The sequence below is a fragment of the Synechococcus sp. PH41509 genome, from assembly GCF_020514285.1.
In the GTDB taxonomy this organism is placed as follows: Bacteria; Cyanobacteriota; Cyanobacteriia; order PCC-6307; family Cyanobiaceae; genus Parasynechococcus.
In genome coordinates, this window is sequence record NZ_VTLD01000014.1 from 1 (window position 1) to 53827 (window position 53827).

The 53827-nt window shown below is 58.5% G+C and carries 62 protein-coding genes and 1 tRNA gene; 32 read left to right on the forward strand and 31 right to left on the reverse strand.

Annotated features, from left to right (window positions below; all coding sequences use genetic code 11):
• The coding region (gene groEL, locus FZZ88_RS05300; RefSeq protein WP_230332839.1) for a chaperonin GroEL at positions 1 to 1082 on the forward strand (1082 nt) is incomplete at its 5' end.
• A 222-nt stretch (positions 1083 to 1304) separates the two neighbouring features.
• Positions 1305 to 1661, forward strand: a complete 357-nt coding sequence (locus FZZ88_RS05305; RefSeq protein WP_166017826.1) for a hypothetical protein — start codon at positions 1305 to 1307, stop codon at positions 1659 to 1661.
• A 49-nt stretch (positions 1662 to 1710) separates the two neighbouring features.
• On the opposite strand, the gene FZZ88_RS05310 is transcribed toward FZZ88_RS05305, so the two are convergent.
• Positions 1711 to 3120 carry a hypothetical protein gene (locus FZZ88_RS05310; RefSeq protein WP_166017828.1) on the reverse strand — a complete coding sequence of 470 codons (1410 nt, stop codon included), beginning with the start codon at positions 3118 to 3120 and terminating at the stop codon, positions 1711 to 1713.
• Positions 3121 to 3287: 167 nt separating this feature from the next.
• Positions 3288 to 4448 carry a hypothetical protein gene (locus tag FZZ88_RS05315; RefSeq protein WP_166017829.1) on the reverse strand — a complete coding sequence of 387 codons (1161 nt, stop codon included), beginning with the start codon at positions 4446 to 4448 and terminating at the stop codon, positions 3288 to 3290.
• Positions 4449 to 4584: 136 nt separating this feature from the next.
• Between FZZ88_RS05315 and FZZ88_RS05320 the strand changes: the two genes are divergently transcribed.
• The gene (locus FZZ88_RS05320; protein ID WP_166017831.1) at positions 4585 to 5697 is read left to right on the forward strand and encodes a hypothetical protein; all 1113 of its coding nucleotides are present in this window, start codon (positions 4585 to 4587) and stop codon (positions 5695 to 5697) included.
• A gap of 12 nt (positions 5698 to 5709) precedes the next feature.
• Here FZZ88_RS05320 and secG read toward each other — a convergent pair whose 3' ends face one another.
• Positions 5710 to 5940, reverse strand: coding sequence for a preprotein translocase subunit SecG (gene secG, locus FZZ88_RS05325; protein WP_115022383.1), 231 nt, complete (start codon positions 5938 to 5940; stop codon positions 5710 to 5712).
• Entirely contained in the window at positions 5940 to 7577 is a 1638-nt protein-coding gene (gene gpmI / locus FZZ88_RS05330; protein WP_166017833.1) for a 2,3-bisphosphoglycerate-independent phosphoglycerate mutase, read from the reverse strand. Before gpmI ends, secG begins: the two co-directional genes overlap by 1 nt.
• Positions 7578 to 7685: 108 nt before the next feature.
• Between gpmI and pyrR the strand changes: the two genes are divergently transcribed.
• A complete protein-coding gene (gene pyrR, locus FZZ88_RS05335) occupies positions 7686 to 8237 on the forward strand; it encodes a bifunctional pyr operon transcriptional regulator/uracil phosphoribosyltransferase PyrR (protein ID WP_166017834.1) in 552 nt (183 codons plus the stop codon).
• On the opposite strand, the gene FZZ88_RS05340 is transcribed toward pyrR, so the two are convergent.
• From FZZ88_RS05340 to FZZ88_RS05350, 3 genes are all read right to left on the reverse strand, one after another.
• A complete protein-coding gene (locus FZZ88_RS05340; RefSeq protein ID WP_166018089.1) occupies positions 8221 to 8442 on the reverse strand; it encodes a ferredoxin-thioredoxin reductase variable chain in 222 nt (73 codons plus the stop codon). The two genes, pyrR and FZZ88_RS05340, sit on opposite strands and share 17 nt — an antisense overlap.
• Before the next feature lie 30 nt (positions 8443 to 8472).
• On the reverse strand, positions 8473 to 9318 hold the full coding sequence (locus FZZ88_RS05345; RefSeq protein ID WP_166017836.1) for a hypothetical protein: 846 nt from the start codon (positions 9316 to 9318) through the stop codon (positions 8473 to 8475).
• A 73-nt stretch (positions 9319 to 9391) separates the two neighbouring features.
• The gene (locus tag FZZ88_RS05350) at positions 9392 to 10966 is read right to left on the reverse strand and encodes an Hsp70 family protein (protein ID WP_166017838.1); all 1575 of its coding nucleotides are present in this window, start codon (positions 10964 to 10966) and stop codon (positions 9392 to 9394) included.
• A 62-nt stretch (positions 10967 to 11028) separates the two neighbouring features.
• Between FZZ88_RS05350 and FZZ88_RS05355 the strand changes: the two genes are divergently transcribed.
• The 4 genes from FZZ88_RS05355 to FZZ88_RS05370 all read left to right on the forward strand — a co-directional run bounded on the left by FZZ88_RS05355 (position 11029) and on the right by FZZ88_RS05370 (position 12530).
• Positions 11029 to 11313: a hypothetical protein gene (locus FZZ88_RS05355; protein ID WP_115022373.1), complete on the forward strand. Its 285-nt coding sequence runs from the start codon at positions 11029 to 11031 to the stop codon at positions 11311 to 11313.
• A 42-nt stretch (positions 11314 to 11355) separates the two neighbouring features.
• Positions 11356 to 11583 carry a DNA-directed RNA polymerase subunit omega gene (locus FZZ88_RS05360; protein ID WP_025362489.1) on the forward strand — a complete coding sequence of 76 codons (228 nt, stop codon included), beginning with the start codon at positions 11356 to 11358 and terminating at the stop codon, positions 11581 to 11583.
• Between the two features lie 10 nt (positions 11584 to 11593).
• Entirely contained in the window at positions 11594 to 11965 is a 372-nt protein-coding gene (locus FZZ88_RS05365; protein WP_166018091.1) for a DUF1818 family protein, read from the forward strand.
• 316 nt (positions 11966 to 12281) lie between these two features.
• A complete protein-coding gene (locus FZZ88_RS05370) occupies positions 12282 to 12530 on the forward strand; it encodes a DUF2811 domain-containing protein (protein ID WP_115093179.1) in 249 nt (82 codons plus the stop codon).
• Here FZZ88_RS05370 and FZZ88_RS05375 read toward each other — a convergent pair.
• The 6 genes from FZZ88_RS05375 to FZZ88_RS05400 all read right to left on the reverse strand — a co-directional run bounded on the left by FZZ88_RS05375 (position 12482) and on the right by FZZ88_RS05400 (position 16577).
• Positions 12482 to 13210, reverse strand: coding sequence for a hypothetical protein (locus FZZ88_RS05375; protein ID WP_206339250.1), 729 nt, complete (start codon positions 13208 to 13210; stop codon positions 12482 to 12484). The two genes, FZZ88_RS05370 and FZZ88_RS05375, sit on opposite strands and share 49 nt — an antisense overlap.
• Positions 13194 to 13679, reverse strand: coding sequence for an EVE domain-containing protein (locus FZZ88_RS05380; RefSeq protein WP_166017840.1), 486 nt, complete (start codon positions 13677 to 13679; stop codon positions 13194 to 13196). Before FZZ88_RS05380 ends, FZZ88_RS05375 begins: the two co-directional genes overlap by 17 nt.
• 46 nt (positions 13680 to 13725) lie before the next feature.
• Positions 13726 to 15111 carry a UDP-N-acetylmuramoyl-L-alanine--D-glutamate ligase gene (murD, locus tag FZZ88_RS05385; protein WP_166017843.1) on the reverse strand — a complete coding sequence of 462 codons (1386 nt, stop codon included), beginning with the start codon at positions 15109 to 15111 and terminating at the stop codon, positions 13726 to 13728.
• Between the two features lie 42 nt (positions 15112 to 15153).
• A tRNA-Val gene (locus FZZ88_RS05390) sits at positions 15154 to 15225 on the reverse strand.
• Positions 15226 to 15300: 75 nt separating this feature from the next.
• Positions 15301 to 16077, reverse strand: a complete 777-nt coding sequence (locus FZZ88_RS05395; protein WP_206339251.1) for a photosystem II S4 domain protein — start codon at positions 16075 to 16077, stop codon at positions 15301 to 15303.
• A complete protein-coding gene (locus tag FZZ88_RS05400; protein ID WP_166017848.1) occupies positions 16077 to 16577 on the reverse strand; it encodes a hypothetical protein in 501 nt (166 codons plus the stop codon). The genes FZZ88_RS05395 and FZZ88_RS05400 overlap by 1 nt, the downstream gene beginning before the upstream one ends.
• A 106-nt stretch (positions 16578 to 16683) precedes the next feature.
• Between FZZ88_RS05400 and serA the strand changes: the two genes are divergently transcribed.
• From serA to FZZ88_RS05420, 4 genes are all read left to right on the forward strand, one after another.
• Complete coding sequence (serA, locus tag FZZ88_RS05405) at positions 16684 to 18270, forward strand: phosphoglycerate dehydrogenase (protein ID WP_166017850.1); 1587 nt, start codon at positions 16684 to 16686, stop codon at positions 18268 to 18270.
• Positions 18270 to 19163 carry a 50S ribosomal protein L11 methyltransferase gene (gene prmA / locus FZZ88_RS05410; RefSeq protein ID WP_166017852.1) on the forward strand — a complete coding sequence of 298 codons (894 nt, stop codon included), beginning with the start codon at positions 18270 to 18272 and terminating at the stop codon, positions 19161 to 19163. The genes serA and prmA overlap by 1 nt, the downstream gene beginning before the upstream one ends.
• Before the next feature lie 150 nt (positions 19164 to 19313).
• A complete protein-coding gene (locus tag FZZ88_RS05415) occupies positions 19314 to 19613 on the forward strand; it encodes a ferredoxin (RefSeq protein ID WP_006043345.1) in 300 nt (99 codons plus the stop codon).
• Positions 19614 to 19712: 99 nt separating this feature from the next.
• Complete coding sequence (locus FZZ88_RS05420) at positions 19713 to 20099, forward strand: hypothetical protein (protein ID WP_166017854.1); 387 nt, start codon at positions 19713 to 19715, stop codon at positions 20097 to 20099.
• A 37-nt stretch (positions 20100 to 20136) separates the two neighbouring features.
• Here the strand turns inward: FZZ88_RS05420 and psbV are convergent, their stop codons facing one another.
• Together psbV and FZZ88_RS05430 are read right to left on the reverse strand one after the other, a co-directional pair.
• A complete protein-coding gene (gene psbV, locus FZZ88_RS05425; RefSeq protein ID WP_115022620.1) occupies positions 20137 to 20649 on the reverse strand; it encodes a photosystem II cytochrome c-550 in 513 nt (170 codons plus the stop codon).
• A gap of 74 nt (positions 20650 to 20723) precedes the next feature.
• A complete protein-coding gene (locus FZZ88_RS05430) occupies positions 20724 to 21683 on the reverse strand; it encodes a ribonuclease Z (RefSeq protein ID WP_166017856.1) in 960 nt (319 codons plus the stop codon).
• A gap of 59 nt (positions 21684 to 21742) precedes the next feature.
• On the opposite strand from FZZ88_RS05430, the gene FZZ88_RS05435 reads away from it, so the two are divergent.
• Genes FZZ88_RS05435 through FZZ88_RS05445 form a run of 3 tightly spaced genes read left to right on the forward strand, consistent with a single transcriptional unit; the run spans position 21743 to position 24192 of the window.
• Complete coding sequence (locus FZZ88_RS05435) at positions 21743 to 23176, forward strand: SpoIID/LytB domain-containing protein (protein ID WP_166018095.1); 1434 nt, start codon at positions 21743 to 21745, stop codon at positions 23174 to 23176.
• Position 23177: 1 nt separating this feature from the next.
• Positions 23178 to 23972 carry a glucosamine-6-phosphate deaminase gene (locus tag FZZ88_RS05440; protein ID WP_166017858.1) on the forward strand — a complete coding sequence of 265 codons (795 nt, stop codon included), beginning with the start codon at positions 23178 to 23180 and terminating at the stop codon, positions 23970 to 23972.
• Positions 23929 to 24192 carry a hypothetical protein gene (locus tag FZZ88_RS05445; RefSeq protein ID WP_166017859.1) on the forward strand — a complete coding sequence of 88 codons (264 nt, stop codon included), beginning with the start codon at positions 23929 to 23931 and terminating at the stop codon, positions 24190 to 24192. Before FZZ88_RS05440 ends, FZZ88_RS05445 begins: the two co-directional genes overlap by 44 nt.
• A gap of 31 nt (positions 24193 to 24223) precedes the next feature.
• On the opposite strand, the gene FZZ88_RS05450 is transcribed toward FZZ88_RS05445, so the two are convergent.
• The 6 genes from FZZ88_RS05450 to truB form a co-directional block, all read right to left on the reverse strand.
• Positions 24224 to 24394 (reverse strand): Nif11 family protein, encoded by a 171-nt coding sequence (locus FZZ88_RS05450; RefSeq protein ID WP_115022356.1) that lies wholly within the window; start codon positions 24392 to 24394, stop codon positions 24224 to 24226.
• Between the two features lie 603 nt (positions 24395 to 24997).
• The gene (locus FZZ88_RS05455) at positions 24998 to 25873 is read right to left on the reverse strand and encodes a sulfotransferase (protein WP_166017861.1); all 876 of its coding nucleotides are present in this window, start codon (positions 25871 to 25873) and stop codon (positions 24998 to 25000) included.
• A gap of 288 nt (positions 25874 to 26161) precedes the next feature.
• On the reverse strand, positions 26162 to 27037 hold the full coding sequence (locus tag FZZ88_RS05460; protein WP_166017864.1) for a hypothetical protein: 876 nt from the start codon (positions 27035 to 27037) through the stop codon (positions 26162 to 26164).
• A 190-nt stretch (positions 27038 to 27227) separates the two neighbouring features.
• Positions 27228 to 28355 (reverse strand): acyltransferase family protein, encoded by a 1128-nt coding sequence (locus tag FZZ88_RS05465; RefSeq protein WP_166017866.1) that lies wholly within the window; start codon positions 28353 to 28355, stop codon positions 27228 to 27230.
• A 484-nt stretch (positions 28356 to 28839) separates the two neighbouring features.
• Positions 28840 to 29583: a YebC/PmpR family DNA-binding transcriptional regulator gene (locus FZZ88_RS05470; protein WP_166017868.1), complete on the reverse strand. Its 744-nt coding sequence runs from the start codon at positions 29581 to 29583 to the stop codon at positions 28840 to 28842.
• Between the two features lie 53 nt (positions 29584 to 29636).
• Positions 29637 to 30545 carry a tRNA pseudouridine(55) synthase TruB gene (truB, locus tag FZZ88_RS05475; RefSeq protein WP_166018097.1) on the reverse strand — a complete coding sequence of 303 codons (909 nt, stop codon included), beginning with the start codon at positions 30543 to 30545 and terminating at the stop codon, positions 29637 to 29639.
• A gap of 41 nt (positions 30546 to 30586) precedes the next feature.
• On the opposite strand from truB, the gene FZZ88_RS05480 reads away from it, so the two are divergent.
• A complete protein-coding gene (locus tag FZZ88_RS05480) occupies positions 30587 to 31339 on the forward strand; it encodes a bifunctional 2-polyprenyl-6-hydroxyphenol methylase/3-demethylubiquinol 3-O-methyltransferase UbiG (RefSeq protein ID WP_166017870.1) in 753 nt (250 codons plus the stop codon).
• 70 nt (positions 31340 to 31409) lie between these two features.
• Here FZZ88_RS05480 and rpmA read toward each other — a convergent pair whose 3' ends face one another.
• Both rpmA and rplU read right to left on the reverse strand, forming a co-directional pair.
• A complete protein-coding gene (gene rpmA, locus FZZ88_RS05485; protein WP_115022352.1) occupies positions 31410 to 31676 on the reverse strand; it encodes a 50S ribosomal protein L27 in 267 nt (88 codons plus the stop codon).
• 46 nt (positions 31677 to 31722) lie between these two features.
• Positions 31723 to 32088 carry a 50S ribosomal protein L21 gene (rplU, locus tag FZZ88_RS05490; protein ID WP_166017872.1) on the reverse strand — a complete coding sequence of 122 codons (366 nt, stop codon included), beginning with the start codon at positions 32086 to 32088 and terminating at the stop codon, positions 31723 to 31725.
• 132 nt (positions 32089 to 32220) lie between these two features.
• Between rplU and FZZ88_RS05495 the strand changes: the two genes are divergently transcribed.
• The 3 genes from FZZ88_RS05495 to kaiC all read left to right on the forward strand — a co-directional run bounded on the left by FZZ88_RS05495 (position 32221) and on the right by kaiC (position 35071).
• Positions 32221 to 33105 carry a circadian clock protein KaiA gene (locus tag FZZ88_RS05495; RefSeq protein WP_166017874.1) on the forward strand — a complete coding sequence of 295 codons (885 nt, stop codon included), beginning with the start codon at positions 32221 to 32223 and terminating at the stop codon, positions 33103 to 33105.
• On the forward strand, positions 33102 to 33467 hold the full coding sequence (gene kaiB, locus FZZ88_RS05500; protein ID WP_115022346.1) for a circadian clock protein KaiB: 366 nt from the start codon (positions 33102 to 33104) through the stop codon (positions 33465 to 33467). The genes FZZ88_RS05495 and kaiB overlap by 4 nt, the downstream gene beginning before the upstream one ends.
• Positions 33468 to 33532: 65 nt before the next feature.
• A complete protein-coding gene (gene kaiC / locus FZZ88_RS05505) occupies positions 33533 to 35071 on the forward strand; it encodes a circadian clock protein KaiC (protein ID WP_115022615.1) in 1539 nt (512 codons plus the stop codon).
• A gap of 1 nt (position 35072) precedes the next feature.
• Here the strand turns inward: kaiC and FZZ88_RS05510 are convergent, their stop codons facing one another.
• Together FZZ88_RS05510 and purD are read right to left on the reverse strand one after the other, a co-directional pair.
• A complete protein-coding gene (locus FZZ88_RS05510) occupies positions 35073 to 37139 on the reverse strand; it encodes an ATP-binding protein (RefSeq protein ID WP_166017876.1) in 2067 nt (688 codons plus the stop codon).
• Positions 37136 to 38443, reverse strand: a complete 1308-nt coding sequence (gene purD, locus FZZ88_RS05515; RefSeq protein WP_166017878.1) for a phosphoribosylamine--glycine ligase — start codon at positions 38441 to 38443, stop codon at positions 37136 to 37138. The genes FZZ88_RS05510 and purD overlap by 4 nt, the downstream gene beginning before the upstream one ends.
• Positions 38444 to 38501: 58 nt before the next feature.
• Here purD and FZZ88_RS05520 point away from each other — a divergent pair, with 58 nt between their 5' ends.
• From FZZ88_RS05520 to FZZ88_RS05560, 9 genes are all read left to right on the forward strand, one after another.
• The gene (locus FZZ88_RS05520; RefSeq protein ID WP_166017880.1) at positions 38502 to 39395 is read left to right on the forward strand and encodes a hypothetical protein; all 894 of its coding nucleotides are present in this window, start codon (positions 38502 to 38504) and stop codon (positions 39393 to 39395) included.
• Positions 39392 to 40144 carry a phosphoribosylaminoimidazolesuccinocarboxamide synthase gene (gene purC, locus FZZ88_RS05525; protein ID WP_166017882.1) on the forward strand — a complete coding sequence of 251 codons (753 nt, stop codon included), beginning with the start codon at positions 39392 to 39394 and terminating at the stop codon, positions 40142 to 40144. The genes FZZ88_RS05520 and purC overlap by 4 nt, the downstream gene beginning before the upstream one ends.
• Positions 40145 to 40187: 43 nt before the next feature.
• Positions 40188 to 42383 (forward strand): BamA/TamA family outer membrane protein, encoded by a 2196-nt coding sequence (locus FZZ88_RS05530; protein ID WP_166017884.1) that lies wholly within the window; start codon positions 40188 to 40190, stop codon positions 42381 to 42383.
• A complete protein-coding gene (gene lpxC, locus FZZ88_RS05535; RefSeq protein ID WP_166017886.1) occupies positions 42383 to 43210 on the forward strand; it encodes a UDP-3-O-acyl-N-acetylglucosamine deacetylase in 828 nt (275 codons plus the stop codon). The genes FZZ88_RS05530 and lpxC overlap by 1 nt, the downstream gene beginning before the upstream one ends.
• Positions 43207 to 43662: a 3-hydroxyacyl-ACP dehydratase FabZ gene (fabZ, locus tag FZZ88_RS05540; protein ID WP_115022337.1), complete on the forward strand. Its 456-nt coding sequence runs from the start codon at positions 43207 to 43209 to the stop codon at positions 43660 to 43662. The genes lpxC and fabZ overlap by 4 nt, the downstream gene beginning before the upstream one ends.
• A 5-nt stretch (positions 43663 to 43667) precedes the next feature.
• Entirely contained in the window at positions 43668 to 44492 is an 825-nt protein-coding gene (lpxA, locus tag FZZ88_RS05545) for an acyl-ACP--UDP-N-acetylglucosamine O-acyltransferase (RefSeq protein WP_166017888.1), read from the forward strand.
• Positions 44492 to 45673 (forward strand): lipid-A-disaccharide synthase, encoded by a 1182-nt coding sequence (lpxB, locus tag FZZ88_RS05550; protein WP_166017890.1) that lies wholly within the window; start codon positions 44492 to 44494, stop codon positions 45671 to 45673. Before lpxA ends, lpxB begins: the two co-directional genes overlap by 1 nt.
• Positions 45670 to 46287: a peptide-methionine (S)-S-oxide reductase MsrA gene (gene msrA / locus FZZ88_RS05555; RefSeq protein ID WP_166017892.1), complete on the forward strand. Its 618-nt coding sequence runs from the start codon at positions 45670 to 45672 to the stop codon at positions 46285 to 46287. Before lpxB ends, msrA begins: the two co-directional genes overlap by 4 nt.
• A gap of 166 nt (positions 46288 to 46453) precedes the next feature.
• Positions 46454 to 46636: a hypothetical protein gene (locus tag FZZ88_RS05560; protein ID WP_115022302.1), complete on the forward strand. Its 183-nt coding sequence runs from the start codon at positions 46454 to 46456 to the stop codon at positions 46634 to 46636.
• Positions 46637 to 46651: 15 nt separating this feature from the next.
• On the opposite strand, the gene FZZ88_RS05565 is transcribed toward FZZ88_RS05560, so the two are convergent.
• From FZZ88_RS05565 to FZZ88_RS05590, 6 genes are read right to left on the reverse strand one after another with little or no spacing between them, the layout of a single operon-like run.
• A complete protein-coding gene (locus tag FZZ88_RS05565) occupies positions 46652 to 46888 on the reverse strand; it encodes a hypothetical protein (protein WP_166017894.1) in 237 nt (78 codons plus the stop codon).
• Positions 46885 to 48354, reverse strand: a complete 1470-nt coding sequence (locus FZZ88_RS05570) for a leucyl aminopeptidase (RefSeq protein ID WP_166018099.1) — start codon at positions 48352 to 48354, stop codon at positions 46885 to 46887. The genes FZZ88_RS05565 and FZZ88_RS05570 overlap by 4 nt, the downstream gene beginning before the upstream one ends.
• A gap of 56 nt (positions 48355 to 48410) precedes the next feature.
• A complete protein-coding gene (locus tag FZZ88_RS05575) occupies positions 48411 to 48983 on the reverse strand; it encodes a GIY-YIG nuclease family protein (protein WP_166017896.1) in 573 nt (190 codons plus the stop codon).
• Positions 48983 to 49552 (reverse strand): hypothetical protein, encoded by a 570-nt coding sequence (locus FZZ88_RS05580; RefSeq protein ID WP_166017898.1) that lies wholly within the window; start codon positions 49550 to 49552, stop codon positions 48983 to 48985. The genes FZZ88_RS05575 and FZZ88_RS05580 overlap by 1 nt, the downstream gene beginning before the upstream one ends.
• Before the next feature lie 47 nt (positions 49553 to 49599).
• Positions 49600 to 49914: a hypothetical protein gene (locus tag FZZ88_RS05585; RefSeq protein ID WP_166017900.1), complete on the reverse strand. Its 315-nt coding sequence runs from the start codon at positions 49912 to 49914 to the stop codon at positions 49600 to 49602.
• Between the two features lie 44 nt (positions 49915 to 49958).
• Entirely contained in the window at positions 49959 to 50660 is a 702-nt protein-coding gene (locus tag FZZ88_RS05590; protein ID WP_166018101.1) for a response regulator transcription factor, read from the reverse strand.
• Between the two features lie 196 nt (positions 50661 to 50856).
• On the opposite strand from FZZ88_RS05590, the gene FZZ88_RS05595 reads away from it, so the two are divergent.
• From FZZ88_RS05595 to FZZ88_RS05610, 4 genes are all read left to right on the forward strand, one after another.
• Positions 50857 to 51186: a DUF1825 family protein gene (locus tag FZZ88_RS05595; protein WP_115022290.1), complete on the forward strand. Its 330-nt coding sequence runs from the start codon at positions 50857 to 50859 to the stop codon at positions 51184 to 51186.
• Between the two features lie 44 nt (positions 51187 to 51230).
• Positions 51231 to 52478: a tyrosine--tRNA ligase gene (gene tyrS / locus FZZ88_RS05600; protein ID WP_166017902.1), complete on the forward strand. Its 1248-nt coding sequence runs from the start codon at positions 51231 to 51233 to the stop codon at positions 52476 to 52478.
• Positions 52479 to 52528: 50 nt separating this feature from the next.
• Positions 52529 to 53536, forward strand: coding sequence for a phosphotransferase family protein (locus FZZ88_RS05605; protein WP_166017904.1), 1008 nt, complete (start codon positions 52529 to 52531; stop codon positions 53534 to 53536).
• 59 nt (positions 53537 to 53595) lie between these two features.
• Positions 53596 to 53827 (forward strand): orotidine 5'-phosphate decarboxylase / HUMPS family protein (locus FZZ88_RS05610; RefSeq protein ID WP_230332840.1); only part of this gene is annotated, 232 nt, incomplete at its 3' end.

The window sequence follows — 53827 nt, forward strand, 5'->3', positions numbered from 1 at the left end:
AGCTCGAGGTCACCGAGGGCATGCGTTTCGACAAGGGCTACATCTCCCCTTATTTCGCTACCGACACTGAGCGGATGGAAGCCGTTCTCGACGAGCCCTACATCCTGCTCACCGACAAGAAGATCGGCCTAGTACAGGATCTGGTGCCCGTTCTGGAGCAGATCGCCCGCACCGGCAAGCCTCTGCTGATCATTGCTGAGGACATCGAGAAGGAAGCTCTCGCCACCCTGGTGGTGAATCGTCTGCGGGGCGTGTTGAACGTTGCTGCTGTGAAGGCTCCTGGTTTCGGCGATCGCCGCAAGGCCATGTTGGAAGACATGGCTGTTCTGACCAACGGTCAGCTGATCACAGAGGACGCCGGCCTCAAGCTGGAGAACGCCAAGCTGGAGATGTTGGGCACTGCCCGCCGCATCACCATCAACAAAGACACCACCACCATCGTTGCCGAGGGCAACGAGGCGGCTGTCGGCGCCCGCTGCGAACAGATCAAGAAGCAGATGGACGAGACCGACTCCACCTATGACAAGGAGAAGCTGCAAGAACGTCTGGCCAAACTGGCCGGTGGCGTTGCTGTGGTGAAGGTGGGTGCGGCCACCGAAACCGAGATGAAGGACAAGAAACTCCGTCTCGAGGATGCCATCAACGCCACCAAGGCGGCTGTTGAGGAAGGCATTGTTCCTGGTGGTGGCACCACCCTGGCTCACCTGGCTCCGGCCCTGGAGCAGTGGGCTGCTACAAGCCTCTCCGGCGAGGAGCTGATTGGCGCCAACATCGTGGCGGCTGCTCTGACCGCTCCGCTGATGCGCATCGCTGAAAACGCAGGTGCCAACGGTGCGGTTGTGGCGGAAAACGTCAAGGCTCGCGCTGGTGCCGAGGGCTTCAACGCAGCCTCCGGCGAGTATGTCGACATGCTGGCTGCCGGCATCGTTGACCCCGCCAAGGTGACTCGCTCCGGTTTGCAGAATGCCGCATCGATTGCTGGCATGGTGCTGACCACCGAGTGCATCGTGGCTGATCTGCCCGAGAAGAAGGAAGCAGCTCCTGCCGGTGGCGGTATGGGCGGCGGCGACTTCGACTATTGATGTCGGCGCGGGTGGTCTTCCGACCACCCAATTCCTCAAATCCAAGTCATATCAAGAGGTCCTGCGGGGCCTCTTTTTTTGGCTTCCGCAATGGTCTTGTCAGGTCTAGATCTCTCAAGACATTTGGTTGTTGGGCTGCAGTGTCAGCTGCAGAACATGAATCAGTGGGGGTGCAGAAGTGCGCGGGGTAATGTATTGATTCGTCTGGTTCTGTCGGGATAAATGCCACAGCGCCCCGGTGCCTTTGCCGCTCAATTTGCTCCGGAGACGCTCCAGCGTTTCAAGGATCTCTGTCGACGCCAAGACAAGGCCTATTCCAAGGTATTGGAGCGTCTGGCGTTGTTGTATGTCGAAACGGATGGAGGAATTCTTTCTACAGCAGGGTCTGCGGCACCACCATCACAAGGCGTACAAAAAAGGCAAGTCCAAGTTGAATCGCTGCAAAATAAATTGTTAGAAGATCTTTTGAAGCGTGTTGAGATCCTCGAAAAGAAAGAAACGAAAATGTTGTATGAGATGGATCGTGTTTACAAGGAACTCGCTTTTTTTAAATCAGGCCTGAAAGCGCCAGGGCAATGAAATGAGCGAAAGCAATTAAAACTAAGCATTTTAATTGCTGGTTTTGTACTTAAGACTCCGTACTTTTTAGGTTCAACATATTTTTGATCATTTCGATCACAATCTGCACGTCTATACTGTAGCTAATCAAGCCAGTGCCTGAGTTTTCAAATCTCTTGCCTTTGGCAAACAAGTTGCCGACATCTTTGACGAGGGATTTATCGACTAATTTTACGGTAATGTTATTAATACCCATCGGGAAAACGCAATGCTTCTCGTTTGAGTGCAGGATTCCTGGCTTTTTACAAAACCTATGTGGAACCAGCTGGCCCGCACCAGCGTTCGCAACGAAAAAGTCAACAGAATGACATTGCTGGATTTTTTTTCGATAAGTTTTGCCTACAAGACTGACAACAGAGGCATTTTTAAAGGGCAATAATTTTTGCCGAATGGAATCGATAACCTCAAGATCTTGGCTGACAGGGGTTGCTTTGCTTCCCTGAATGGCACGATATTTAGTGTCTTCATATTGTGTAAATCCATCAATTACAAAAACAAATGAATTGAACCATGGTTTTAGCTGTTGTACGAGAGTTGGAAGAAAGTCTTCTTGCTCTACCCATATTCTTTTCTGTCCGGAAATGCCAAACCAAAGGGTTAGTTTTTTATTTCTCAGCGATATTTCTTTAAGTCTTTTGACAATTTGATTCCATTGATAATGAATCATTCCGCCACGCCGATTTTTAAGACTGTCTTTGTATACAATCTCCTCCATTTTCTCGGAATATTGATCAAGCTTCATTCCCAATTGATTGGATCCGATGACCAATGGGAACATCGAAAATGTATGATTATCTTCCTCCTTAGAAGAGGCTTTTCTGTTTAAGGATTTTGGGCTAAAAAATGAATTATTGCTAATAACAGGCTTTTTGGCTTTTAAATGCACCATCCATTTGAGTTGGTCGTAAAAGTGATGGTATGGCCTGATTTGATCAAGCAAATAGCCAGCGAATACAGCTTTTTCACTTCCGCATTGCTTTGAATTTTTCTTATTTTCTTTTTTGAGAACTCGCTGGAGAGGTTTTAAGATTGTGTCATCGCCAATTGAAGAATTGTGCTTTCCCGAGTATTTTTTCGAAAAAATGGCGTCTACAAAGGAAGTACATTGGCATAAGATCCAATGGTTTTTATTGCTTGAATCGCTAAAAAAAATAAAGTTACACATTCCCTGGCGTATGCTTTTGACCGGAAAAGTATCCAAAGATTCTATGAAAGGATGAGGCAAGCATGGTGACCCCTTTTGCCTGTCGATTGTATTGATTAGTTCGAGGATTGGTTCGGCTTGTCTATTCTCAATGGAATGAATAATTTTTATCCACAGTGAGCTGCGAACCTCTTGAGCAAGAGAACTTGGTAATTTTTCAGATGGAATATTGAAGTTATATTTAACCGACCTTTTGGCGCGAATATTTTTTTTCATGCCGCTGTGCTTCCGCTGATCCTTGATTATACATGCTTCCTATTCATTTTCTCGATGAAGAGTTTGCTGTTGGGCGGCGTATTTATTCATTAGGGCGATTCAATCTCAATTACTCTAGAGATATCCGACTTAATGGATGCCCAGCTCGAGCTTGATCGACTCGCGGATTAAAGCTTTGAAAGTTCTGTCCTCGCGCGTTCCAATAGTTTTCCTAACTTCAATCCTTGGGGCCGGTTCTCTTTGGCGACTTCCAAAAGTTCAACCTCCGTGGTTTTTGAAACGTTCCCTGACTGACTCAATTCGATGATGGCGTCAACGGTGTCGTTTGAGAGTTTTCGCTTGGACTCATTGGTCAAGGTCTGTAGGAGTGTATCTCCGATAAGGCATATGGATATGGTTTCCTCGTCGCGAATTTTTTGAACTTGTTCGGGCGAACTGACTTGTATTACTTTATGGCTGAGAGTTGAGAGCATTGTCAACTGTTCATTTGGGTCAAGGCATGCATTAATTGTTTGAAGATAAGCATCGTTTTCTTCATAAACTTTCTCGAGCTGTGGCTTAGCAAGCTTGCATTGCTGGGCCTCCAGCTGGGGTTGATTTTTAATTAATGCGTCTGAAATTCTTGTACTAATCCACGGGAATTTTCTGTAGTAAAGAGCGTTGATCGTGATCAGGATCTCAAGTTCTTTCCGGCTTAGGCTTCGATTGATAATCGCTCCAGCCATCTGGTCTGCGGGATAGAGTTCTTCAGCACCAATACATTTGAAAATTAATTGTGAGATGTCTCGTTTGTGCCGTGAGTAATTAATGATTGTATTGGAGATATTTGACTGAGTCATTAAATCAATGATTTCAGCAGCCTTTGCATGATGGGATGATATGAAATGTCTTGCTCGAAGGAATTGTTCTAGAGGCATGGAGTCTCCATGTCGCTTAACGCGTTGTTGGTATTCGGAAGAAAGCATCTCTTCAATCTCTCGTACTGCCAGAATGATGTGTATGTCAATATTGTTCTCCCACTTGCTTTTGTTTTGAATTAATTCTGGAATCAGCCAAAAAAGTGATTCCGAACTTAAAATAATTTTTGAATTATCTCCATTGTTTTTGGTGATTTCTAGCAATTCATCGCTCAAGCTCTCTTCGGAGTTGGGCTCCCAATTTCCAGACGTAATTTCCAGTCGAGATGCTCGATCCCGTAGCGATTGCTGAATGGGATAACTAATACCTTGCTCGGCTAAATCGTTTGAAGCGATAGCAAGGGATGACTGAATAGCGGAAGTACCGGTTTTGCCGTGGCCAATATGCAGGAAAAGCTTCGTTTTTTTCACCGCACTCCAGTTATCCCAATGACTTTAGCATTGGCTTTGACGTTGTCGTTTGCATTCTGTAGTGAAAATTCTAGGCATTGCGTTGAGCCGCTGTTTTGTTCTAATCTTTATTGAAATATGGGCTTCTGAGGTTTAAATGACGCGAAGGCTGGTCATTCATGTTGGAGCTCAGAAGTGTGCTTCTTCCTCTCTTCAAGCCTCTCTCCGGCTTGTTGCTCAGGCGTCGAAGGGTGGTCTTGGATTTTGCTTCTTAAATCCAGCGCAACTGCGCGATGCAGATCAAGCGCTAAAGATGAATCGCGATACTGCCTTTAAGTATGTCGATCATGTTATTTCCGCTCAATCGAGTTCCCAGGTTGTTATTAGTCATGAAATGCTGGGCAATCGTCCAGCCCTTGTGTGTTCGATGGCCAAACGGGCTTTAGAAAAACATTCCTTTGATCATGTTGTTATATCTGGATACTCTAGGCTGCAATCTAATTATCATGTATCTGCATTCTCTCAATGGTTTTTTAGAGATCGAAAGAAGCTTCTTGATGATTTGAAGGTTTTATCCAATCGTCATTTGAATTGGCGTCAATTTACGGCGCTTGAGCGTAGCCTCCTTGCTTTGTCTTTTGTTGGTAAAGACCGCAATTGGTATTCCAACTATCAACGTTTTTATGATGGGGTCAGGGAGCTCGGTGATTCTGTCAGTGTCGTGAGTTGTCATATCCCAACACGCTCCCATCCTTACTCATTGCTTGAGCATTTTTTGTCTTCGACAGGGATGTCCTTAGAGCTTGAAGATTTGGGATCCTTTGACGTGCGAAAGAATCTTTCCTTTCATCCGGTTTTGATTCATGGGATGTCTGAATATCTCAGCTCATTGCGGCCAGTGCAGCAGTCGTTTTTTCCGCTCCCCCATGAAGGGAATCGATGGCTCTTTCGTGTTTGCAAGCGTCTCTCTGGTGGAGAGGATGTAATGGCTGAATTTGATTCATTGTTTTCGCCTCGTCTTCAGCATTCTCTGATCGGTTATCTCGATTGCAGGGCATCATCGAGTAATAAGCAATATTGTGAATTGATGTCTGTTGATTTTAATTATTTTCAACCTTCTGATGAGGCTTCGCTTTTGTCGGAAGAAGAGTTGATGGCCCTTGCTGTAGATGCCGCTCAGAGTCGCAATTCAGAAGATATAGAGCGTTTCAATCGCAGGATTGAAAATGCATGTATGCAGAGTATGCGTGCAGAAATAGTGAGTTCCTGAGTGATGCTTGGTTTAGGTCAGCCAACCAGCACTCAGGATCACGGCCAAGGAAAGGAACAGTGCAAGACAGGTCCATGTCAACCGGTTCAACGTTGCTTCCGCGCTGCTGGCGCTGCTGAACATTGAGCTGCCGCTGGCAGCCAGTCCACCCATGCCATCACCTTTAGGGCTGTGCAGCAGCACCAGGACAATGAGAAGAATGCCGGTGCCGATCCAGCTCCAGGACAAAATTGAGGTCAGCATCAGACGGAAAGAGGCAAGCGAGCGGTCTTGGGTGTTGGGTCCATGTTGGACATGGGCGCAATCAGGCTGAGGCCGGTCATGGCCTCCGGTTGCGGCAGGTCGAGGATCTGAAGCAAGGTTGGTGCAATATCGGCCAGACCTCCGTTATCGCGGAGGGTGATCCCATTGCCATGGCCAGGCAGCTTGCGCCGTTCTCCCTCGATCAGGATCACGGGCACAGGATTGGTTGTGTGGGCTGTCCACGCCTGTCCATCCGGTCCCTCCATCAACTCTGCATTGCCGTGATCGGCCGTGATCAGCATGGTCCCGCCTTGACGCCCCACTGCATCCAACAAGCGGCCTATGCATCCATCAACCGTTTGAATGGCCTCCTTCGCGGCATCCATCACACCGGTATGCCCAACCATATCGGGGTTGGCGTAGTTGATCACAATCAGCGAATATTCAGCCTTTTTGATGGCAGCAACGCAGCTGTCGGTGAGTTGATCGGCAGACATCGCCGGTGAAAGGTCATAGGTGGCGACTCTTGGAGAGGGCACTAGGTGGCGATCTTCTCCATCCAAAGGTTGTTCGATCCCGCCGTTCATGAAGTAGGTGACGTGGGGATATTTCTCGGTCTCGGCTGTGCGGTACTGCTTAAGCCCCGCGTCAGCCACCACTTGGCCCAGCAGCTGGTCGAGAGGCTCCGGTGGGAAGACGACCTGGACGGGCAGATCCTGTTCGACCTGGGTGAAGGTCACCACGTCCAATGAGGGAACGCGGCTGCGCTCGAACGATTCAAAGTCTGCAAGGCAGAGCGCCTGCACGATCTGACGAGCGCGATCGGGGCGGAAGTTGAAGACCAGAACACTGTCGCCGTCCTTGATGACGCTGTTCTGCAGGCGCACTGGTTCGAGGAATTCATCGGTGATTCCCTCGGCATAACTGGCAGCCAGCACCTGATCAGGTTTACGGCTGTCAACGGCGATCTCCGGATCGGTGTAGAGGTTGTAAGCCTTTTCGGTGCGATCCCAGCGCTGGTCCCGGTCCATGGCCCAGTAACGGCCACAGAGGCTGGTGAGCTGGCCAACGCCGCATCTGCTTAGAGCTTCTTCCACCTGGCTGATGTAGTTCGGTGCGCTCTGGGTTGGTGTGTCGCGACCATCAGTGATGGCATGGACGGCGACATCGGAGAGGCCGCTATCGGCAGCCCACTGGATCAGTCCACAGAGGTGGTTCACATGGCTGTGGACACCGCCATCGGAGCAGAGGCCCAGCAGGTGCAGGGTCCCTCCCCGCTGTTGGACCCGTTCCACCAGCGCCTTGAGCACCGGTCTCGTACCCAGTTGATTGCTGCGCACGGTGTCGCTGATCCGCACCAACTCTTGGCGGATGATGCGCCCCGCACCGATGGTTAGGTGGCCTACCTCTGAATTGCCCATCTGCTGATCTGGCAGGCCAACGTGGGATCCGCTGGCTTCAATCAGAGTGTGCGGATACGCATGCCACAGGGCATCCATCACCGGTGTGCCGCTTTGTTGGATCGCGTTGTGCTCGCTTGCGTCCCGGTGGCCCCAGCCATCAAGAATGGCGAGGACAACAGGTGCCACTGTTCCGGAGCGACCTGAACCGTTGGTAGTGCTGTTCCCCACGTTCACCCGCGACCGACGGTTCTTAAGGACTTTTGCAGAATCAACCTAACGCTCCGTCAGCCCTCAGGCTGCAGTTTCACCCGATCCCCACACCGCTGCACTGCTTTATCACCCATGGCTGACCCTGACAGGATTGAAATTCTCTCGGAGCGCGAGCTTGGCTTCACCCTGACGCGCTTGGCGTCTCAGGTGCTGGAGAGTGCCGAAGACAGCCGCAGGCTCATGTTGCTGGGCATCCCAACACGAGGTGTTCAGCTGTCCAGGGTCCTGGCGGGTGAGTTGGAAAGGCTGACGGGTCACGCTATCTCTCAGGGTTCGATCGATCCCACATTCCATCGCGACGATCTGGAGCGCATCGGGACCCGTTTGCCACAGCTGACATCGCTGCCCAACAGCATTGAGGATCGTCTGGTGATCCTTGTGGACGACGTGATCTTCACTGGCCGGACGGTGCGTGCTGCGCTGGAAGCACTGCAGAGTTGGGGACGTCCGCAACGGGTGATGCTGCTCGCCATGGTTGATCGAGGCCATCGCGAACTGCCTATTCAGCCTGATTTCTGTGGGCGCGTCGTTCCGACTAGACGCAGCGAAAGCATCGAACTGCGCTTGCAGGATGTGGATGGCGAGGAGGGGGTGTTCCTAAGCCGCGTCAGCTCGCTGACTTGAGTTCGTCGGCCCGGAAGTGGGCTTTGTAGCGGCCGAAGGCAACGATCACTGGCAGCGTCGGGCTGATCACCCGTCCCTTCCAGTCGTTGAGGACGTTCACTACATCACCGCTCTGCCCTTTCATGTCAAAGGCCTGCCCCCGGTGTTCGGGATGGTTGAACACCACGACGGATGCCTCAACCGTCACCCTGTCGCCCGCCTGCATCGCACCTGAATCATCCACCGAACCATTTTGTCACGGGCTCGGAGATGCGCGTCGACAGAAACTTTCTGGTCCGTCTTCCTCGACGCGACCGCCGAGATGGATGCATCCTGAGGAAAAGGCCGTCCAAGGGTCCAGGCCTTGGCGCAATTGATCCTGGACGGCAGCATCTAGTGCCTCACCACTGATTACATCGGCATGCCCCGCTGGATGCTGTTGGTGCGCCTGGGCATCGTCGAGAGCCTGAATCGCACTCTCCACCCGTTCTCGGGTGGCATGGGCCTGCTGCTGCCACCAGGGATGGTCGAGTTTGTTGAGGCTGTCCAGGGCCTCCCACCAGCGTTCCTGCTGCACCAGTTGCACCAGCCGAAGCTGTTCCAGTTGATTGCGGTTCCAGATCTCCATCAGCGTTGCACTGAGTTGGCTGATCGAACTGCGGGACTGGCCTTTCAGTGGTTCCAGCAGGTCGAGCGCTTTCTGAAGTTCCCCCTGACGAAACAGGGCGACAGCCTGATCTTGCAGGGCCTGTCGCCAGCGTTTAAGGGTCTCGCGATCGACTTCAAGGTCGCCGTGGCCTGATGCGACCAGTTGTTGCTGCAGTGCTAAGGCGGCAATGGGGTCACCCTGTTCCCAAAGCTGTTCGGCATGCTTGCGGCGGCAGAGTGCCTGTTCTTTGGGTGCCCCATCGCCCAACCAGCGCAGGGCTGCCAGTTGCTCACTGGTGCGAATGCAGGCCTCGAAGTTGTTGGCGTTGAGCGCGCTCTGGAGCCGTTCAGGCAGTTGTTTTTCCCACCAGTAGGCGCCTGCTGCGATCGACAGAACCAGCCCCAGGGTTCCGAAACCCCAGAGCCGCAGCAGCAGATGGCGCGGTGCCGCCAAGAACGAATGAACAAAAGCTGAATCTGTTTTATGGATTGACAGCTGCTGTTCCAAGGGCCTGTGGACGGACGTCTTATCGGACAGTCCCCAGCATTGGGTGGCCCCACGCTTCTCCAGAGCGCAGATCCTTGAGCTCCAGCTGAAGCTGCGCTTCAGAATCAATGCTCCAGCGCAGCCTCAAGCAGTCTTCGCCCTTTTCGCCTTCCGGTTCCAGGGGCAGCACCAGAGCTTCGCCTGGCCAGGGCTGATGGAAGATCTCGCCTGCGGGCTGCTTTTGGAGGGTCGGCAATCCATCGATAAAGACCACGCTGTGGCTGCCCTGCGGGATTGGTTCCCCCAGCACAACCTCCAGGCTGTCTTGCCCTGTCTGGCTTGCGGCCAGCACAAGTTCTAGGGGAGCCGGACTCGGCCAAGGTTGTCCGGCCATGAACAGGGGATGCCAGCGGTGGCTGTTGCTGCGCTGATCCCAGAAGCGCAGGGAAACGCCGTGTTGAAGCACATCTCGAATGGCGACCCCTGGTGTGAGTCGCAGGGCGCCGAGGGCCACGGCTTCCACTGGTGGCGGGGTGAGCAAGCGTGCTGGTGCTGTGTTCTCGGTGAGCCACTGGCGCAGGAAAGGCAGTCGGGCGCCTCCTCCCACGGCTACGACGCCTTCCAAATCTTCCAGGCTGCAATTGTTGCGGCGACCACCGGCCAGACAGGCCTCCAGAAGTTGTTCGAGCGCGTCCCCGAATCCCCGCTCCAGCAGCAGGGTGTTGAGCTCGCTGCGTGACAGGCGGAGAACATGCTCCTGGTCATCCACGGCTAACTCCATCAGCTGCTCGCGTTCGGCCAGCGTGGTGTCGCTCAAACGGCATTTCAGGCGTTCGGCGGCGTTGAGCAGTGTGGAATTGGCGGGTTGACCCGGGCAACAGCGATCCACAATCCAGCGATCGATGTCGCGGCCGCCGAGACGCAGCCCTGCCTTGCCCAGAACCTTGGCTGTGCGAAGCATCTGGCGGCTGTTGTCCCCCAGGCTGCGTCCCCCCAGCCGCAGCAGTTGTGCGATTGGTGCTGCACGACCTTCGCCTCCTTCCAGCGCCACTAAAGCCAGATCGAGGGTGCTCCCCCCCAAGTCCACCACCAGCAGCGTGGATCCGGCCGGGAGCCCTGCACCCATGGCTGCTGCGGTGGGTTCATCCACCAGGGCAATTTCGGCCACCGGCAGCGCGGTGCAGGCCTGCAGCAACCAGCTGCGATAAGCCCTGTAGCACTCCACCGGGGCGGTGAGCACCAGCCGCTCAATTGCAAGGTCAGGGGGGAGCCGGCTCCAGATCTGCTCAAGCAGCTGTTCCCCTGCCCAGCGGGCTGCCTCCTGATCTGGGGAGTCGGCTTGACCGATGCGGCCCTTGAAGTCCCGATGCAGACGGATATCACTGGAGTCATTGAGCCCTGAATCGAGCACCTGCCGACCAATCAGGGGCCGTTGCGTCGCCTTCCAAACCAGGCTCGGGATTTCACCGGCCCGACTGCAAATGGCTGGCAGGTTCAGCAGATCGGCTGTGGCTGATGTCGAACCCTGATACGCCACCACCGTGGTGGTGCTGCCCAGATCGATGGCGAGTGTTCCGCCCCGCTGTGCTGAATGCTGAAGCTTTTCTTCGCCCACGCGATCTGTGACCGTGCTCGGGGCACGGTGAAGTCAGGATGAGACTAAGGGGACTGGAGGCGATGGATCGATTGCAGCAGCTGATCTTCTCCTTTTACCGCGAAGATCCTGAACTGCAGGACAGGCTGGAGCCGCTGCGGAGCTGTCGCATGCGTCGCAGCTGGGGCAGCATCCGCATCGAGTGCGTTGACGATGCTCACCTCGAGGAGCTGAGTGGTTTGGTGGTCTATCTGCGGTTGCCTCTGGCCGCTCTGGGTTTGGGGCGCCAGATCGTTTTGCGTGTACCGGGATCTCGACAGCGTGCTTATCCCATGCACGTGCCCTTTCACACTGATCAGCTGGCTTGAGGCGGTCACCAATTAGTGTGTGAATGTTTGCCTTAAAAGCCTGTGCTTTCGGCCGGAGTTGACTCCAAAGATCTCGCCAAGCGTGGCGAAAGCTTGATCCGTCAATCAAGCAACCGTTATCTGACGACCGTACGGATTGCTTTCCGGGCCAAACAGCGGCGATTCGACGACTTCGATGGCCTATTGGAGGAGTCCAGTGTCAAGCCGGTTCAGCGCGCAATTGTGGAATTGAGTGACGAGCAGGACCAGCCCGACCTGCTGCCTGGTTGATCGGCTGGGTGTGATTCAGCAGGAGGGAGCCGGTTGGCGTGTGTCTCGGGATCCCTCCCGCGGTCAGTACTGCGTTCTTGTTGGAGGAGAACGCTGGGCTTTTGAGTTGACCGAGTCGGAGTGGCGAGATCTGGTGGATCTTGTGATGACCCTGGAGCTGCAGCACCGGGGCCTGGTTGACCAGCTGATGCCTGAGGAAGAGATTGAGCTGGAGCTTGATCGCGGCGTCTGGTGGGGGTGCTTGAGCGGTGATCGCAATCAATGGGACTTGCGCATCCTGCTCACCCCGCTGGAGGGCCGTGCTGCTGAAGGGGAATGGACGGCCCCCGCGGCTGCGGCGGCGGTGGCTGCGATGAGAACTCTGTGGGACTCGCAGCATTGATTGGCGTGGCTAATCATTTTCGAGTCATTGATTTCCCCCGCCCTTTGTCGCGGGCTCTGCACAGTTTTTCCACAGGCGATGAGCTGTAAGCGCCGTTATGGAGGACTGCTGTGGAAATCCTCCGGTTTTTGTTGCTTTCGCTTGACGTTGGCGATGGGGTGCTTAGGCCCGGCTTCTCTGGTGCACTGGCCAGTGCAGGAGTGGCTTCCAACCAGGAATCTTATGTGGAGATGCATGAGAATGGCTCCATGTTGGCTGCCCTTGACGGTGGCGCTGTGGTGTGGAGAACTGGTGTTCGTTTCGAAAAACAAAAAAGATGCCGGAAGGCCTTGAGCAAGCTTCCACGGCTGAGAGCAGTGTTGTGAGTTTCCAATCGGAAGTGCCGCAACCCCTTCAGCAGGCCATGACCCAATTCATCGAGGGTCATCCGAATTGGGATCAATACCGTTTGGTTCAGGCGGCGCTAGCCGGTTTCCTGGTTCAGAACGGCACGCCTTCGCGGGAGATCACCCGGGTTTACGTCGGAAATATGTTCCGTCGGGAGTCGTTGCTGAATGGGGTTTGAGGTCGGCAGCAGGCCATCAGCACCAGGGCGCTGAAGGGGAGGCTGAGCAGCAGCCCCAGGGTCGCTCCGATCAGCCCCAGCAGATTGATCCCCAGCAGCATCCCAAGTAGCGCTAGCACCTTGAGGCCATTTCGGTGCACCAGCTGGCGGCTGTGGTCCATCGCTTGTAGCGCTCGGCAGCGCTCGTGCACCAGCAGGGGGAAGGCCAAGGTTTGGCTAAACAGCCAACTCATCAGAACCAGCCCCCCCAGCACCACGCTGAGTCCGGCCAGGGCTGTGCTCCAGCGTCCGAGCATCCAGCTCAACGACTGAATCAGTCCGAGCCCCCCTAGCACGAGAAGCATCTCAAGCAGCACCAGGGTCAAAGCTTGATGCAGAAGCTGCCGCCAGGTCTGGTCGGGCCGGTCGTCGCGTCGATCAGGGAGCAGGCCATCCGTCAGCCGCAGCAGGGCCAAGAGGGGCAACAGGGGAAGCACCAGGCTGGTCAGCACCGATAGATCCCCCAGTCGGTTTAGCCACGGGGAGCCTGCTAGACGCAGGTCGTGGCCGACCACCGCAGGGCCACTGGCGCTGATCAGGACCAGTGCAGCCAGGCCCACGCAACGCCAAGGCCCGCGGCTGAAGCCGATCCAAGCCCGGGGCAGCAGGGTGACCAGTGGGATCTCAGTGGAGCTGGCCAAGCCGCGAGAGGAGGTCGTGGGCAGTGTCAGCCGGAACAGGAAGGATCGAAAGCCTGTTCCCGCGTTTGATCACGGGCAACTGCTGTTCGCTGTAGATCTCCCGCAGCTGGTCGAGACTGAGCAGAGCGTCAAACTCGCCGAGAAATCGCAGGCGTGCACAGTCCCAGCGGGGTTTCTCGGTGGTTGATTTGGGGTCGTAATACTTGGCCGCCGGATCAAACTGGGTGGGGTCCACCAAGCCGGTTTCCATGACCTCCATCAGCCCGATGATCCCGGGAGGTTTGCAATTCGAGTGGTAGAAGAACGCCTGGTCGCCAGCCTCCATGCTGCGCATGAAATTGCGGGCCTGGTAATTCCTAATGCCGTCCCAAAGCGTGGTGCCTTCACGACGAAGATCTTCGATCCCGTAAGCGTCGGGTTCGCTTTTCATCAACCAGAAGGCCACGTCAACAGGCTTGTTTGAGGTCATCATCGGACCGCTTGGCCCGGATGCATCCCATTGCGTTCGTTTTGTCTCAGGTGGCGTCCAAGAAGGGGTGAATCAGAGAGCGGAAGTGCTCGCCTCGCGCTTCGAAATCCCGGTATTGATCAAAACTGGCGCAGGCCGGTGACAGCAGTAGCGCCGAGGCATGCTTCCGCTGCACGGCCGCCGCTGCCAAGTTCACAGCACTTTCGAGATCGGGGCATTGAAGAAGTTCGCCTGGATAACCCGCGGCTTTGGCCAGGCTGGCCAGTTCGTCAGCCCCCGCTCCGAACAGGATCAGGCTGCAGGCCCTGGTGTTGAGTTCCTGCAGCCACCCTCTGGCATCGCCACGTTTGGTCTGTCCTCCGGCAAGCACCACTACTGGTCCCTGCATGGCTCGTAATCCCACCTCAGCTGCGTCGTAGTTGGTGGCCTTGCTGTCGTTGAATACGGTGGCTCCTGACAGGGTTCCGAGTTGCTCGAGGCGATGCGGGACGCCCGGAAACGTGCTGAGGGCGTCTGCGATCTGCTGGGGGGGGAGGCCGACCGCTAATGCAGCAGCTGTGACCAGCAGAAGGTTCTGACGATTGTGGCTGCCTGGCATCGCCAGGACATCAGCAGAAAATAGCGTGGTAACGCTGTTTCGCACCAAGCCCTCGGCATCAATCCAGAGATCGGCTGGCTGGCCATCCGGACTAGCCCCTTCACTGCTGACCCAGGTGCCGCGCTGCCAACTGCTTCGCTGCTGGCGTAGGTCCGGATCATCGGCATTGAAAAGGGCGCAGTCCGAGCGTTCGAGCAGCCCACGCTTGATGGCCCTGTAGGCCTCAAGGCTGCCATGGCGCTCGAGATGGTCTGGGGTCAGCGTTGTCCAGATGCCGATCTTGGGGGCAATGGCGGGTGCTGCTTCAATCTGGTAGCTGCTCAGCTCCATCACGAGCCAATCCGGCCGTGGCGAGGCCCCTGCCGCAATCTGACAAGCCAGTTCAGCCGCTGAGAGCCCCATGTTTCCGCCCATGGGAGCCTTCAGGCCTGAGCGCTCCAACACATGACTGAGCAGGTGCGTGACCGTGGTCTTGCCGTTGGTTCCGGTGATGCCGATCCAGGGGATCTGGCGGAGGGCATCCCAGGCCAGGTCCATCTCGCCACGCACCTGGATGCCCTCGGATCGCAGTTGGATCAGAGTTGGATGATCCCAGGGAATGCCTGGTCCGATCACCACTGCTTCTAGCCCTTCCCGCCAGGGTTGGAAGCTCTCTGGGGTGAGGGGCTGCCCTAAGACCACCTGAATGCCTTCTTGATCCAGCTCAGCCGCGATGCGCTGGAGGGCATAGTTGACGCCGCGTTCAAAAACAACGACATCGCAACTTTGCTGTTTGAGCAGACGCGCAGCACCCAAACCTGAGCGACCCAAGCCAACGACAATCGTGCGTGTCATCGCAAGGTCTGAAGTTCGAAAACGCAGTCCCGATCAGGGAAGTGGGCGATACTGGATTTGAACCAGTGACTCCTACAATGTCAATGTAGTGCTCTACCCCTGAGCTAATCGCCCGCCAATAGATCGAATTGGAATCTTGTGATTCCTTCGATCGAGGCTGAACAGTAGCAGCTGGAGGGGAGGCTCAATTCAACTGCGGCGCAGTTCAACCCGCCAACGCTCACGTTTGGTGAGTGTTAAGGAGAGAACCTCAACAGAGCCGCGGTCCTGCAGTTGCAGTCGGTCCCCAACCACCAGTTCACGGCTCGCTTGCCGCACGTTCCCCCAGTTGAGGCGCAGACGTCCAGCTTTGACGTGGTTCACGATCTTGGCCCGGGACAGGCCAAATCCTGCTGACGCAATCGCATCTAGGCGACAGGACGCCTCCACGGTTTGCAGGGTGCGGACGCTGCGTTGCACGGGAGGCTGTAGCTGTTCCAGGGGACGCGATTCACAGCGGATCTCCACGTCGCGGACGGCACCCACGCGTCCATGAAGGGCTTCCGCAGCCTTAGGGGTGCAGATCCCTTGCCCGCCGCGATCGCCCCGCACCCAGAGATCACCAAGGCTGGTCTCGTCGATGCCCATCGCCTGCAACGCCTCGCGCAGGTCGTCGGGGGAGAGGGGGTCGAAGAGGAAGTTGCCTTCGATCAGCAGACCTTGAACGGGTGCTGCCGAATCGGGGGTGTCATCGCGCCGGTGGCAGAGCAGCAGTTGGCGCTCGGCCCCCGGATAGCCACCGTCACTCATCCAGGTCAATTCACTCAGGCTGCCAAGCCGAGCAAGGGTTTCCTCCCGGAGTGGTGCACTGAGGAAGGGGCTCCAGGCCGGTTGCCAGGTGCGCAGAACCTGCTCCGCCAGATCGATCAGCACCGTCAGTCCTTTGGGGTCCTGGGCTCCCGCTAGCAGATCCTCTCGGGGCAACATCACAGGTCGTCGAGGCGTACCACCTGTTGCGGGCGCGATCGTTGAATCACCTGCCAGGGCGCCTCGATGCCATTGGGGGTTTCCAGGAGCACCAGCCAGCATCCTTCGTCGCGGCGGTTGCGAAGAATTCGCACCCCAGCATCGTTGTCCGAATCGACGCTGGCGGCCGCGGCGTAGCTCCCCATCAGGCCGGAGCCCATGCCGAGCAGGCCGCTGATCAGGGTTTCAGCCCAGGGGGCAAAGCTGGCGAAGGTGGTGAGGTTGGTGATTTTGGTAAAGGTGACCCCAGCAAGAAAGCCGAAGGGCATCAGCCAGCGGGCCATGCCGCGCTGCCGCTGCTGACGGGTCAGGTTGGGGTTCAGCAGAGCAACTTTGTCGATGGCATCCCCATCAGGCGGGATCGTCAAACACTTCAGCAGCGGCAGATCGGTGTCGCGGAGCCGCTGGGTCAGACCTTCTGCCGATGGGGCATCGGCCATCACCATCACACAGACGGGCATGGGGCATTCAGATCCAATGCGCTGAATTCTGAACCCTGTGCTTCGAACCGGAGGGGGTGGTGGATGTTGATCTCTACAGTTTGGCGCGGCAGTTCTGCGCCTTTCGATGACGAAAGTTCTTGTCTCTGATCCGATCGACCAGGCCGGGATCGACATCCTTGGCCATGTGGCGCAGGTGGATCAGCGCACCGGTCTCTCCGAGGACGAGCTGATCGGCATCATCGGTGAGTACGACGGTTTGATGATCCGTTCCGGCACTCAGGTGACTGCAGCGGTGATCGCCGCTGCGAGTCGACTCAAAATCATTGGCCGCGCGGGCGTCGGTGTCGACAACGTGGATGTTCCTGCTGCAACCCAGCGGGGTGTGCTGGTAGTGAACTCCCCGGAGGGCAACACCATCGCTGCAGCGGAGCATGCTCTGGCCATGATGCTGACGCTCTCGCGTCATATCCCCCAAGCCCATTCCGGCATGCGGGCCGGCAAATGGGACCGCAAGAAGTACGTCGGCAACGAGCTCTACAAGAAAACGCTCGGCGTCGTCGGTCTCGGCAAGATCGGCTCCCACGTCGCCCGGGTCGCCCAGGCCATGGGGATGGAGGTGATCGCCTACGACCCGTTTATCGCGGCTGACCGTGCCCAGCAGATGCAGGTCAAGCTCTCTGAGCTCGATGCACTGTTCCGCACAGCCGACTACGTCACCCTGCACATCCCCCGCACCAAGGACACCGAGAACCTGGTGAATGCGGAGCTGCTGGGCACGATGAAACCCACGGCACGCATCGTTAATTGTGCTCGCGGTGGTGTTGTGGATGAGGCAGCGATCGCCGAAGCCATCAACAACGGTGTGATCGCCGGGGCAGGCCTGGATGTGTATGCCAGTGAGCCTCTCGCGGAAGACTCCCCTCTGCGGGCGGTTGAGCGTGGGCTCGTGCTGACCCCCCACCTCGGCGCTTCGACGGAGGAGGCCCAAGAGAATGTGGCGATTGACGTGGCGGAGCAGATCCGTGATGTGCTCCTGGGTCTGCCGGCCCGTAGTGCCGTCAACATCCCTGGCCTCAGCGCTGAGATCATGGAGCGCCTCAAGCCCCACCTGCAGCTCGCAGAGACCGTTGGTCTGCTCGTCAGTCAGCTGGCCGGTGGTCATGTGAAGGAGATGGAACTGCGTCTTCAGGGTGAATTCGCCAGCCATCCGTCTCAGCCTCTGGTGATCGCTGCTCTGAAGGGACTGCTCAGTGCGGGGCTGGGCGACAGCATCAACTTCGTGAATGCCTCCCTGGAGGCCAAAGCTCGCGGTATACAGGTGCTGGAGGTGAAGGATGAGAGCAGCCGCGACTTCGCCGGTGGCTCGCTTCAGATCACCACGCGCGGGGATCAGGGCAGCCGCAGTGTCACTGGAGCCGTCTTTGCCGATGGCGATCTACGCATCACCAGCATTGATGCCTTCCCGGTCAATGTGACGCCGAGCAGCCACATGCTGTTCACCCGACACCGGGACATGCCCGGAATCATTGGTCATCTGGGGTCCCTGCTGGGTGAACACAACGTCAACATCGCCTCGATGCAGGTGGGTCGCAAGATCGTGCGAGGGGACGCGGTGATGGTGCTCAGCATCGATGATCCGATCCCTGCCGACCTGCTGCAGACGATCACGGCGATCGAGGGCATCCAGGAAGCTCACCCGGTCACGCTCTGATGTGGTGGCGTCTGACACTGCCGTGCCCTCCAGAACTGGAGGAATCGCTGGTGTGGAAGCTGACGGATCTCGGGCTGCATCGCCATGCGGTGCAGCATGCACCGGAAACGCCTGACCGCAAGACGCTGCTGGTCTGGTTGCCCCAGCCAGAGTGGCCGGAGCCCCAGCGGCGTGAGCTGATCGCCAGCCTGCAGCCGCTGGCAGAGCCCTTTGGTCTCAGCCTTCCCGAAGGACGCTGGGACGATGTGGCCGACGAGGATTGGAGCCTCAGCTGGAAACAGCACTGGCAGGCGGATCCTGTCGGCATGGGGATGCTGATCCTGCCGGCCTGGCTGGAGATTCCGCCGGAGCATGCGGACCGCCTGGTGATCCGCATGGATCCGGGCAGTGCCTTTGGCACTGGAAGCCACCCCACCACTCGGCTCTGCCTGGAAGCGTTGGAGCAGTCGCCTCCCGTGGGGGGGCTGGTGGCCGACCTGGGTTGCGGCAGTGGTGTGTTGGGGCTTGCTGCACTGGGATTGGGAGCGCAGGCAGTGGTGGCCGCTGACACCGATTCCCTGGCTGTGCGTGCCACAGCCGCCAACCGTGGCCTCAACGACCGATCGGAGGCTGAGCTTGAGGTGGCCCTCGGTTCCGTGGAGCGACTGACGGAGCTGCTTGCGCCCCGCCGCGCTGATCTGCTGCTCTGCAACATCCTGGCCCCGGTGATCGAAGCCCTGTCGCCTGGCTTCGAGGGGCTGCTTCAGCCGGATGGTCGTGCTCTGCTCAGCGGGCTCCTGGTGGATCAAGCAGCACGCCTGAAGGACGTTCTTGGGGCGTTGGGCTGGGTGGTCACCAAGGAAGCGGAACAAGGCCGCTGGGGGCTCCTGGACATCCGTCGCCAGTCGCCGTAGCCCCATAAGCCACGCTTATCGGAGTGGGGTCTCCGATTGGACCTCCTCCCTAGTCAGCCAGGAATCGTTTGGTTAGGCACCTAATTGAAGTAAAAAAGTGCTGTCCTGCAGGACCGGATTTTCCGGAGCCCTGTACGCATTCACTAAGTCATGGCTTCCTACAAGGTCACCCTGGTCTCCGAGAGCGAAGGTCTGAACAAGACCATCGAAGTGCCCGACGACCAGTACATCCTCGACGCTGCTGAAGAGCAGGGCATCGACCTCCCCTACTCCTGCCGTGCGGGCGCTTGCTCCACTTGCGCTGGCAAGATCACCGCTGGCACCGTCGACCAGTCCGACCAGAGCTTCCTGGACGATGACCAGATCGAAGCTGGTTTCGTGCTGACCTGCGTCGCCTACCCCACCTCCGACTGCACCATCAAGACCCACGCTGAAGAAGAGCTCTATTGAGCTTTCGTCCTTCAACAAGGCGTGTCTTCAACCATCCCTTCGGGGGTGGTTTTTTTTGGTCTGGTCGCCTTCCATGCAAGTCCCTTGCTTTCACCTGCCGTGAGCCGCCCCGAAGTTGACGATCTTCTGGAGCCCGGCAGTGTCCACACCAGCCCTGGCGGTCAGTACAGCTTCCGTGTCATCGGCCCCTGTTGCCGATTGTTTGATCGTGAAGAGCTGCCCTGGCCCTGCTGTCGCCTCGCCTGGCGCAGCAAGGAGCCGAGTTGGCGGCGGATCGGACGACGGTTTGTGCCAGACCTGGCTGCCCGGCGTTGCCCGTCCTATGCGGTGGAACTTCTACAGCCGGGGGGGCGGCCTACGCCCACGGTGCTGACCCTGTTCTCTGTGCGCTTCAGCCGAGATCTGCAGGAGTGGTGGTACAGCCGCCACCCCAAATCCATGGCTCCGGATTGTGTGAGTCCCCAACAAAAAACCCCGACGACCTAAGGGCGCCGGGGACGAGCAAAATTTCGATCGGGATCGATCAGAAGTAGATCTTGCCACCGCCCCAGGCAGTTCCCTGAACTTTGGGTGACACGAGGATGTAACCGGCCATCAGGCGTAGATCCTCATCATCAAGGTCACGCATGGCGGGGTAGAGCTCGGCGTCGCGCATGCTGGGGTGAACGTCGGCAATGCTGTATTCACCGTCGTAAGAGGTCGGGTCCTTCATGTAGTCGACCAGGGCCTCGACGTTGTCCCGGGCAGGGGTGGCCAGGGCAAGAGTTTCAGGATCCAAGCCCACGTTGTGGTTGGTCTTGGTGATGCCGCCAGCGTGGCAGGTTCCGCAGCTGGTGTTGAACACCTTGCGTCCAGCATCGATTTCACGATCGCTGAAGGTCACCTCTGAACCGGAAGGGTTAGCTGGAACCGTCAGGGTCTCAGCGTCCCACTGGGCCGCCTGAGCCGGGGAGATGACGGCAAGGCCGAACAGCACCGGGATGAGGACCAGAAGGCCCTTCAGGGACCGTCGCAAGGAAGAGAACACAGAGGCCATGAAGGTTGGGGGGGCGTGACGCATTCACCGCACCCAGCTCTTGTATCACGGGGAAGTGACCCTCCGAGGCCGGATCACAAACTGTTGCAGCGTGGTTTGACGTCAATGCTGAGAAAGTCCTTGGCCAGCAGCGTGTTGGGAAAGATCGCCTTGGCCTCGTCCAGCAGGTTTTGGGGGGTCACAAGATTGCCTGGTGCATAGCGCGGGCTGAGGTGGGTCAGCACCAGTTGCCCTACCCCTGCTTCAGCGGCCGTTTGGGCCGCCATCGTGCTGGTGGAGTGCTGTTTCTGGAAGGCCATCTCCGCCTCTGCATGGGCAAAGGTGGATTCATGGATCAAGAGGTCCGCGCCCTGGGCAAGCTCCACGGCGGCATCGCAGAACACGGTGTCGGTGCAATAAACAACGCTTACTCCCGGTCGTTCCTCACCGCAAAGGCTGGTGCCCTCGATGGTGCGACCGTCCTCCAACTTCACCGTTTCGCCACGCTTGAGCCTGGCGTAGACGGGGCCGGGCGGGATGTTGAGCTCCCGTGCTTTCTGAATGTCGAACCGACCGGCCAGGGGCTTCTGTTCAATGCGATAGGCGTAGGCCGGCACGCGGTGGGTGAGTGGGGTGCAGCGCACGGTGAAGTCGTCGTCCTCGAACAGCAGCGAGCCCTGCTCTGCCGCTGACCTCACCCGATGCACCTCCAGGGGATAGCCGATGCGGGTGGAGCTGGTTCTCAGCACACCGTTGAGGTAACTCTCGAGCGGGTCCGGGCCGTAGAGATCCACTCCCGCTGGGCTGCTGCCGGCAAGCCCAAGGCTCGCCAGGAGCCCCGGCAGGCCGAAGATATGGTCGCCGTGCATGTGGGTGATGAATACCCTGCGCAGTTGCGACAGGCGCAAATCACTGCGTAAAAACTGATGCTGCGTTCCTTCCCCGCAGTCGAAAAGCCACATCTCCGAGCGCTGCGGCAAGCGCACGGCCACTGCTGAGACGTTGCGGGCCCGGGTGGGCACCCCAGAACTCGTACCGAGAAAAGTGACCTGCAAGGCCGGTGCGCCTCAGGACTCATGCTGCCATCTGGCTGAACTGAGGATCAGGCGGCACACTGGGACGCCTTTTGATCCCCAGCGTGCGCCGCGCCTCCGTTGTCGTCGGGCTGGTGCTCGTCGCTGTGATCGCTCCAACCCCCGCGGCACTGGCCCGTGGCCGGGAGCCACAGATGCGCGTACTGCTCCTGGAGAACACCCAGCTGAGCCTGCGCTCCGATGGTGCGCAGCCGTTGCGGGTGCAGGGCCTCCCTGGCGGCGAGAGACGGCCCCAGCGGCTGCAGCTCAGCCTGCAGGGCACGCGCCTGAGTGCCAATGTTGATGGTCGTTCGATGGCGCTGCGGGCCAGCACCCTGCTGACGGTGCAGAACGACGACCCACGGGGCATCTGGCTGGGATCCCATCGGTACCGCGGTGTGCTGCGCATCAGCGGACGGGGCGGGCGCTTACGGGTGGTCAACAGCCTGGGCATCGAGACCTATCTCGCCAGCGTTGTGGGTAGCGAAATGCCCCATCGTTGGCCCTTGGCTGCGCTGCAGGCCCAGGCGGTGGCGGCCCGGACCTATGCGCTGAAACAACGAAGCCGTGGTGGGGCCTGGGATGTGAAGGCGACGGTCGCGAGTCAGGTGTACCGCGGTGCGGAGTCCGAAACTCCGAGCACCCGGCAGGCGGTGGCCAGTACCCGTGCGCTGGTGCTTGTTCATGGGGGGCGCTTGATCGATGCTGTGTTTCACAGCAGCTCCGGAGGGGTGACCGAGGCGAGCGGGATGGTCTGGCGCCGACAGCACCCATATCTGGTCAGCGTTCCAGACCACGACCAGCACAGTCCGGTGCACCGCTGGGAGCAATGGTTTGATCCGTCCGGTTTGCGCCAGCGGTTGCCGGAGACCGGTGGACTCCAGGCCGTTGAAGTGCTCAGACGGTCCGGCAGCGGTCGTGTGCGGCAGGCCCGGTTACGTGGTCCACGCGGATCGTTGGTGCTCAGCGGGGCTGAGCTCCGCAAACGGTTGGGTCTCAAAAGCACCCTGGTGAGCTTCGAGATGGTGACGGGGGGGCAGCGCCCACCTGCGGCTTTCCCTGTGCGGAGTGGGACCACACAGGCCAGTAGTGGATCCCGCATCGATCGGATCACAGCGGCGGTGGCCCGGCAGGGGCCAGGACGCCCACCACTGTTGGTGGCACCTCCGCCGGTGCTGGTCAGCAAAGCCTCAGTTGGTCGTTGGTCCGGTAGCGGCCTACAGCTGCTGGTGAAGGGCCAGGGCTATGGCCATGGTGTTGGCATGAGCCAGTGGGGGGCCCATGGTCTAGCGGAGCAGGGGGCCGATTTCCGCGCGATCCTCCAGCACTACTACCGCGGTGCTGAGGTCGTTCCCTACCGACCGCACTTCGACCCATCGCTAGCGCTGAAGCCGCCGACGAAGCCACTCTGGAGGGAAGCTCAGGTTTCGCCTTTTGGCCCGGTTCCCATGTCATTTGCAGCGCCACTCCAGTGACATGGATCTCTGCGCTGTGCTGTCGGCGCATTTGGAGCGCCATCTGCGCAGCGGCTACGGCCAGGGGCCTCGCTCCTTGAAGCCTTTGGGCCTAGCTACGGGACGCACTATGGAGCCGCTCTATAGAAACCTGGTGGAACGGCTGTTGTCGTGGTCTGCCGATGAGCTGGAGGCGCTACGCGCCAGTTGGTGCAGTTTCAACTTGGACGAGTATCTCGGGCTTTCTGCAGAGGATCCCCGGGGTTATCGGGCTTACATGACCCAGCACCTTGCTGCGCCACTGGGGTTGACGCAGTCAGCGGTGCACCTGCCCGACAGCACCGCCGCTGACGGACAGGCGGCTGCGCGCCGCTACGGCGAGCAGCTGACACGCTGTGGGGGCATCGGGCTGCAGCTGCTGGGGCTGGGCAGCAATGGACATGTCGGCTTCAACGAGCCGCCCTGCCCCCCCGACCAGCACTGTCATGAAGTGGTTCTGACGCCCGCAACCCGGCATCAGAACGCTGCCCTCTTTGATGGGCGCGTGGAGGCTGTGCCCAAGCGGGCCATCACCCTTGGCCTACACGAGATTCTCGAGGCTGCCGAAATTCATCTGGTGGTGACTGGCGCCGCTAAGGCAGGCATTCTCAAGCGCCTCATGGCCCTGAAGGAGCCGGACCCTTCGCTACCTGCCAGTTGGCTGCTGACCCACCCCAATGTTTGGTTGTGGTGCGATGCAGCGGCTCTAGCTTGTACAGCCGATGGCAGAGGCAATGAGCATCGACCCCTTGGAACGGCGTCTCGAGCAGAGTTTTGAGGTGGAACGCTGGACGCGATTCATCCAGGACTGTCAGGACCTCGAGCAATTGCGCGAAACGGCCCTGGCGCTAGTGCAACAGCTGGCCCAGCAGAAGGCGGCCAGTGCCTGGATGGCCACCCGGGCCTCTGAATCGGAAAATGCCAAGTTGGAGATGCTGGCGCGGATGATTCGTCAGCAACCCGATGCCAAAGAGGAGGAGGCGACAGGCTCCCCCTGAGGGAACCCCCGCCGCCAGCATCTTCCAGTGCTCAGTGTTCGCGCTGCCAGCGGGTCAGCAGGGCTGGCGAGAACTTGTGGCCGTGTTTGGCACCAACCTTGACCACGCAGGAGTTGTCCTTGCCGCAGCGCTGCACCTCGTCGCGCAGGGAGTCGTTGCTCTGAACCCGCGACATGAACGTCTCCAGCTGTTTCATGGACATGGCGATCCTCCAGTAGGGATCCCTTCGGCCTAGCTCTGGGGTTGTAGGGGGCTCAGGAGCGCAAGCTTTGGTGCGGATTTGCTGACGACAAACTTCAAGAAGGGGTCAGTCGATCTCCAGTCCGTCGGCGAGATCGAGGTTGACGCTGCACCATTCTCAGGCTTTGTTGGACCCCCTCGAAGGACAGAAGTATTGCGATTTTAGAGTCTTTTATGGGTAAAACTAGTAGCACCCCGCAATACTTCTTGGAAGCAAATGGTTGGTTTGATGTAACCCTTGCGGCTGGTATTGGGCGCACGAAGGTTTTCTGCTCTGCCATTGTCCGAATATGTTCCTGTGTATGTCGTTCAAATCGGCAGGGGGGGGGGTAAATCTTCGGGCAAAGGAAATCAGAGATGTTGGAGATATTTAATTGTCGAAATCTGGCAATAGTGAAGCCATTTGATGGACCACCATTAGGCCTACGTTTGAGTTAAACGCAATAACAGGGCTTGGAATTGGCGAAATTATGCCATCCAATTGCTTCTGCTTTTATTGGTAAAGTGATATCATTGATTAGAGTAAAATTAATTATAATATTCATAAGGGCTGCGTGTATAAATTCTAGGCAGAAAGGTTCTTGTATTTGCTCAAGGCTTCGTCTATGTCCTTGCAGGAAATTCCACATTTCAAAAGTATATCTTGAACTGATTTATCTTGGAATAAATTATTCAAATAGTGGCGGTCGTTCTCTTCCTCCCACCTAAGGTCGTAAAAATCTTTTTCATGATTTTTTTTGTAAAAATAATCATCTCCTGTATTGCAGGTTCCATTGGAGAATCGCGCAAGATTGTTGTACGCGGCTCCATTGCCGCCGAATCCGTGGTGTTCTCTGCTCCAGTATTGATATTGATCGGCATGTTGTGGAAAGCCAATGAAATTTGAAAGCTTCTGCAAGGCTGTTTCCTTGCAAAGTAGAAGTTCTTCATATGTAATCCTCATAAAATTGGCCCCTATGGTGTTAATTCTATCGGATGTAGAATAAAAGTGATTCTTCCAGCGCTCGATTCCTTTGTGAATGGTCATTGTTTTTGCACGTCTTCTTTCGGATGAGATCCATCCTCGTGGTTCTCGAACTAAGTGTATTATCTTGAAGGTAATGTTTGATTCTATTGGCTCATAGTTTTGAATTATTTCTTCTATCCAGTCCATGTCTTTTGAGCAGTCAATCAAGGTATTTACTCCATGCTTTTCAAAGCAGTTTAGTGCGTAAGAATGGGCTTCATATTGTGGTATCGCGCTTAGGTCTCCCAATATTTTGCATTTGTCAAAGCCCTTCGCTTTGCACAGTCGGCATGATGTCTGCGCTCCTCGTCTATAAGGTCTGAAAAATTCACCGAGGTGCGCGCTTTTTGGGTTAGTTCCAAGCATATAGCTTAAAAATGTTGAGCCGCTTCGTGCCTCACTCGTAATAAAAATAATTTGCTGTTTTTTATCCATTAATCTGGTAATGAATGCTTATTATTTGATTCTACCAGAATGTGCGTTGTCGCGACTTGATGCTTTGGGGTAAACAGATTCTCTTGCGGATTGCTTTGAAAAGTATTTGCTCTTCATCGATTGTACTTCTTTGAAGCCAGTATCCACAGCAAGCAACACTCAAATGCCATTGGTGCTCTCAAGCTTCAGGCGCAGCTGACCAGACTGCTGGAAGGCAGTTGGCTGGCAATAAAAAACTGCCATTTCTGACAGAGTTTAAAGAAAATCAGCTAGTTATTAGAATCAAAACTATAAAATTACTCCTTCAAGTACAAGCGCTAGATCGCCTGTATATGCAGACCCAATGAGAGTGTCTCCTCCGCTGTAAGCAATGTCGTAACTGCCAAGGGCACTCAAGTCTAAAGAGTCAATTCCGACCGTGAAATCCTTGACGATCATCACTCCTCTGTATGCATAGGGCTTGAAGGTGTCAGCTCCTTTGTCGCCATAGAAATAGCCACCACCATCTGCATTCACAAGAACATCATTACCTTGGCCGCCACGAATTTTTTCAGCAAATTCAGAATAATTGATTATGTAGTCCTCACCTCTATTGCCATTTATAAAATCCCATTGCCCTCCAGCTACCTGAATCCAATCATCGTCTTTACCGCCGCGAATCTCTCCCCCTCCTCCTTCAAGGAAGAATCTATCTTCCCCCATATTGCCATTAACGTTATTCAATAACCCACCACTAATGATTGCTGTGTCGTCGCCATCCATTAGATGGGCTTTAACAGAGCCCCCATCAATCGATCCATCAAGCCAGTCATCACCTGACAACAGGCTGGCTTCCCACTCTCTTGAGGCTTCTTCACTTCTACCAGCCGCCAGAATTGAGTCTACAGATTTATCGATTCCTTCCACATAAAGGTCAAATCCTCCATGGTTCAATCCAATATCAAATCCAGTTAATGTGCCCCCAATACTTCCATCGCCCTTTGTGAGGAAATCCCCGAAATAAGTGACATAACCTGAAGCCCAATAACCGACATAGACATCAGCTGAAATACCGATTTCATCTCTATAGGAATAATCGAGTCTTATATTTCTAGTCTCAGGAATTCTGCTGTCGCGCCAATTGATAGCTTGGTCAAGCGAACCATAAAGATCAAAAGTTGCCATAGATTGGGTTCTTTAGTGCATCAGGTTTGCCTGAAAAATCAGGTTTCGCCTGTGTTGTCAGTTTCTTGGGAGTGACCTTTGCCCACATCCCCCATCTGAGGGATTTTTCCAGCCGCTGCTTTCCCCCATATGGGTGAGCAACAAAAAACCCCGCCTTGCGACGGGGTAGAGAGCCAGAAGTTTTACTTGGTCAAAGTATTTTCGCCACAGCTGGAATCCTTCTGAGCTGACCAGCGAGTCCGAACGAAATTAATATTGACAATAATGTTGAGATCGTTGCAATCAGCCATGGGTTGATGCCGATAAAGCCAACTACCATCAAAACAACAACTAGTACCAATGAATGAATAACATACGCCCCATAGCTGTTAATTCCAGCGGTTGCCAGCCATTTCCCATAGTGATCTTCATTTCCTTGAAACCACAAGAACAGATAAGAAAGAATTCCCCACGCGACAAAAGGATGAAGGAATTTACCAAGAAAGACAAGTCTTGCTGGATTTTCTAACAAGTCGGCATTAAACGAAAAAGCCATAGTAAGTCCGAATAGGCTCAGAAGAAGGAACAAGGAGAATCGGAACCACTTCATGACCAAATGAGAGTCAAGCCGCTCAAACCAGTTATGAAATGACGCTTTGCATCCCAGAAAGAACAAAAATGCATACGTAAAAATATGCATGCCTTGTGCGCCCAGACCATTTAACCGTGAGCGAAATAAAGCAATCCAAAGTTCTGATTGCATGGTCATTGCTACTTCAAGAAACCCTAGAACCACGGCACTGATCAGCCATGAATGCATCCTAGGCGTGGGAATAGAAATATCAACTTTATATCGATCTCCTCTAAGCAAAATCCAAGCACAGTAGAGTAAATCAAATGCAAAAAGAACGACTAAAAACCACAACGCTATTACTGAATTAAGCGGTGGATTGCTTAACGGAATTGCTGCTAAAGGGCTGCCCGGAGATAGCCTGCTAAGCAAAATTGAGCTGTTGTTAATCAACAGCATCCCACCTACGAAAGGGATGCCAAGTCGCTGTAAGCGCCCTTGCAGGTATTGCCAAACCCCCTTCTTGTGCACTGATCTGGGAACAAAATATCCGGAGATCAAAAACATCATGGGCATGATGAATGAATTAATTGCATATCCGTACCAACGAAAAAATCCCGTAAACAATGGCCCAACAATTCCCTCTACAGGAATACGAACTCCAATCCAACTAATATCTTCAAATGCCATTGGAACATGAAGCGCAATGACTAAAGCGACGATGACCGCCTTGATCTGATCTAGATAAAGCGAACGCGTTAGAGACATCGATAATTGAAAAACTCACCGATCTAGTTTCACAAGGAATGGCAAAGCTATGCTCCCCCATATGGGTGATATATGCCTTAGAAGTTGGTGAGTTTCAAGAATTAAATGGTGTTTATGAATGCTTTTCAAGCGCAACTGAATCTTTTTATCTGAATTTCTCAAAAGGACTACAGGCTCACACCAAGGTGCAACCAAGCTCGTCAGGCTCCAGCGATGCCGAATAAGGGCCGCAGCTTTCACCAACCCCCAGAGAAACCAGGCGGCGAAGGACGGTTGTTCAGTGAGCAGCAACAACGGCCTCTTTACTTCAAACTTGCGATGGCCTCGGCTTAGGTGCAGTGGTTTGTGTCGCGTACCCTCAGCTGGGTTATGCCACGGTCTTTAGTGCCGATGACCCAGCAGTATCTATGACGCATCTCTGCGCCCCTTTCTGCGCCCAGCGCCAGCTATTGCTTGCCAAGTCTCGGCTTTAAAAGTAGTGATTTCAGTCGATCTCAAGCTCGTCGGCGAGATCGAGGTTGGCGCTGACGCTGCGAACATCGTCGAGCCCGTCGAGGGAATCCAGCAGCTTCAGGCAGCTGCGGGCAATGTCTGGATCACTTACAGGGACGCTGGTCTGGGCGGACCAGTGATGCCCCCACTCCCGCACATCCCAGTCATCCCGGCGCAAGCCGTCCTGAAGGCTCTCCAAGGCCTCGAACGGGCCGTGCACCACAACGGCCGCCTCTTCCAGCTCATAGCCATCGGCCTCCAGCTCCAAGAGGCTTTCCAGCAGCCGTTCCTCGTCCTCGGGGCCCGCGTTGAGGATCACTTCGCTGCGGTGTTCAAACAGATAGGCCACGCAGCCGTGTTCCCCGAGGTTGCCCCCGTTCTTGCTGAAGGCCAGGCGTAGATCCGCCGCAGTGCGGTTGCGGTTGTCCGTGAGCGCCTCTACCAGCACCGCCATTCCGCCGGGGCCATATCCCTCGTAGCGCACTTCTTCCAACTGGGTGCCGTCGCCAGCCTGGCCGGAGCCCTTGGCGATGGCGCGCTCGATGTTGGAGGCGGGAACTCCCGCTGCGCGGGCCTTGCTGATGGCCGTCCGTAATTGGAAATTCCCGGCGGGATCGGCTCCGGCGCGGGCCGCCACCATGATTTCCCGGCCCAAACGGGTGAACACCGCCCCCCGTTTGGCATCAACGACGGCTTTCGTGCGTTTGATCTGGGACCATTTGCTGTGGCCAGCCATCGCGTCAGGTCAGGGCGGAATGCGGTCGGAGAGTACTGACCGACCGGGTTTGTTCAGCCTGCTGCATCGAACACCACTTTGGGTCGCAACAGACCCTCGTTCTCGCGGTGGCCGACGCCAGCCATGCTCCCATCCGCGTTGCACACCACCACAGCGTCCCCAGCACCGGGCTCCATCGTGATGCGACGGCCGCAACGCCAGTCGATTTGTTCCGCTTCGGTGAGATTCCGCCGGGGCAGGGCTGCTAGGGCCAGCAGCGGAGATAGGGGATCGGGTGGCGGAGCGTCTTGCTCCGGTAGGGGATGGGCCTGGTGAGCATGGAATCCCAGGGCTTGGGTGCGGCGCAGCGAGGCCAGACAGCCTCCACACCCGATGCTTGCCCCCAGATCCCGAGCGATCGAGCGGATGTAGGTGCCGGCGGAGCAGTGAACGTCGATGCTGAGCCTCCCCTGGGCCTCATCCCAATCCAAAAGCTGCAGCCGCTGCACCGTGACGGCTCGCGGCGGGAGATCCATTGCTTCGCCACGCCGGGCCCTGGCATGGGCCCGTTCGCCATCCACATGGACGGCTGAGACCTGCGGCGGTCGCTGTTCAATCGCGCCTCGGAACGACTCCAGGGCGGCATCCAGCTCCGCCTCGCTTAGCGAGGGCCAGGCCTGTTGGTCCAGCAGCTCTCCCTCCAGGTCGTCGCTGCTGGTGCGCTTCCCCAGTTGGATGACGCCGGTGTACGTCTTTTCTCCGGGGAGGTAAGGAAGCAGTCGGGTTGCTGGGCCCAGAGCGATGGGGAGAACTCCAGTGACTGCAGGATCGAGGGTGCCGCCATGGCCCACGCGCTTGAGGCCGTAGCTGCGGCGCAGACGGCTGACGCAGGCATGGGAGGTGAGGCCTGCGGGCTTGTCGATCACCACGAAGCCGAAGGGGCCGTTCACCGGGGCTGGAGCGGGGTGCTCTGACTGTTGCATTCCGCCGTCTGCGTAGGTTGGCCGCGCCCTGACGACCATCCATGCCCCAGCTCCGCAGCAGTACGGATGTGGACGTCTCTGCTTTTCTGGAGGACGGTCTTGGCATCAAGCAACATCTGAGCTGTTATCTCAACCTGACGCCGGAGGCTCTGGAGCAGCGTCTGCCCAGCAGCACCGACGACCTGGCGGATCTGCACCCCGGTGCGTTTCGACCGGAGGACGCCACCGCCTTTTATGAGGACACGGTGGGTACCGGTCACCTGCTGGAGCTGGCGGCTTGGCACCTCTCCAGTGCGGACTACATCGCAGACACACTGCGGCTGCAAGGTATTGCCGTGCAAGGCCAGGTGCTGGATTTCGGTGGTGGCATCGGCACCCATGCCCTTTCGGCGGCGGCGCTTCCAGAGGTCGACCACGTCTGGTTTGTTGATCTCAACCCCCACAACCAGGCCTTTGTGAAGCAACGGGCGGAAAGCTTGGGTGTGGCGGACAAACTCTCGGTGCATCGGGACCTCAACAGCACGGGTGACGTGCGTTTTGATGCGGTGGTCTGCCTCGATGTGCTGGAACACCTGCCGGATCCCTCGGCGCAGTTGCTGGAGTTTCACCAGCGCATGGCTCCTGGGGCCATTGCCCTCCTGAACTGGTACTTCTTCAAGGGACATCAGGGAGAGTACCCCTTCCACTTTGATGATCCGGCGCTGGTGGACGGGTTTTTCCGCACCCTGCAGGCCCAGTTCCTGGAGGTGTTTCATCCCTTGCTGATTACGGCCCGGCTGTACCGCCGTCCCTGAGGCTGAGGCAATAAAAAAGCCCCAATGCCAATTCGGCATTGGGGCTTTTCATCGTTGCTTGCGTCGAAACTCAGACCGCTGCGGTGATGTTGATGCGCTTGCGATTGCGCAGGCCGCGGCGGATTGATTCGAACTTCACCACGCCATCGGTGAGGGCAAACAGGGTGTCGTCTTTGCCCTTGCCGACATTGACGCCGGGAAGAACGGAGGTGCCGCGCTGGCGGATGAGGATGGATCCGGCGGTGACGGTTTCTCCGCCGTAGGCCTTCACGCCAAGACGTTTGGCGTTCGAGTCGCGGCCGTTACGGGTTGAGCCTGTGCCTTTTTTATGTGCCATGAGAAGGAATGGTGGTGGGGGCGTTCGATGAAGCGGGGGGATGAGGTCAGCTGATGGCCTTGCCGCCCACGGAGATGGACTCAACCATCACCCGGGTGAGTTCCTGCCGATGACCATTCTTGCGGCGGGTTTTCTTTTTGGGGCGCATCTTGTACACAATCACCTTGGGCCCGCGGCGATGGGCCATCACCTTGAGGGACACGGTGGCGTCCTTGACGTAGGGCTGCCCCAGGGTGGTTGCCCCGCCGTCCTTAACCAGAAGCACGTTCTCGAGCTTGATCGTGTCGTCCACCTCGGCTTGAAGCCTGTCGAGGTCGTAGTAACGGTTGGGCTGCAACCAGATCTGGGTGCCGGACGCCTCAACGATGGCGTAGGTCCCGCTCTGTTCCGCGGCTGGTTTGGTGTCGGCCATAGGGTGAAAAGACGCGTTCAGGCTCGGCGAACCGATTCAGGCCTGATCCGCAATCGAAAGACAAACAAAGATCTTCGTCTCTGACGCGCCCCCTCGTCAAGATTCAGATACTTCAATGATTCGGCTGAACGGATGGCCAGGCCGGCCCTCACTGTTGCTCTCGTCCTCGACAGCCCTGCTCTGGTGGAATCCTGTCGCCAGTGGCTGCCGTCCAATCGTTATGAGTCTGTTGTCCTAACTGTTGAAGCTGGAGAGGCCCTGACGGCCGTCCTCGGGCCCAGGCAGGACGACTTCGATGCCGTGGTGCTTGAGCAGACTCTTCTGGACGCTGAGGTCAGGGAGCAGCTGCTCTCTGCTGGTCTGCTCTTCCCGGCCGTGATCGTTGGGGAAGTGAAGGGCCATGTGGATTACCACCCCGAGGAGCTGCATCTGCCCGACGACCAGCTGGCCCAGCTGGGATACAACGTTGACGCGGCAATTTCCCGCTTTCTGCGCCAGGGCCGTGCCGATGGCCGCCAAGAAGACCCCGCCAGCCGAAGCAAAGCCGTTGACAACCTCTCCCAACGTCTACAGGAACGACTCGGTTATCTCGGGGTTTTCTACAAACGTGATCCGTCTCGATTTTTAGGGAGCTTGGCTCCTGAAGAGCGCCGGGATTTGCTCCTTTCGCTGCAACGCACCTATCGGGACCTACTCGCGAGTTATTTCAGTGATCCGGCAGCGTCCAACCAGGCCCTGGAAAGCTTTGTGAATACAGCTTTTTTCAGTGATCTGCCCATCACACGAACCGTTGAGATTCACGTGGATCTCATCGATGAATTCTGGAAACAGCTGAGTTTGGAGGGCCACAAACATGACTTTCTTCAGGATTACCGCCTTGCGCTTCTCGACGTGATGGCCCATCTGTGTGAGATGTACCGGCGTTCCATTCCGCCGGACCTTCCTTTATCGGGCACGGCCTCCAGCCGTGTACGTCGCCCGATGGATCAGCTCGATGCCTCGGAGGAGTCGTCATGAGTCCCCGCAAGACCTACATCCTCAAGCTCTACGTGGCGGGCAACACGCCCAATTCGATGCGGGCGCTGAAAACCTTGCGCAACATCCTTGAAACCGAATTCAGGGGTGTCTATGCCCTCAAGGTGATTGATGTGCTCAAAAATCCGCAACTGGCGGAGGAGGACAAAATTCTTGCAACGCCGACGTTGTCCAAGATTCTTCCCCCCCCGGTGCGCCGCATCATCGGTGATCTCTCGGATCGTGAGCGGGTTCTGATCGGTCTCGATCTTCTGTACGACGAGCTGTCCGACACGGCTCTTAACTCAAGTGTGATCGACGCTGTCGATGAGGAGACCGACACGACGATCACGTCGGATCCTTAAGCGACATGGTGCGCTCCAGCACGGTTCAACTCCTGCTCACTACGGTCAAGTCATAGGTGTTCGCCATGCAGTTCCCTCCGACCAGCGGTCAGCCTCAGATGCAGGTTCAAAAGCTCCCGACAGGGATCGAGGGCTTTGATGATGTCTGCCAGGGTGGCCTACCGATCGGCCGTAGCACGCTGATTAGCGGTACGTCCGGCACCGGAAAGACGGTGTTCTCGCTGCACTTCCTCCACAACGGCATCAAGGATTTCGACGAACCCGGCATCTTCGTCACTTTCGAGGAGTCGCCCCTCGACATCCTGCGCAATGCCGCCAGCTTCGGCTGGAACCTGCAGGAGATGGTCGAGCAGGACAAACTTTTCATCCTTGATGCCTCACCGGATCCCGACGGCCAGGATGTGGCCGGAAGTTTTGATCTCTCGGGTCTGATCGAGCGGATTAACTACGCCATCCGCAAGTACAAAGCCAAGCGTGTTGCTATTGATTCGATCACGGCGGTATTCCAGCAATACGACGCAGTCTTTGTGGTGCGTCGTGAGATTTTTCGCTTGATCGCCCGGCTCAAGGAAATTGGCGTCACCACGGTGATGACCACCGAGCGCATCGACGAGTACGGCCCTATCGCCCGCTATGGCGTTGAGGAATTCGTCTCCGACAATGTGGTGATCCTCCGCAACGTGCTTGAGGGAGAGCGGCGCCGGCGCACCGTTGAAATTCTCAAGCTGCGGGGCACGACCCACATGAAGGGTGAGTTCCCCTTCACCATGGGAACCCACGGCATCAGCATCTTCCCGCTTGGGGCCATGCGCCTCACCCAACGGTCGTCGAATGTTCGGGTGAGTTCTGGTGTGCCTCGCCTCGACGACATGTGCGGTGGCGGCTTCTTCAAGGATTCGATCATTTTGGCCACCGGTGCCACTGGCACGGGCAAGACGATGCTCGTCTCCAAATTCATCGAAGACGCCTGCCGTAACAAGGAACGCGCCATCCTCTTCGCCTATGAGGAATCGCGCGCTCAGTTGCTCCGCAATGGCACCAGCTGGGGCATCGATTTTGAACAGATGGAGCAGGACGGACTGCTCAAGATCATCTGCGCCTACCCCGAATCCACGGGTCTTGAAGATCATCTGCAGATCATCAAAACGGAAATCAGTCAGTTCAAGCCGTCGCGGATGGCGATCGATTCCCTCTCAGCCCTGGCGCGCGGCGTGAGCCATAACGCCTTCCGTCAGTTCGTGATCGGGGTGACCGGATATGCGAAACAGGAGGAGATCGCTGGCTTCTTCACGAACACCTCCGAGGAGTTCATGGGCAGCCACTCGATCACTGATTCCCACATCTCCACCATCACCGACACGATCCTGCTGCTGCAATACGTCGAGATCCGCGGTGAGATGGCCCGTGCCTTGAATGTGTTCAAGATGCGTGGTTCCTGGCACGACAAGGGCATCCGCGAATTTGTGATCACGGGCAATGGTCCACAGATCAAGGACTCCTTCTCCAATTTCGAGCGGATCATCTCCGGTGTGCCTCATCGGGTGACATCGGATGAGCGCAGCGAGTTGTCGCGCATCGCCCGGGGCGTCTCCAGCGAGGATTGATCTAAAGCTCGACGGCCTCGGCGATGGAGTTACGACTGCGCCGCTCTGCTTGTAGTTGCAACTCATCTTTGTCGGCTTCCGCTAACGGCAGCTCGAACCAGAAGGTGGTTCCGACTTCCGGCTCACTCACCATCTGAATTTGAGCCCCGTGTTTCTCGAGGATGCCCTGCACGATTGAGAGGCCCAGCCCGGTACCCACTTCAGTGTGAACGGCATTCTCGACCCGGAAGAAGCGATCGAAGATGCGTTCCTGATCGGCATTACTTATCCCGCATCCCGTGTCGGCGATTTCCACCCTGAGCTTGGGCAGCGGTGAGGTGAGGGCGCAGGTGGGTCCATCACTTCCCGTGATTGCTGTTCCCTCCACCGAACAGGTGTCGGGCCAGGCATAGGCCCTCAGCGCGAGGGGGCCACCGGGGCGGCTGAACTTGAGGGCATTGCCCAACAGGTTGTCGAGCACCTGGAGCAGAAGGTCCCAGTTGCCCAGCACTTCAGGCAAGTCTTCCGGAACATCTAGCACCAGCTCAACCTGGCGATCCTCGGCATTCAGCCTGTAGGTACGCAAGGTCTGCTCCATGGCCGGGCGCATGCTGATCGGTTCGAACTGCAGTGTTCGACCCGACTCCAGCCGGGAGAGGTCCAGCACATCGTTAACCAATCGGGTGAGTCGATCGGTTTCATCGTTGGCAACCCCGAGAAACTCCTTGTGTTCTTCAGGGCTGAGCTGATCGCCGAGGTCGTGCAGGGTTTCGACGTAGCTCTTGATGTTGAACAGCGGGGTGCGCAATTCGTGGGAGACGTTGCTGATGAAACGGCTCTGGGCTGCATTCAACTCCACCTCGCGGGTGAGGTCCTGGATGGTGACGGCGATGCCTTTGAGGCTCTCTCCGCTGGCATCACGTACGGCCTGCAGAACGATGCGCAGGGTGCGGGCCGGTTCCCCCACGCTGCAGCGCAGATCTTCACTGTCAGAGGCACCACCAAGCAGTGCATCAAGGGGACTATGCAGTTCGATCGCCAGCAGTTCGGGTAGTTCTCCCACCAGCTCCTGGCCTTCCAGGCTGCGCCCTTCCCAGCGGAACAGGCGCCTCGCTGTGGGATTCGCCAGCACGATCATGCCGTCGGCATCCAGCAGCATCGCCCCGTCCGCCATGGTGGCGATCAACGATTGCTGCTTGACCTGGGCGGCCGTAAGTTCTTCGATGTTGGCTTCGTCATAGGCCTCGAGCTGAGAGGCCATGGCGTTGAAGCCGTTCAGTAACTCTCCCAGTTCCCCTCCCACCGGCAGGGCAACACGAGTTCCGAAGTTGCCTGAGGCGACAGAGCGCACCCCCCGCAGCAGTTCCTTGACCGGACGGGTGATGGTGAGGGCGTTGAACACGGCTCCAAGAATCACCAGAACCCAGATCGAGATGAACACTGCCACCGTGACTTCGCGGGTGAGGGCTGCACTGGCCAGGGCGGTTTCATTCGGGTTCACACCGAGGCCGAGCACGCCGTAGTACTGACCTCCCCGAATCAGGGGGACAAACACGTCTGTGACGGCCCCTTGGGGCGTCAAGTGTTGCCGAACCAAGGGGTTCTGTGGGCGTCTGCGCAGCTCGTCAGGCAGTTCCAGCCGGCGATTCAGACGCAGTTCCCCATCGCCATTGCTGGGGGTGGCGCTGATGGGGATTCCTAAATAAACGACGCCTTCGGGATCGGCGAAGAAGATGTAGCGAACGCTGCGACTCGAGCGCCAGAACTTTTCGGCGACGTTGGCGAGCTCACGGTCCTGCCCCTGGGCCACCAGTTCGGTGACATTTCCGGCCAGCAGCAAGCCAAGATCCCTGGCATAGCGCGTGTCGCTCATCACTGCATCGCGCTGAATTCCATTCAGCGCGAAAAATGTGATGCCCGTCATCATCAAACTCACCACCAGGGTGGCGATCGCCAGCAGCTTGGTCTGGAGGGTGAATTCCGCCCACCAGGCGGTGATGCGGTCCCACAGGTTCTGATCTTCCCCTGGGGGTTTGCCGTCGGGGGGAAGAGCCCAATCAGCGATCGTGGCTCCGCTGCTGCTGCTCATCCGCCCGAGCGCACTTGATGACCTATATCGCGACGGTAGGTGATTCCGGCGTAATCCAGTTGGTTCAGACCGTTGTAGGCGCCTGCAAACGCCGCATCGAAGTCATCGCCCTGGGCTACCACGGCCAGCACCCGGCCCCCTGCGGTGAGCAGTTCCCCGGTGCTTTCGCGGCGGGTGCCGGCGTGGAACAGCTGATGGTCGGGGCTTGGGGGGAGGTCGATGCGGATGGCATCGCCTTTGCGGGGGGCTTCTGGGTAGCCCTCCGCTGCGGCCACCACGCAAGCACTGCAACGGTCGGCGATGCTCAGCTGCGGGGCCAGATCAAGGCGGCCCAGGGCACAGGCCTGAAGCACGGCGGCGATCTCGGGGCCCAGTAGGGGCATCAACGTCTGGCATTCGGGATCACCGAAGCGACAGTTGAATTCAATGACCTGGGGGCCATCGGCCGTGAGCATAAGGCCTGCATAGATCACCCCGCGGTAATCGATACCGCGACGTCTTAGGGCCTCCAATGTGGGCTCGAGCACGAGGTGGCGCACGGCATCGAGCCCGTCGGCATCCAGAAGCGGGGCGGGGGCATAGGCGCCCATGCCACCGGTGTTCGGACCGCGATCGCCTTCATTGAGCCGCTTGTGGTCCTGCGCTGGTGGCAACAGCACGATCCGCTCCCCATCGCACAGGGCGAACACCGACACTTCAGGACCCTCCATCCGTTCTTCCAGCACCAGCTGAGAGCCCGCAGCACCGAACCGCCCTTCGAAGGCCTCGCGGATGGCGGCTTCCGACTCCTCCACTGTGTTCGCCACCGTGACGCCCTTGCCGGCGGCCAAGCCATCAGCTTTGACAACCAGTGGACGTTGCACCTCCCGCAAGACCGCGAACGCTTCCGCCTGATTGGCTACCGCCCAGTGGCCTGCCGTGGGGACCCCGGCCTCCTGCATCAGCTGCTTTGCCCAGGCCTTGCTGGCCTCCAGTTGGGCGCCCTCTGCTCCTGGGCCGAACACGGAGAATCCTGCATCGCGCAGTGCATCGGCCACGCCAGCGGCCAGAGGGGCTTCCGGCCCCACCACCACCAGATCAACGGCGTTCTGCTGGCAGAGGGCAATCAACCCATCGCTATCGGTTTCGGCCACGGCCAGGGCGCTGCCTTCATCGCCTCCGTTGCCTGGGGTGATCCAGACCGTATCTAGACCGGGGCAACGGCTCAGGGCCCAGGCCAGGGACTGTTCCCTGCCGCCGCCGCCGACGACGAGGGCACGTTGGAGAGCGGGCAGCGTGCTGGGACGGGTGGACGAGATGGCCATGGTTTCGGAAGGAACGGTTTGGGCCTCGTAGGTTTTCCTTTGTAGACCGCAGCCCGTCATGGGGACTCCCCTTTTCCCCTTCGCTCTCACCATTCTGGCTGCTGTCACGGCGGCACCCGATCCGCAGGTGATGAGCGAGGAACGCTTTCAGACCGTTCTCGTTGAGATGGATGTGGCCGCTGCGGAGCAGGCCTGTCTGGACCCGCTGATCGCTGATACCGATCGCCGTCGCCAGGACTTGCGCGATCGACTTTTGGCGCTGCATCCCGTTATCGATTCGTTGGACTTGGTGTTGGAGAACGCCGAAGCCTTGATGAGCTGTGGCGCGCCAGAAGCTGCGGCGGTGGTGCTCAATCGCTACGGCCCAAGGGCTGGCGATGAACGGCGGAGGTGGCTATTGCTGCGCTGGCGAGCAGCAGCAGCAGCCCTGGATCACCGCCAGGCGGCCTTGGCCCTACGACGTTTGGTGGTCGGCAACCTGACCGCCCTGAACGCTCCGCTGTTGCCGGGTCAGGTCAATGGCCTGGATCAGTTGGCTTTGCACGAGGCAGCCCAGGGCCGAAACGCTGTGGCTGTGGAGGTGCAGCTGATGGCGGATCTGTCGGGTGTGCAGGGGGCGAGGCGAATGGCGCGAGCGGCGCAATGGCTCGATCCCGATCAGTTTGAGCAAGCGGATCAACTGCTGGAAACCGCCTTGGATCAGGCGGCGGCGGCAGAGGCCTGGGGATTGGCGATGGAGCTGTTGCGTCAGCAGCTGCAACTCCAGCTGGCTGCAGGGGGCGATGGCGCCCGGCCGCGGCAGCGGATGGAACGGTTGGCCACTGTCCTTGACGACCGCTATGCCCTCCAGCAACTGCAGCCGGAGAATCACCTCGATCCCCTGCTGCGTTCACCGCGGGACCCCGGAGGCCATGCTGATGTAAGTCCTTCTTCCGTTGCACCGTCGCCATGACGCCCGATCACGGAGAGCTGCTTTACGAGGGCAAGGCGAAGCGGGTGTTCGCGAGCGCGGATCCCGACCGGGTGCTGGTGGAGTTCAAAAACGACGCCACGGCCTTCAATGCCCAGAAAAAAGCCCAGCTGGAGAACAAAGGTCGGCTGAATTGTCAGATCTCGGCACGGTTGTTCGAGCTGCTGGAGCGCGAGGGGGTGCTGACCCATTACTGCGGTCTGGCCGGGGAGACCTGGATGCAGGTGCGACGGGTGGAGATCATTCCCTTGGAGGTGGTTCTCCGCAACACCGCCACAGGATCGCTCTGCCGTCAGACCCCAATCGCCGAGGGCACACCCATCGATCCAGCCCTGTTGGATCTGTATTACAAGAATGACGCCCTTGGGGATCCGCTGTTGACCGAGGCCCGCGTGCATCTGCTGGGTGTGGCGGACCCAGCGCAACTGTCAGCAATTGAACAACTTGCCCGCAGGGTGAATGGGGTGCTGCGGCCTTTTTTTGAAGAAATTGATCTGCAGCTGGTGGATTTCAAGTTGGAGATGGGGCTGGCGTCCGATGGAACACTCCTGCTTGCTGATGAGATCAGCCCTGACACCTGCAGGCTCTGGGACCGCCGCAACAGCAACGCCGAGGACCGGATTTTGGATAAGGATCGCTTCCGCAAGGATCTCGGCGGGGTGATGGAGGCCTACGGGGAGGTCCTCAAACGGGTCCAAGGCACCTGCGCGAACCCCCGCAACTGCCTGTAAGGTCGGCGCACCTTTTTGTGGCTTCGGCCCAGCCTGCGCCTCGATGACACGCCGTTCGTCTCGCCGCTCCTCGGTTGCTGTTCGTCGCACGGTGTTGGGTCTGATGCTGGGCATGCCCCTGGTCGCCCAGCCGGTGCTGGCCCAGGAGTCCCCTCCATCGGAAGCCGACACGGTCCAGGTGGAGGAGACGGTTGTTGAGGAAACGGTTGTTGAAGAGACAGTTATTGAGCAGCCCAGGGTTCTTATTTCTGAGGTGCTGATTGAGGGCATCGAGGGTCACCCGGAGGAGGAACGCCTTCAGATCTCCACCTACGACGCGATGCAGGTGCGTCCAGGGATGCGTGTCACACGGGAGGAGCTGCAGAACGATCTGAATGGCATTCAGGCCACAGGTTGGTTTTCAGATGTGCGGATCGTTCCCCAGAACGGCCCACTCGGCGTGCAGGTGGTTGTGCAGGTAGCTCCCTTCCCGTCCCTCAGTGCTGTTGAGATCAGTGCCGACGATGAGGCTCTCCTGCCGGATGCGGTGGTGGAAGAAACGTTTGCGTCGGATTACGGCCGCACGCTCAACCTCAATGACCTGCAGCAGCGGATGAAGGCCCTGCAGGCTTGGGTGGCCAATGAGGGCTACTCCCTGGCTCGGGTGTCCGGTCCGGAGCGGGTCAGCCCCGATGGCGTGGTGACACTGAAACTCCTCCAGGGCAGCGTGGCTGGAGTTGAAGTGAAATTCCTCAACAAAGAGGGGGATGACACTGATGAGAACGGAAATCCCATTAACGGCAAGACCAAAGAGTGGGTGATCACCCGAGAGGTCTCGATTCAGCCTGGAGATCCGTTCAACCGCAACAAGCTGGAGCGGGATATCAAACGGTTGTATGGAACCCAGCTGTTCAGCGATGTGAAGGTGACCCTGCGGCCTGTGCCCGAGGAGCCAGGGGATGTGGTCATTGTTCTCGGCATCGTTGAGCAGTCCACCGGTCAGCTTTCTGGCGGCCTTGGCTACAGCCAGAGCCAGGGTGTGTTTGGTCAGGTGCAGGTGCAGGAGACCAATCTCTTGGGACGAGCCTGGACTCTGGGTACGAACATCACCTACGGCCAGTACGGCGGACTGGCCAACATCAACTTCTCGGACCCCTGGATCTACGGCGACAACCACCGCACCAGCTTCCGAACCTCTTTGTTCTTGAGTCAGCAGGTGCCTCAGGTCTTCCAGAGCGAAGACAACGGCAACATCCGCACGGCTGAAGACTACGTCGACAACAACACCAATAAGGCCTATCGGACCGGCCGAAATTATGGTTTCACCGATGGTGATGCTCCGGGCAACATCAACAAGGCTGAGGATGAATACCCCAACCGCAGTTGGTTCGACTACGAGGGAGACACGGTGGTGCTGCGCAAGACCGGCGGCAGCTTCTCCTTCGCACGCCCCTTGAACGGTGGTGATCCGTACAAGGACGCCAAGTGGAATGTGCTGGCCGGCATGTCCTTCTCTGAAGTGAGGCCGATCAACTTTGCTGGAGACTCAAGGCCCTACGGCATCTCCACCAACAACCTCCGCAAGAAAGTTAAAAACGACGACATCATTTGCGTCTCGTACAACTGCGCCGATAGCAACACCCTGGTGGGAGTGCGTGCCGCCACTACCTACAACAACTTCAACAATCCCCGCAATCCCACAAGCGGCAATTTCTTCACCGCCGGAACGGAGCAGTTCGTCGGCATCAATAACGATTCGCCCACCTTCAACCGGCTGCGGGCCAGCTACACCCAGTTCTTCCCGGTGGACTGGCTCAAGCTTCACAAGGGATGCCGTCCTAAGCCCGGCGAAGAGGCCGATTGCCCTCAAGCCATCGGTGTGCAGATCAAAGGTGGCGCCATCATGGGTGAAGCGCCTCCATATGAAGCGTTCTGCATGGGTGGATCTAACTCAATTCGGGGTTGGTACGACTGCGACCTGGCTGTGTCCAAGGCCTTCAGTGAACTCACAATCGAGTACCGCTTCCCCCTGATCAGCATCTTCTCTGGTGAGGTGTTCATGGATGCCGGTACCGATTTCGGCACTCAGAAGGATGTGCCAGGCAAGCCTGGACTGCTGCTCGATAAGGATGGCTCCGGTGTTTCGCTGGGTACAGGCGTGATTGTCACCACGCCGGTCGGTCCGATCCGACTTGAGGTGGCCAGCAAGGACTTCGCCTCCGACTGGCGCTTCAATCTGGGAGTGGGCTGGAAGTTTTAGTGACAAGCTGGCCTCAGGACTACTCAGCTGCCTGGACCCTGGCGGCTGAGACAACATGCTCCGGTGTCGGTCTCCACAGTGGAGCTGAGGCCACGGTGCAGCTTTGCCCGACGGACCAGCCGGGGTTCCACATGCGCTTGCCAGGGATGGAGCAACCGGTTCAGCTTCGGCCGGATCAGGTGCGCGACAGCCCGTTGTGCACCACGCTGGATCTGGGCCCGAGCAAGGTGGCCACTGTTGAACATCTGCTGGCGGCCCTGGCGGGTTGTGGCCTAAGTCACGTCGAGATCGTGGTCAGCGGCCATGAGATACCCCTGCTTGATGGCTCAGCGCTGGGCTGGGTGGAGGCCATCGCTGCAGTGGGTTTGGTGTCTGCAGCGACTCCAAGGCCGGCTCCACCGCAGTTGGACCAACCACTGCTGCGCAATCGCGGCAGCAGTGTGATCACAGCCACCCCGGCGGACCGCTTCGGCGTCGTGGGAATTATCGATTTCCCTCAGGTGGCCATTGGCCGGCAGCAGTTCTCATTGGAGCTCACGCCCCAGCGGTTCGTGGATGAGATCGCTCCGGCACGCACCTTTGGCTTCCGTGAGCAGGTGGAGCAGCTGCGCGCTGCCGGCTTGATCCAGGGCGGAGCGCTGGACAATGCTCTCGTCTGTGACGGTGATCAGTGGATGAATCCGCCGCTGCGGTTCGAGAATGAACCGGTGCGCCATAAGCTCTTGGATCTGATCGGCGACCTGGCACTCGTCGGTTTTCCCCAGGCACAGGTTCTTGTGTACAAGGGATCCCATGGTCTTCACGCCGATCTCGCAGCCGCTTTGTGACTGAATCCACCACCCCAGACATCGTGCTCACCAGCGAGCAGATCGCCGGTTTGCTTCCGCACCGTTACCCCTTTGCTCTGGTGGATCGGGTCATTGCTCATGAGCCCGGGGTTTCGGCCACGGCGATCAAGAACGTGACCATGAACGAGCCCCAGTTCCAGGGTCATTTCCCAGAGCGCCCGCTGATGCCTGGGGTGCTGATTGTGGAAGCCATGGCGCAGGTGGGCGGGTTGATCGTGACCCAGATGCCCGATCTGCCAAAAGGACTGTTCGTTTTTGCCGGCATCGACGGGGTACGCTTCCGGCGCCCTGTGGTTCCTGGAGATCAGCTGGTGATCCGCTGTGAACTGCTCAGCCTTAAGCGCAAGCGCTTCGGCAAGGTCAAGGCAGAGGCCACGGTGGACGGAGATCTGGCCTGCTCCGGCGAATTGATGTTCTCCCTGGTGGATTGAGCGCGATGTCGCAGCAAACGGCGTCACAGCAGATTCACCCCACGGCAGTGGTGGACCCGAAGGCCGAGCTGGCCTCGGGGGTGGTGATTGGACCTGGTGCGGTGGTCGGCCCTCAGGTGGTGATCGGAGACAACACCTGGATCGGTCCCCATGCCGTGTTGGACGGTCGGCTGACCCTGGGGCGTGACAACAAGGTGTTCCCTGGTGCCTGCCTCGGACTGCCGCCGCAGGATCTCAAGTACCGCGGTGCCGAAACCGAGGTGCTGATTGGGGATGGAAACACGCTGCGGGAATGCGTGACGATCAACCGGGCCACCGAAGAGGGCGAGGTAACACGCATCGGCAACGGCAACCTGTTGATGGCCTATTGCCATCTGGGGCATAACTGCGATTTGGGCAACAACATCGTGATGTCCAATGCCATCCAGGTGGCGGGCCACGTGGTGATCGAAGACCGTGCCGTGATTGGTGGCTGTTTGGGCATTCACCAGTTCGTCCATATCGGTGGGATGGCGATGGTGGGCGGGATGACCCGCGTCGACCGTGATGTTCCGCCGTACTGCCTGGTGGAAGGGCATCCGGGTCGTGTGCGGGGTCTGAACCGGGTGGGCCTGCGTCGCAGTGGTATGGGCGGTAATCACGATGGCGCTGAACTCAAGCAGCTTCAGGAGATCTGGACCCTGATGTATCGCTCCGACCTGGTGATTGCCGATGCGCTCAAGCAGGCTCGAGTCCAGGCGTTGCTCCCGGCCGCCGAGCACCTCTGCCGGTTCCTCGAGGCATCCACAGGTCAGGGGCGACGGGGTCCGATGCCACTGCAGGGCCGCTGATGGTTCGGCTGCTGATCAGCACCGGTGAAGTCTCCGGTGATCTTCAGGGCAGCCTGTTGATTCGGGCCCTGCGGTTGGAAGCGGAACGGAGGGGGCTGGAGCTCGAAGTGCTGGCCCTTGGTGGACCACGCATGGAGGCGGCGGGGGCTGCGTTGATCGCTGATACCGCGCCGATGGGGGCAATTGGTCTTTGGGAGGCCGTCCCGTTGATTCTTCCCACGTTGCGGCTGCAGGCCCGGGTGGATGCGCTGCTGGAGGAACGCCCCCTCGATGGGGTGGTGCTCATCGACTACGTCGGGGCCAATGTGCGGCTGGGCACGCGGCTGCGGAAGCAACGGCCCCACCTGCCGATCACGTATTACATCGCCCCCCAGGAATGGGCCTGGCGCTTCGGTGATGGCAGCACCACCCGTCTGCTGGAGTTCACCGACAAAATCCTGGCGATTTTCCCGGCGGAGGCTGAGTTCTATGCCGCCCGCGGTGCGGATGTGAGCTGGGTCGGCCATCCGCTGTTGGACAGCTTCCAGAACCTGCCCGACCGCGCCAGCTCCCGACGCCAATTGGGCTTGGATCCCGAGGCGCCGGTGTTGCTGCTGCTGCCGGCATCCCGGCCCCAGGAGTTGCGCTACCTGATGCCACCGTTGGCCCAGGCGGCGGCCCTGCTGCAGCAGGACCATCCTGATCTTCAGGTGTTGCTGCCCGCCGGGCTCGAGCAGTTCGAACAACCCCTAGCTGCTGCGCTTGAGGAGGCCGGTGTGCGCGACTACCGGGTGATTCCTGCCGCTGAAGCGGATGCGCTCAAGACCACCCTTTGCGCGGCGGCAGATCTCGCCTTGGGGAAATCCGGCACGGTGAATCTGGAACTGGCCTTGCAGGGGGTTCCACAGGTGGTGGGATATCGCGTGAGCCGACTGACGGCGTGGGTCGCACGCCATGTCCTGAGGTTCCACGTGGACCACATCTCGCCGGTGAATCTGTTGCTCAAGCAGCGGTTGGTGTCGGAGCTGCTGCAGGATGAACTCACCGCAGAAGCTCTTGTGGAGAGGGCTTCCCCCCTGTTGACCGCCACACCTCAGCGCCGGGCGATGCTTGAGGGGTATGAGCGGCTGCGGGCCACCCTGGGTGCTCCCGGAGTGACCGGACGGGCTGCTAAAGCCATTTTTGATCAGGTGATCGGATGAAACGAACGCTGCTGCTGGTCACCTGCTTGATGCTTCTCTGCTGGCCCCAGAGCGCCATGGCCGAACTGGAGACAGCGGTTTTCGCCGGTGGTTGTTTTTGGTGTTTGGAGCACGACCTGGAGGATCTGCCGGGGGTGCGTGATGCCGTGAGCGGCTACAGCGGTGGGCACGTGGAGCAACCCACCTACCGCCAGGTCAGCAGCGAGACCACTGGCCATCAAGAAGCGGTGCAGGTGCGTTTTGATCCTGAGCAAATCAGTTACGCCGAGCTACTGCGCAGCTACTGGCGCAATGTGGATCCCCTCGATGACGGTGGTCAGTTCTGCGACCGCGGCGATTCCTATCGGCCGGTGATCTTTGCCGCCGATACCGCGCAGGCTCAGGTGGCTGAAGCCAGTGCTGAAGCGGCGGCTCGCGAGCTGTCGCAACCGCGTTCCGCACTGAAAGTGGAGCTCAGGGAAGCGGCTCGGTTTTGGCCTGCCGAGGGCTACCACCAGAACTACGCAGAGAACAATTCCGTCAAATACAACTTTTATCGGTTCAGTTGCGGTCGCGACCGGCGCCTGGATGCGGTGTGGGGTGCTGAGGCGCGAACCGGTCAGCCATGGCGTTAAACCACTGAATTCGGTCAACTTCCTTAAGAAATAGACAGTCAACCTGTTGAAAAGATTAAGCGCCGCAACCTGATTGATTCAGCAAGTTCTCAGTGAACAGACGGGTTTCCAGCCATCGACCAGGCTTGGGGCCATGCTTACGATCAGTCGGTAAGTGGAGGAATGTATGTATCTGCTGACCATTAAGGATGGTCTTGGCACCCGTCACATCGGTCCCTATCCGTCGCCGAAGCATGCGTCGGACGATCTTGATCGTGTGTTGGAAACTTGCTCTGAACGAGCACGGTGGCAGATCCACGCGCTCGAAACACCAAGCCGATCCCTGGAACTTCAAGCTGTTGCGTCTTGAGCAGTTGCGTCCTGATCAGCCCTGACGTCGCCCTGGAAAGCCACGGGTGAGACCGCTGTCAACCATCAGTCCAATACCGGCATTGATACAGATCAGGCTGAGGGTTCCGTACCAGAACCAGGGGCCACCGTCGTTGCCCAGCATTTGAACGACCTTGCGGCTGATCGCTTCGCCGAACAGGCAGAGGCCCACCGGGAGCAGCAGAACCCCCAGCTGAGCCTTGATGTACCAGCGCATCGGGGATCGACTCATGACTGGGCCAGCACCCAGTTCACCAGGGTGCGCACGCCGTATCCAGTGGCACCGGCTGGATTGACGCCTTTGCCCTTGTCACTCCAGACCGGTCCGGCGATGTCGATGTGGGCCCAGGCAGTGTCCTTGGCCACGAATTCCTTGAGGAAGAGGGCAGCTGTGATCGAGCCCCCCGGCCGCGGACCGGTGTTCTTCATGTCGGCCAACAATGACTTCAGCCCATCCTTGTAGGACTGCCGCAGGGGCATGCGCCACAGGCCTTCACCGCCGGAATGGGCGGCGGCATCGAGGGCTTCCGCCAGGTCGTCGTTGTTGGACCACAACCCGGCCATCTCATCGCCGAGGGCAATGACGCAGGCTCCGGTGAGGGTGGCCAGATCCACCACGGCATCGGGCTCCTGCTCACAGGCGTAGAGCAGGGCATCGGCGAGGGTCAGCCGGCCTTCGGCGTCGGTGTTGTTGATCTCGATCGTCATGCCGTTGGCGGCCGTGACGATGTCGCCGGGGTGGACGGCAGAGCCGTTCACCATGTTTTCGCAGGAGGCCACCACCATGTGCACTTCAACGCCGGCTGGCTTGAGTTCAGCGATGCTGCGCATGGCGCCCAGGACAGCGGCGCTTCCGCCCATGTCGAACTTCATCATGTCGATCTGGGCCGCGCCCACCTTGAGGTTGTAACCGCCGGAATCGAAGGTGAGGCCCTTGCCCACCAGGGCGACGCGGCGTTTCACTTCGCCCTCGGGGCGGTAAATCAGGTGAATGAACTTGGGAGGTAGATCGGATCCCTGGCTCACGGCCAAAAAGGCGCCCATGCTTTTGGCTTCGCAGTCGCTGCGCTCCAGCACCTTGAGATCAAGGCCGTGGTTGCTTGCGATGGCTGCGGCGGTGTCCGCCAGGGCGGCTGGGGTGACCACATTTGGGGGGGCGGCTACGAGCTCCCTGGCCAGCTCTACGCCGGCACAGGTGGCATTGACCGCCGCAAAGCCGCTGACGGCGGCGGGGTCGAGGTCGATCAGCTCGAGCGCTTCAGGAATCCGGCGTGGTTCCGCTTCCTTGCGGAAGCGTTGGTCTTTGTAGAGGCAGAGCCGCACGGCTTCAGCACTGATGCGGGCCGCGTCGGCGGCATCAATTTCGCACCAGGGCAATTGGAGGCCCAGCGTGCCCTCAAAGCCGATCGCGGCCTTAGCTGCCCGTGCAGCGGCGCTGCGGAGGCGGTCGATGTCGATTCCATCGGCGTCTCCCAGGCCCAGCACCACCAGGCGCTCTGGGCCTGCACCCAGGGGCGTGATCACCAGCTGATCACCCGGCTTCCCCTTGAACTCCTGCTGTTTCAGGGCGTCGGTGATCCCCGCAAAGCGCCGTTCCAAGTCCGTTGCGGTTGCATCGACATCTCCTTGGGCTAGCCCAACCGCCAGCACATTGCCGTTCCACTCCTGCAGACCGGTGGAGGACAGGGAGAAGCGCATGGGTGGACGCATCGACAAAGAATGAGCGTAGCGATCATGCGCTACGCCTTCTCCCCCTACAGGTCTGCGTTGAAGGGAGTGGCCCAGCGTTGGCGGGTTTCTTTGTTGAAGGGCGGCCACCAGCGTTGGATCAGCTGTTGTTCCAGGGCCCGCCGTGCGCGGGTGGCCTGAGGTACATCGCAGCTGAAGCGGATACTCAGCTGGGCACTGAGTTCGCAGCACTGAAGGGCTTCTCCGTAGGCGGCGAGGTAGGCCTTGCAGTCGTGATCGCCTTTCCAGCGGCGCTCGGCGGCGAGCGTTTCGCCCACATAGAGCAGAAGCGGCTGCTCCAGCTGGACGGGCCTGTCCATCACCAGATAAATCGCCGCACCCCGATGGGAGGGTTCCGGCCATCGCCAGAAACTCATCGCCAGGGGGGTCAGCGTCAGTGGATCCAGGGCCGCGGCAGCGTCGTCGGTGGCGGAGCCGAACAGATCCCCTTGGGCGGCGTGAGCTGTTTCCCCGCGGAACAGCGGCGCCTGATGGTCATGCAGGCGCTGTTGCCAGGAGATCAGCTGCTCCCGTCGCAGGGGCAGCTCAGGTGCATTGTTGAAGGCCAGCGCCCCGGTGGAGAACAGATCTCCCTGCATTAGTGCAGCGGCAGGCTGGGGCCGGACCGGCGGTTGCCGAAACTCACCCGGCCGATCAGGTTTTCCACGGTGCTTGCGGGAAGGCAGAGCCGTTCCTGTAGATCAGCCAGATCTTTGAAACCGGAGCTGCGTCGCTCCCGCAGCAGGCTGGCCAGCCGTTGCTCTGGCCAGCAGAGCAGCTCGAGCTGGTCGGCGCTGGCGTTGTTCAGGTCCAGGGGAGTGGCCTGTGGCTGCAAAGGTGCATCGCCATGCCAATGGAAGACGAGATGCGGAGTCCAGAGCCTGCTCAGATCGATGGGCAGCTCCAGCAGCCGGAACAAATCATCTGCGCAGGCGAATTGCACGCCCCCCTGTTGCAGGCGCACCAGCAGATCGGCCATGTCCTGGCTGCAGCCAGGCAGTTGCAGCCACTCATTGCGGCTGGCCCGATTCACATCCATTACCCAGGCTGGAGACTCGGCCTCGATCGCTAATGGCTGAAGTGGCGCTGGACGGGGTGGTGTTGGCAGCTGCCCTGTGGCCTGCAGCACCCGCCTGGCCAGGGGATCCAACCAGTGGCTGCGGGGCATGCTGCTCGGCAGAGATGGGCAGACCTTAACCAGGGTGGTGGTTTGCGTCAGCGCAGGGTGCGTACAAGGCCCGCGCAGCCCCCCTGTTCGTCGATGTAGCGGCGCATCAGATCGCCGTAACCGGGAGCCTTTTGCACCTCCTCGCGCTCGGCTGCGCTGACCCCTTTGCTGAGCAGAAACCGGTTGGTGATGTCGCGGGCCTGGGCGGCTTTCATCCGTTTGGTTTCGATCAGACAGCGGGCATTGGCCTCGGCGATGGTCACCAGGGCGGTCGTGCGCTCGCTTGCGGCATCCACTGTCTGGATCCCGAGGCTGCTGACGCTGAGAACGACCAGGGCTGCGGTGGCGGCGCGTCGGACCATGGCGTCAAGACCGTTCAACTCCTCTCAGGATGGTCCCCTTGGGGCTAAGGGGTCCAGCGGGGAATCGGCATCGGTGGATCCACCAGATTGTGTTGAAATGCCATCAGCACAGCCTGGGTGCGGTTCCTGGCATCCAGTTTGCGCAGCAGCCCTGTGATGCAGTGCTTGGTGGTTTCAATCGAGATGTGGAGTTGATCCGCAATCTCCTGATTGCTCAGGCCCCGGCAGAGGCCACGCAGTACGTCTTCTTCCCGCAAGCTCAGCACGTCGCTGATGGGATGCCCCACCCCTGCCAAGCCGCGGTCGTGATGGGCCACGCCGGCAATCACCGGATCCATGTGGCTGCCATCGCTTTCCATGGCGCGCAAGACGCTGAGCAAGCCGCCTTCGCCAATGCGCTCATGGCTGCAGAGACCGTCGCAATCAGCCGCTGCAGCGGCACGAATGGTGCTGAGCAATGGGCGTTGGATCAGCATGAGGCAGCGCAGCTTGGGCTGGTGGGCCTTGGCTGCTGCCACCAGGGAGGGACCGCTGCCGCGTTCGAGCCTGTCGCTGCAGATCAGCAGATCGGCTGACGTACTGCTGAGGCAGGCCAGGGCTTCCGCTTCGGTGCTGGCAGCCCCCACGATGGAGCCGATGCCATCGAGGCTGTGCAGCAGTCCGCTGACCAAAACCCGATCGGCCGAGGCGACCACTAGACGACGCCCCTCCAGCAGGGGCCGGTTGCGCTGAGGCAGCTCACGCATCGCGGCCAGCTGAGCGGTGAAGTTCACATCCTGAATGCAGCCCGAAACTCACCATGAATCCCATGCCGCCTGAGGGCAGTGCTGGTTAGGAAGACCGTACAAAAATCCCGCCTCAGGCCTCGGCCAGGTGCGGCGATTACCCCTCAAGCAAGTCGATTGTTCTTGGCAGAATTGCCTGAGCCCAGCGCGACTCGACATGGCCTTCTTCGATTCCGACATCGTTCAGGACGAAGCAAAGCGGCTGTTCAGCGATTACCAGCAGCTGATGCAGCTGGGCAGTGAGTACGGGAAGTTCGACCGGGAGGGCAAGAAGAAGTTCATCGAGACGATGGAAGAGCTAATGGGCCGCTACCGGGTGTTCATGAAGCGCTTTGAGCTCTCGGAAGATTTCCAGGCCAAGCTCACGGTGGAGCAGCTGCGCACCCAGCTCAGTCAGTTCGGGATCACCCCCGAGCAAATGTTCGAACAGATGAATTCCACCCTCGAGCGGATGAAGGCCCAGATCGAGCCTCCCTCGCCGAGCTGAGCCAGCACTCGTACGATCGCCAGCGCCCGCTCGTTGCGCACCCCATGTCGGACTCAACCCCGTCACTGCCGAATTGGCTGTCTCGGGGCATGGCCGATTTGTTCCCGGCCGGCGATCCGAGCGATGCTGATCAGGCCCTGGCGGCACGGCTGGTGCAAGCCGAGAAGGAGGGGCGGTCGCTAAGGGTGAAGCTGGGCATCGACCCCACCGGCAGCAACATTCATCTCGGTCACAGCATCCTGTTCCGCAAGTTGCGGGCTTTCCAGGACGCAGGCCATACGGCGGTGTTGATCATTGGTGACTTCACTGCGCGGATTGGGGATCCCACCGGCAAGAGCGCGACGCGGGTGCAGCTCAGCAAAGAACAGGTGGCCGCCAACGCCTCCACATACCTGCGCCAGCTGGGGCAGGACCAGCCCAAGGAGACGGCGCTGCTCGATTTCGAGACCCCCGGCCGCCTAGAGGTGCGATACAACTCCGAGTGGCTCGAGGGCATGGACCTGCCGGCTGTGATTGGGCTGCTCGGCACCGGCACCGTGGGCCAGATGCTGGCCAAGGACGACTTCTCTAAGCGTTATGGCAGTGGCACCCCCATCGCCCTGCATGAATTCCTCTACCCGCTGCTGCAGGGCTACGACTCGGTGGCGGTGAATGCTGATGTGGAGCTGGGGGGCACAGATCAGAAGTTCAATGTGGCCATGGGCCGTGATCTGCAGCGCCATTTCGACAAGGGCACGCAGTTCGGCCTGCTGCTGCCGATCCTGGTGGGTCTCGACGGGGTTCAGAAGATGAGCAAGAGCCTGGGCAACGTGGTGGGGCTGGAAGAGGATCCGCTCTCGATGTACTCCAAGCTGGAGAAAGTCGGCGACGGGGCGATCAACGACTACGTGACGTTGCTAACCGATCTGGATTTCTCCTCCTTGCCGGAGAACCCGCGCGAGAAGCAGAAGGCGATGGCTCTGGCAGTGACCGCCAGCCGCCACGGTCTGGCCGCGGCGGAGAAGGCCCAGAGTGATGCCGCCACCCTGGTGGCGGGCAGTGGTGATGCCGGTGCCGATGTGCCCGAGGCGTCGCTTGCAGAGGTGAACTTCCCGGCCAAGGCCTTCTATCTGTTCAGCGCCGTGGGCATCTGCGCCAGCAGCAGTGAGGCCCGCCGTCAGATCAAAGGGGGTGCGGCGCGCCTGGATGGGGAGAAGATCACCGACCCGAACCAGGAGTTTGCGTCGGCAGCGGAGCTGGAGGGCAAGGTGCTGCAGCTGGGCAAGAAAACCTTCCGGAGGCTGACGGCTTGAGCTGCCATTAATCCCCCTTTTGGGGGATCCGCCAAGAGAGAACTGGCGCGATGGTGAGTTCATCCGAGCGACGAACAATGCCAGCACCTGAAACTGAATTCAGATCAGATCAGCAAATTGCTGCTGATTTCTTGTCTTATCTGCAATCGGAATTTGAGGATCCTGTCGTTTACGAGGTTGAGCCGACCCGGCTGACTGGAGGTTTCGATGCTCGGCTTTATCGCTACCAGCTTGTTGATCAGGAGCCACGGGTCCTCCGCATTGAGCGTCCTGAGCGCAAAGAGGAGGGGCTTCTATATCACCAGTTTGTGTATCAGACCCTGAATCAGCAGGGTCTCAAGACTCCTGTGATTCATCATGTTTGTGGAGACAAATCGATTTTAGCTGGGGTCTTTGCGGTCATGGATCTCTTGCCCGGCCGAACTGTGTTTGAGCTGGCTCCAGAGCTTCATGCCAAGGTCTTGGGTGAGTCGATGGCCACCATGCACGAGATGGATGTGAGGCCCATCATTGAAGCCTTCAGGCAGTCTGATGTCCCTGATGAGCTGTATTTGAGTCCAATTAGTCATCAAAAGGCGTTGGATTCTTTGGAAGAGGCGCACCCATGGGCTTCTGAATTGATTGGTTGGTTGCGCACTCATTTGCCTCTTGATGGGAGGGATCTCGCTGTGATTCATGGTGACTATCACGGGAATAATGTGATGTTTGATAATGGCTCTGTCTCAGGGGTTCTGGACTGGTGGTTTTCTATTTCTGATCCCGCTGTGGATCTGGCCCACACGATGAATGATTATCTGGTTTTTGCGCGCCAGATTGATCCGACGATGTCGCCTCATTTGTGGCATCAGATCATGGATGGGGCTCTCAAGGCTTATCAATCCATCAGGCCTCTAAATCACGAGCACATCAAGGCCTTTCGTGTGTTTCACCTCTTCGGAGTATTCACTGCCGGTGGCACTGGTGTTGGCCTCGAATTCATGCGAAAGCCTGAATCGCAGCGCGACTATCTGAGTTTCATTGAGCAAACGACAGGCCTCACGCTGTCGCCCTCAGCCTGAACCCTGGTTGAGATGCATCTGCCGGCGCGACAGGATGGACTCCGGATCAATCGCTTGCCTTGGCTCCGTCGCTCTCCGCTGACCCCGCCGATCGGATCATCGTGGCCCTCGATGGCATGGCGCCTGATCAAGCGCTGCGCTTTGCCGCCCAGGTGGCGGGGCTGCGCTGGGTGAAGGTGGGCCTGGAGCTGTTCGTGCAGGCCGGCCCTGAGGTGGTGGCGCAACTTCGGGATCAGAGTCTGCGGGTGTTCCTCGACCTCAAATTTCACGACATCCCGGCCACGATGGCGG

Excerpts from the sequence above, each read along its gene's own strand:
- FZZ88_RS05305 (WP_166017826.1), top strand. The coding sequence starts at position 1,305 with ATGCCACAGCGCCCCGGTGCCTTTGCCGCTCAATTTGCTCCGGAGACG.
- FZZ88_RS05310 (WP_166017828.1), bottom strand. The coding sequence starts at position 3,120 with ATGAAAAAAAATATTCGCGCCAAAAGGTCGGTTAAATATAACTTCAAT.
- FZZ88_RS05320 (WP_166017831.1), top strand. The coding sequence starts at position 4,585 with ATGACGCGAAGGCTGGTCATTCATGTTGGAGCTCAGAAGTGTGCTTCT.
- secG (WP_115022383.1), bottom strand. The coding sequence starts at position 5,940 with ATGCTGACCTCAATTTTGTCCTGGAGCTGGATCGGCACCGGCATTCTT.
- pyrR (WP_166017834.1), top strand. The coding sequence starts at position 7,686 with ATGGCTGACCCTGACAGGATTGAAATTCTCTCGGAGCGCGAGCTTGGC.
- FZZ88_RS05340 (WP_166018089.1), bottom strand. The coding sequence starts at position 8,442 with ATGCAGGCGGGCGACAGGGTGACGGTTGAGGCATCCGTCGTGGTGTTC.
- FZZ88_RS05355 (WP_115022373.1), top strand. The coding sequence starts at position 11,029 with ATGGATCGATTGCAGCAGCTGATCTTCTCCTTTTACCGCGAAGATCCT.
- FZZ88_RS05370 (WP_115093179.1), top strand. The coding sequence starts at position 12,282 with ATGCCGGAAGGCCTTGAGCAAGCTTCCACGGCTGAGAGCAGTGTTGTG.
- FZZ88_RS05380 (WP_166017840.1), bottom strand. The coding sequence starts at position 13,679 with ATGACCTCAAACAAGCCTGTTGACGTGGCCTTCTGGTTGATGAAAAGC.
- murD (WP_166017843.1), bottom strand. The coding sequence starts at position 15,111 with ATGACACGCACGATTGTCGTTGGCTTGGGTCGCTCAGGTTTGGGTGCT.
- FZZ88_RS05395 (WP_206339251.1), bottom strand. The coding sequence starts at position 16,077 with ATGTTGCCCCGAGAGGATCTGCTAGCGGGAGCCCAGGACCCCAAAGGA.
- FZZ88_RS05400 (WP_166017848.1), bottom strand. The coding sequence starts at position 16,577 with ATGCCCGTCTGTGTGATGGTGATGGCCGATGCCCCATCGGCAGAAGGT.
- serA (WP_166017850.1), top strand. The coding sequence starts at position 16,684 with ATGACGAAAGTTCTTGTCTCTGATCCGATCGACCAGGCCGGGATCGAC.
- prmA (WP_166017852.1), top strand. The coding sequence starts at position 18,270 with ATGTGGTGGCGTCTGACACTGCCGTGCCCTCCAGAACTGGAGGAATCG.
- FZZ88_RS05415 (WP_006043345.1), top strand. The coding sequence starts at position 19,314 with ATGGCTTCCTACAAGGTCACCCTGGTCTCCGAGAGCGAAGGTCTGAAC.
- psbV (WP_115022620.1), bottom strand. The coding sequence starts at position 20,649 with ATGGCCTCTGTGTTCTCTTCCTTGCGACGGTCCCTGAAGGGCCTTCTG.
- FZZ88_RS05440 (WP_166017858.1), top strand. The coding sequence starts at position 23,178 with ATGGATCTCTGCGCTGTGCTGTCGGCGCATTTGGAGCGCCATCTGCGC.
- FZZ88_RS05445 (WP_166017859.1), top strand. The coding sequence starts at position 23,929 with ATGAGCATCGACCCCTTGGAACGGCGTCTCGAGCAGAGTTTTGAGGTG.
- FZZ88_RS05450 (WP_115022356.1), bottom strand. The coding sequence starts at position 24,394 with ATGTCCATGAAACAGCTGGAGACGTTCATGTCGCGGGTTCAGAGCAAC.
- FZZ88_RS05455 (WP_166017861.1), bottom strand. The coding sequence starts at position 25,873 with ATGGATAAAAAACAGCAAATTATTTTTATTACGAGTGAGGCACGAAGC.
- FZZ88_RS05460 (WP_166017864.1), bottom strand. The coding sequence starts at position 27,037 with ATGGCAACTTTTGATCTTTATGGTTCGCTTGACCAAGCTATCAATTGG.
- FZZ88_RS05465 (WP_166017866.1), bottom strand. The coding sequence starts at position 28,355 with ATGTCTCTAACGCGTTCGCTTTATCTAGATCAGATCAAGGCGGTCATC.
- FZZ88_RS05470 (WP_166017868.1), bottom strand. The coding sequence starts at position 29,583 with ATGGCTGGCCACAGCAAATGGTCCCAGATCAAACGCACGAAAGCCGTC.
- truB (WP_166018097.1), bottom strand. The coding sequence starts at position 30,545 with ATGCAACAGTCAGAGCACCCCGCTCCAGCCCCGGTGAACGGCCCCTTC.
- FZZ88_RS05480 (WP_166017870.1), top strand. The coding sequence starts at position 30,587 with ATGCCCCAGCTCCGCAGCAGTACGGATGTGGACGTCTCTGCTTTTCTG.
- rpmA (WP_115022352.1), bottom strand. The coding sequence starts at position 31,676 with ATGGCACATAAAAAAGGCACAGGCTCAACCCGTAACGGCCGCGACTCG.
- rplU (WP_166017872.1), bottom strand. The coding sequence starts at position 32,088 with ATGGCCGACACCAAACCAGCCGCGGAACAGAGCGGGACCTACGCCATC.
- FZZ88_RS05495 (WP_166017874.1), top strand. The coding sequence starts at position 32,221 with ATGGCCAGGCCGGCCCTCACTGTTGCTCTCGTCCTCGACAGCCCTGCT.
- kaiB (WP_115022346.1), top strand. The coding sequence starts at position 33,102 with ATGAGTCCCCGCAAGACCTACATCCTCAAGCTCTACGTGGCGGGCAAC.
- kaiC (WP_115022615.1), top strand. The coding sequence starts at position 33,533 with ATGCAGTTCCCTCCGACCAGCGGTCAGCCTCAGATGCAGGTTCAAAAG.
- FZZ88_RS05510 (WP_166017876.1), bottom strand. The coding sequence starts at position 37,139 with ATGAGCAGCAGCAGCGGAGCCACGATCGCTGATTGGGCTCTTCCCCCC.
- purD (WP_166017878.1), bottom strand. The coding sequence starts at position 38,443 with ATGGCCATCTCGTCCACCCGTCCCAGCACGCTGCCCGCTCTCCAACGT.
- FZZ88_RS05520 (WP_166017880.1), top strand. The coding sequence starts at position 38,502 with ATGGGGACTCCCCTTTTCCCCTTCGCTCTCACCATTCTGGCTGCTGTC.
- purC (WP_166017882.1), top strand. The coding sequence starts at position 39,392 with ATGACGCCCGATCACGGAGAGCTGCTTTACGAGGGCAAGGCGAAGCGG.
- FZZ88_RS05530 (WP_166017884.1), top strand. The coding sequence starts at position 40,188 with ATGACACGCCGTTCGTCTCGCCGCTCCTCGGTTGCTGTTCGTCGCACG.
- lpxA (WP_166017888.1), top strand. The coding sequence starts at position 43,668 with ATGTCGCAGCAAACGGCGTCACAGCAGATTCACCCCACGGCAGTGGTG.
- lpxB (WP_166017890.1), top strand. The coding sequence starts at position 44,492 with ATGGTTCGGCTGCTGATCAGCACCGGTGAAGTCTCCGGTGATCTTCAG.
- msrA (WP_166017892.1), top strand. The coding sequence starts at position 45,670 with ATGAAACGAACGCTGCTGCTGGTCACCTGCTTGATGCTTCTCTGCTGG.
- FZZ88_RS05560 (WP_115022302.1), top strand. The coding sequence starts at position 46,454 with ATGTATCTGCTGACCATTAAGGATGGTCTTGGCACCCGTCACATCGGT.
- FZZ88_RS05565 (WP_166017894.1), bottom strand. The coding sequence starts at position 46,888 with ATGAGTCGATCCCCGATGCGCTGGTACATCAAGGCTCAGCTGGGGGTT.
- FZZ88_RS05570 (WP_166018099.1), bottom strand. The coding sequence starts at position 48,354 with ATGCGCTTCTCCCTGTCCTCCACCGGTCTGCAGGAGTGGAACGGCAAT.
- FZZ88_RS05575 (WP_166017896.1), bottom strand. The coding sequence starts at position 48,983 with ATGCAGGGAGATCTGTTCTCCACCGGGGCGCTGGCCTTCAACAATGCA.
- FZZ88_RS05580 (WP_166017898.1), bottom strand. The coding sequence starts at position 49,552 with ATGCCCCGCAGCCACTGGTTGGATCCCCTGGCCAGGCGGGTGCTGCAG.
- FZZ88_RS05585 (WP_166017900.1), bottom strand. The coding sequence starts at position 49,914 with ATGGTCCGACGCGCCGCCACCGCAGCCCTGGTCGTTCTCAGCGTCAGC.
- FZZ88_RS05590 (WP_166018101.1), bottom strand. The coding sequence starts at position 50,660 with ATGCGTGAGCTGCCTCAGCGCAACCGGCCCCTGCTGGAGGGGCGTCGT.
- FZZ88_RS05595 (WP_115022290.1), top strand. The coding sequence starts at position 50,857 with ATGGCCTTCTTCGATTCCGACATCGTTCAGGACGAAGCAAAGCGGCTG.
- tyrS (WP_166017902.1), top strand. The coding sequence starts at position 51,231 with ATGTCGGACTCAACCCCGTCACTGCCGAATTGGCTGTCTCGGGGCATG.
- FZZ88_RS05605 (WP_166017904.1), top strand. The coding sequence starts at position 52,529 with ATGGTGAGTTCATCCGAGCGACGAACAATGCCAGCACCTGAAACTGAA.